Source organism: Amycolatopsis sp. NPDC058340, assembly GCF_042723975.1.
Lineage (GTDB): Bacteria > Actinomycetota > Actinomycetes > Mycobacteriales > Pseudonocardiaceae > Amycolatopsis.
In genome coordinates this window covers 9,833-65,962 of record NZ_JBHXIB010000001.1, presented here as the reverse complement: position 1 = coordinate 65,962, position 56,130 = coordinate 9,833, and the positions used below count along the sequence as shown (strand labels likewise).

The 56,130-nt window shown below is 68.2% G+C and carries 53 protein-coding genes (1 of these 53 running past the window's edge); 23 read left to right on the top strand and 30 right to left on the bottom strand.

The genetic code is table 11. The annotated features are described in order from the left end of the window. The 3 genes from ACFWIW_RS00320 to ACFWIW_RS00310 all read left to right on the top strand — a co-directional run. Positions 1-90: the 3' end of a nucleoside/nucleotide kinase family protein gene (locus ACFWIW_RS00320; protein WP_016338118.1), read on the top strand. 558 nt of this gene lie to the left of the window's left edge; the window shows 90 of its 648 coding nt (coding positions 559-648); its start codon lies beyond the left edge, outside the window; the stop codon is at positions 88-90. Next, positions 87-833: an SDR family oxidoreductase gene (locus tag ACFWIW_RS00315; RefSeq protein WP_378366415.1), complete on the top strand. Its 747-nt coding sequence runs from the start codon at positions 87-89 to the stop codon at positions 831-833. Before ACFWIW_RS00320 ends, ACFWIW_RS00315 begins: the two co-directional genes overlap by 4 nt. A gap of 185 nt (positions 834-1,018) precedes the next feature. Continuing rightward, positions 1,019-1,432 (top strand): VOC family protein, encoded by a 414-nt coding sequence (locus tag ACFWIW_RS00310; protein WP_378366414.1) that lies wholly within the window; start codon positions 1,019-1,021, stop codon positions 1,430-1,432. Here ACFWIW_RS00310 and ACFWIW_RS00305 read toward each other — a convergent pair. The 3 genes from ACFWIW_RS00305 to ACFWIW_RS00295 all read right to left on the bottom strand — a co-directional run bounded on the left by ACFWIW_RS00305 (position 1,429) and on the right by ACFWIW_RS00295 (position 5,230). Then, positions 1,429-2,097 (bottom strand): DedA family protein, encoded by a 669-nt coding sequence (locus ACFWIW_RS00305; RefSeq protein WP_378366413.1) that lies wholly within the window; start codon positions 2,095-2,097, stop codon positions 1,429-1,431. The genes ACFWIW_RS00310 and ACFWIW_RS00305 overlap by 4 nt on opposite strands. A 348-nt stretch (positions 2,098-2,445) precedes the next feature. Next, the gene (locus ACFWIW_RS00300; protein WP_378366412.1) at positions 2,446-4,707 is read right to left on the bottom strand and encodes an MFS transporter; all 2,262 of its coding nucleotides are present in this window, start codon (positions 4,705-4,707) and stop codon (positions 2,446-2,448) included. A gap of 4 nt (positions 4,708-4,711) precedes the next feature. Then, a complete protein-coding gene (locus tag ACFWIW_RS00295) occupies positions 4,712-5,230 on the bottom strand; it encodes a MarR family winged helix-turn-helix transcriptional regulator (protein WP_378366411.1) in 519 nt (172 codons plus the stop codon). A gap of 193 nt (positions 5,231-5,423) precedes the next feature. Here ACFWIW_RS00295 and ACFWIW_RS00290 point away from each other — a divergent pair, with 193 nt between their 5' ends. Then, positions 5,424-5,846: a PPOX class F420-dependent oxidoreductase gene (locus ACFWIW_RS00290; RefSeq protein ID WP_192747130.1), complete on the top strand. Its 423-nt coding sequence runs from the start codon at positions 5,424-5,426 to the stop codon at positions 5,844-5,846. A gap of 70 nt (positions 5,847-5,916) precedes the next feature. Here ACFWIW_RS00290 and ACFWIW_RS00285 read toward each other — a convergent pair whose 3' ends face one another. After that, the gene (locus ACFWIW_RS00285) at positions 5,917-6,444 is read right to left on the bottom strand and encodes a TetR/AcrR family transcriptional regulator (protein WP_378366410.1); all 528 of its coding nucleotides are present in this window, start codon (positions 6,442-6,444) and stop codon (positions 5,917-5,919) included. Between the two features lie 88 nt (positions 6,445-6,532). Between ACFWIW_RS00285 and ACFWIW_RS00280 the strand changes: the two genes are divergently transcribed. Both ACFWIW_RS00280 and ACFWIW_RS00275 read left to right on the top strand, forming a co-directional pair. Further along, complete coding sequence (locus ACFWIW_RS00280) at positions 6,533-8,017, top strand: MFS transporter (RefSeq protein ID WP_378366409.1); 1,485 nt, start codon at positions 6,533-6,535, stop codon at positions 8,015-8,017. A gap of 19 nt (positions 8,018-8,036) precedes the next feature. Further along, positions 8,037-9,425 (top strand): FAD-binding oxidoreductase, encoded by a 1,389-nt coding sequence (locus ACFWIW_RS00275; RefSeq protein ID WP_378366408.1) that lies wholly within the window; start codon positions 8,037-8,039, stop codon positions 9,423-9,425. 59 nt (positions 9,426-9,484) lie between these two features. Here the strand turns inward: ACFWIW_RS00275 and ACFWIW_RS00270 are convergent, their stop codons facing one another. From ACFWIW_RS00270 to ACFWIW_RS00255, 4 genes are all read right to left on the bottom strand, one after another. Continuing rightward, the gene (locus ACFWIW_RS00270) at positions 9,485-10,198 is read right to left on the bottom strand and encodes a DedA family protein (protein WP_240596584.1); all 714 of its coding nucleotides are present in this window, start codon (positions 10,196-10,198) and stop codon (positions 9,485-9,487) included. A gap of 215 nt (positions 10,199-10,413) precedes the next feature. Further along, positions 10,414-10,785 (bottom strand): hypothetical protein, encoded by a 372-nt coding sequence (locus ACFWIW_RS00265; RefSeq protein ID WP_378366407.1) that lies wholly within the window; start codon positions 10,783-10,785, stop codon positions 10,414-10,416. A gap of 17 nt (positions 10,786-10,802) precedes the next feature. Continuing rightward, on the bottom strand, positions 10,803-11,987 hold the full coding sequence (gene nagA / locus ACFWIW_RS00260) for an N-acetylglucosamine-6-phosphate deacetylase (RefSeq protein WP_240601583.1): 1,185 nt from the start codon (positions 11,985-11,987) through the stop codon (positions 10,803-10,805). A gap of 91 nt (positions 11,988-12,078) precedes the next feature. Continuing rightward, a complete protein-coding gene (locus tag ACFWIW_RS00255) occupies positions 12,079-12,654 on the bottom strand; it encodes a SigE family RNA polymerase sigma factor (RefSeq protein WP_007032484.1) in 576 nt (191 codons plus the stop codon). Positions 12,655-12,795: 141 nt separating this feature from the next. Here ACFWIW_RS00255 and ACFWIW_RS00250 point away from each other — a divergent pair, with 141 nt between their 5' ends. Next, on the top strand, positions 12,796-13,080 hold the full coding sequence (locus ACFWIW_RS00250) for a YciI family protein (RefSeq protein ID WP_240596588.1): 285 nt from the start codon (positions 12,796-12,798) through the stop codon (positions 13,078-13,080). 4 nt (positions 13,081-13,084) lie between these two features. Here ACFWIW_RS00250 and ACFWIW_RS00245 read toward each other — a convergent pair whose 3' ends face one another. From ACFWIW_RS00245 to ACFWIW_RS00220, 6 genes are all read right to left on the bottom strand, one after another. After that, positions 13,085-14,089 carry a PDR/VanB family oxidoreductase gene (locus ACFWIW_RS00245; RefSeq protein WP_378366406.1) on the bottom strand — a complete coding sequence of 335 codons (1,005 nt, stop codon included), beginning with the start codon at positions 14,087-14,089 and terminating at the stop codon, positions 13,085-13,087. Further along, positions 14,086-14,952: a metal-dependent hydrolase gene (locus ACFWIW_RS00240; RefSeq protein ID WP_378366405.1), complete on the bottom strand. Its 867-nt coding sequence runs from the start codon at positions 14,950-14,952 to the stop codon at positions 14,086-14,088. Before ACFWIW_RS00240 ends, ACFWIW_RS00245 begins: the two co-directional genes overlap by 4 nt. Beyond that, a complete protein-coding gene (locus ACFWIW_RS00235; RefSeq protein ID WP_378366404.1) occupies positions 14,949-16,418 on the bottom strand; it encodes a flavin-containing monooxygenase in 1,470 nt (489 codons plus the stop codon). The genes ACFWIW_RS00240 and ACFWIW_RS00235 overlap by 4 nt, the downstream gene beginning before the upstream one ends. A 79-nt stretch (positions 16,419-16,497) precedes the next feature. Then, positions 16,498-16,971 (bottom strand): pyridoxamine 5'-phosphate oxidase family protein, encoded by a 474-nt coding sequence (locus tag ACFWIW_RS00230; protein ID WP_378366403.1) that lies wholly within the window; start codon positions 16,969-16,971, stop codon positions 16,498-16,500. Between the two features lie 3 nt (positions 16,972-16,974). Beyond that, positions 16,975-17,865: an SDR family oxidoreductase gene (locus ACFWIW_RS00225; protein ID WP_378366402.1), complete on the bottom strand. Its 891-nt coding sequence runs from the start codon at positions 17,863-17,865 to the stop codon at positions 16,975-16,977. A 152-nt stretch (positions 17,866-18,017) separates the two neighbouring features. After that, positions 18,018-18,929 carry an aldo/keto reductase gene (locus ACFWIW_RS00220; RefSeq protein WP_378366401.1) on the bottom strand — a complete coding sequence of 304 codons (912 nt, stop codon included), beginning with the start codon at positions 18,927-18,929 and terminating at the stop codon, positions 18,018-18,020. A 50-nt stretch (positions 18,930-18,979) separates the two neighbouring features. Between ACFWIW_RS00220 and ACFWIW_RS00215 the strand changes: the two genes are divergently transcribed. From ACFWIW_RS00215 to ACFWIW_RS00205, 3 genes are all read left to right on the top strand, one after another. Beyond that, positions 18,980-19,801 carry an LLM class F420-dependent oxidoreductase gene (locus tag ACFWIW_RS00215; protein WP_378366400.1) on the top strand — a complete coding sequence of 274 codons (822 nt, stop codon included), beginning with the start codon at positions 18,980-18,982 and terminating at the stop codon, positions 19,799-19,801. Between the two features lie 83 nt (positions 19,802-19,884). Continuing rightward, a complete protein-coding gene (gene fbaA, locus ACFWIW_RS00210) occupies positions 19,885-20,913 on the top strand; it encodes a class II fructose-bisphosphate aldolase (protein WP_378366399.1) in 1,029 nt (342 codons plus the stop codon). A gap of 226 nt (positions 20,914-21,139) precedes the next feature. Further along, a complete protein-coding gene (locus ACFWIW_RS00205) occupies positions 21,140-22,417 on the top strand; it encodes an ATP-binding protein (RefSeq protein ID WP_378366398.1) in 1,278 nt (425 codons plus the stop codon). Positions 22,418-22,420: 3 nt separating this feature from the next. Here ACFWIW_RS00205 and ACFWIW_RS00200 read toward each other — a convergent pair whose 3' ends face one another. After that, positions 22,421-23,626 carry a hypothetical protein gene (locus ACFWIW_RS00200; protein ID WP_378366397.1) on the bottom strand — a complete coding sequence of 402 codons (1,206 nt, stop codon included), beginning with the start codon at positions 23,624-23,626 and terminating at the stop codon, positions 22,421-22,423. Between the two features lie 395 nt (positions 23,627-24,021). On the opposite strand from ACFWIW_RS00200, the gene ACFWIW_RS00195 reads away from it, so the two are divergent. Beyond that, entirely contained in the window at positions 24,022-24,429 is a 408-nt protein-coding gene (locus ACFWIW_RS00195; RefSeq protein ID WP_378366396.1) for a DUF3151 domain-containing protein, read from the top strand. 49 nt (positions 24,430-24,478) lie between these two features. Here the strand turns inward: ACFWIW_RS00195 and ACFWIW_RS00190 are convergent, their stop codons facing one another. Next, positions 24,479-25,705, bottom strand: a complete 1,227-nt coding sequence (locus ACFWIW_RS00190) for a lipase family protein (protein WP_378366395.1) — start codon at positions 25,703-25,705, stop codon at positions 24,479-24,481. Between the two features lie 134 nt (positions 25,706-25,839). Here ACFWIW_RS00190 and ACFWIW_RS00185 point away from each other — a divergent pair, with 134 nt between their 5' ends. Next, complete coding sequence (locus ACFWIW_RS00185; RefSeq protein WP_378366897.1) at positions 25,840-26,421, top strand: TetR/AcrR family transcriptional regulator; 582 nt, start codon at positions 25,840-25,842, stop codon at positions 26,419-26,421. Here the strand turns inward: ACFWIW_RS00185 and ACFWIW_RS00180 are convergent. The 3 genes from ACFWIW_RS00180 to ACFWIW_RS00170 all read right to left on the bottom strand — a co-directional run bounded on the left by ACFWIW_RS00180 (position 26,418) and on the right by ACFWIW_RS00170 (position 30,741). Beyond that, positions 26,418-27,728, bottom strand: coding sequence for a GGDEF domain-containing protein (locus ACFWIW_RS00180; RefSeq protein WP_240596612.1), 1,311 nt, complete (start codon positions 27,726-27,728; stop codon positions 26,418-26,420). The genes ACFWIW_RS00185 and ACFWIW_RS00180 overlap by 4 nt on opposite strands. 202 nt (positions 27,729-27,930) lie before the next feature. Next, a complete protein-coding gene (locus tag ACFWIW_RS00175; protein ID WP_378366394.1) occupies positions 27,931-29,184 on the bottom strand; it encodes an MFS transporter in 1,254 nt (417 codons plus the stop codon). A gap of 426 nt (positions 29,185-29,610) precedes the next feature. Then, positions 29,611-30,741 carry an LLM class flavin-dependent oxidoreductase gene (locus ACFWIW_RS00170; protein ID WP_378366393.1) on the bottom strand — a complete coding sequence of 377 codons (1,131 nt, stop codon included), beginning with the start codon at positions 30,739-30,741 and terminating at the stop codon, positions 29,611-29,613. A 123-nt stretch (positions 30,742-30,864) separates the two neighbouring features. On the opposite strand from ACFWIW_RS00170, the gene ACFWIW_RS00165 reads away from it, so the two are divergent. Next, a complete protein-coding gene (locus ACFWIW_RS00165; RefSeq protein ID WP_378366392.1) occupies positions 30,865-32,760 on the top strand; it encodes an FAD/NAD(P)-binding protein in 1,896 nt (631 codons plus the stop codon). Between the two features lie 32 nt (positions 32,761-32,792). Here the strand turns inward: ACFWIW_RS00165 and ACFWIW_RS00160 are convergent, their stop codons facing one another. The 8 genes from ACFWIW_RS00160 to ACFWIW_RS00125 form a co-directional block, all read right to left on the bottom strand. Then, positions 32,793-33,896, bottom strand: coding sequence for a glycosyltransferase (locus ACFWIW_RS00160; RefSeq protein ID WP_378366391.1), 1,104 nt, complete (start codon positions 33,894-33,896; stop codon positions 32,793-32,795). 13 nt (positions 33,897-33,909) lie between these two features. Next, positions 33,910-34,947, bottom strand: a complete 1,038-nt coding sequence (locus tag ACFWIW_RS00155) for an LLM class flavin-dependent oxidoreductase (RefSeq protein ID WP_378366390.1) — start codon at positions 34,945-34,947, stop codon at positions 33,910-33,912. Next, positions 34,944-36,521, bottom strand: a complete 1,578-nt coding sequence (locus ACFWIW_RS00150) for a dipeptide ABC transporter ATP-binding protein (protein WP_378366389.1) — start codon at positions 36,519-36,521, stop codon at positions 34,944-34,946. The genes ACFWIW_RS00155 and ACFWIW_RS00150 overlap by 4 nt, the downstream gene beginning before the upstream one ends. Next, positions 36,518-37,333: an ABC transporter permease gene (locus ACFWIW_RS00145; RefSeq protein ID WP_378366388.1), complete on the bottom strand. Its 816-nt coding sequence runs from the start codon at positions 37,331-37,333 to the stop codon at positions 36,518-36,520. Before ACFWIW_RS00145 ends, ACFWIW_RS00150 begins: the two co-directional genes overlap by 4 nt. After that, positions 37,326-38,276 carry an ABC transporter permease gene (locus ACFWIW_RS00140; RefSeq protein ID WP_378366387.1) on the bottom strand — a complete coding sequence of 317 codons (951 nt, stop codon included), beginning with the start codon at positions 38,274-38,276 and terminating at the stop codon, positions 37,326-37,328. Before ACFWIW_RS00140 ends, ACFWIW_RS00145 begins: the two co-directional genes overlap by 8 nt. Next, on the bottom strand, positions 38,273-39,880 hold the full coding sequence (locus tag ACFWIW_RS00135; protein ID WP_378366386.1) for an ABC transporter substrate-binding protein: 1,608 nt from the start codon (positions 39,878-39,880) through the stop codon (positions 38,273-38,275). Before ACFWIW_RS00135 ends, ACFWIW_RS00140 begins: the two co-directional genes overlap by 4 nt. A gap of 211 nt (positions 39,881-40,091) precedes the next feature. Continuing rightward, positions 40,092-40,730, bottom strand: coding sequence for a DUF1524 domain-containing protein (locus ACFWIW_RS00130; RefSeq protein ID WP_340686219.1), 639 nt, complete (start codon positions 40,728-40,730; stop codon positions 40,092-40,094). Positions 40,731-41,083: 353 nt separating this feature from the next. Next, positions 41,084-41,764 (bottom strand): hypothetical protein, encoded by a 681-nt coding sequence (locus ACFWIW_RS00125; RefSeq protein WP_378366385.1) that lies wholly within the window; start codon positions 41,762-41,764, stop codon positions 41,084-41,086. A 54-nt stretch (positions 41,765-41,818) separates the two neighbouring features. On the opposite strand from ACFWIW_RS00125, the gene ACFWIW_RS00120 reads away from it, so the two are divergent. Further along, the gene (locus tag ACFWIW_RS00120; RefSeq protein WP_016338079.1) at positions 41,819-43,105 is read left to right on the top strand and encodes an adenylosuccinate synthase; all 1,287 of its coding nucleotides are present in this window, start codon (positions 41,819-41,821) and stop codon (positions 43,103-43,105) included. 47 nt (positions 43,106-43,152) lie between these two features. On the opposite strand, the gene ACFWIW_RS00115 is transcribed toward ACFWIW_RS00120, so the two are convergent. Then, entirely contained in the window at positions 43,153-43,647 is a 495-nt protein-coding gene (locus ACFWIW_RS00115; protein WP_240596636.1) for an OsmC family protein, read from the bottom strand. Between the two features lie 122 nt (positions 43,648-43,769). On the opposite strand from ACFWIW_RS00115, the gene ACFWIW_RS00110 reads away from it, so the two are divergent. Together ACFWIW_RS00110 and ACFWIW_RS00105 are read left to right on the top strand one after the other, a co-directional pair. Next, on the top strand, positions 43,770-44,705 hold the full coding sequence (locus ACFWIW_RS00110) for an LLM class F420-dependent oxidoreductase (protein WP_378366384.1): 936 nt from the start codon (positions 43,770-43,772) through the stop codon (positions 44,703-44,705). Between the two features lie 140 nt (positions 44,706-44,845). After that, positions 44,846-46,069 (top strand): MFS transporter, encoded by a 1,224-nt coding sequence (locus tag ACFWIW_RS00105; RefSeq protein WP_378366383.1) that lies wholly within the window; start codon positions 44,846-44,848, stop codon positions 46,067-46,069. Here ACFWIW_RS00105 and ACFWIW_RS00100 read toward each other — a convergent pair. Beyond that, positions 46,053-47,591 carry an amino acid permease gene (locus ACFWIW_RS00100; RefSeq protein WP_240596642.1) on the bottom strand — a complete coding sequence of 513 codons (1,539 nt, stop codon included), beginning with the start codon at positions 47,589-47,591 and terminating at the stop codon, positions 46,053-46,055. The two genes, ACFWIW_RS00105 and ACFWIW_RS00100, sit on opposite strands and share 17 nt — an antisense overlap. 475 nt (positions 47,592-48,066) lie before the next feature. Further along, positions 48,067-49,185 (bottom strand): glycerophosphodiester phosphodiesterase, encoded by a 1,119-nt coding sequence (locus ACFWIW_RS00095; protein WP_378366382.1) that lies wholly within the window; start codon positions 49,183-49,185, stop codon positions 48,067-48,069. Positions 49,186-49,361: 176 nt separating this feature from the next. Between ACFWIW_RS00095 and purD the strand changes: the two genes are divergently transcribed. The 7 genes from purD to ACFWIW_RS00060 all read left to right on the top strand — a co-directional run bounded on the left by purD (position 49,362) and on the right by ACFWIW_RS00060 (position 55,807). Then, positions 49,362-50,624, top strand: coding sequence for a phosphoribosylamine--glycine ligase (purD, locus tag ACFWIW_RS00090; protein WP_378366381.1), 1,263 nt, complete (start codon positions 49,362-49,364; stop codon positions 50,622-50,624). A gap of 136 nt (positions 50,625-50,760) precedes the next feature. After that, positions 50,761-51,147, top strand: a complete 387-nt coding sequence (locus ACFWIW_RS00085; RefSeq protein WP_240596647.1) for a PE domain-containing protein — start codon at positions 50,761-50,763, stop codon at positions 51,145-51,147. Continuing rightward, the gene (locus tag ACFWIW_RS00080; RefSeq protein WP_378366380.1) at positions 51,098-51,739 is read left to right on the top strand and encodes a DUF3558 domain-containing protein; all 642 of its coding nucleotides are present in this window, start codon (positions 51,098-51,100) and stop codon (positions 51,737-51,739) included. Before ACFWIW_RS00085 ends, ACFWIW_RS00080 begins: the two co-directional genes overlap by 50 nt. Before the next feature lie 10 nt (positions 51,740-51,749). Continuing rightward, a complete protein-coding gene (locus ACFWIW_RS00075) occupies positions 51,750-53,408 on the top strand; it encodes a hypothetical protein (protein ID WP_378366379.1) in 1,659 nt (552 codons plus the stop codon). 4 nt (positions 53,409-53,412) lie between these two features. Further along, complete coding sequence (locus ACFWIW_RS00070; protein ID WP_125685950.1) at positions 53,413-54,183, top strand: ESX secretion-associated protein EspG; 771 nt, start codon at positions 53,413-53,415, stop codon at positions 54,181-54,183. Positions 54,184-54,329: 146 nt separating this feature from the next. After that, entirely contained in the window at positions 54,330-54,641 is a 312-nt protein-coding gene (locus ACFWIW_RS00065) for a hypothetical protein (protein ID WP_026467133.1), read from the top strand. A 44-nt stretch (positions 54,642-54,685) separates the two neighbouring features. Next, positions 54,686-55,807: a transglycosylase SLT domain-containing protein gene (locus ACFWIW_RS00060; RefSeq protein ID WP_378366378.1), complete on the top strand. Its 1,122-nt coding sequence runs from the start codon at positions 54,686-54,688 to the stop codon at positions 55,805-55,807. The last annotated feature ends 323 nt before the right edge of the window (positions 55,808-56,130 follow it).

Here is a 56,130-nt window from a genome sequence, read left to right as displayed (position 1 = left end):
GACCAGCGCAACGCCGATCTGATCGCGTCCACCAGCGGCCGGGCCGACCTGGTCCTCGAGAATCTGCCACTGGTTAACTTCGCCATATGAGTGGTGTTCTCGTCGTCACCGGCGGAAGCAAGGGCATCGGCGCGGCGGTCTGCGAATTGGCCGCCGCGCGCGGTTACGACGTCGTCGTCAACTACGCGGGCGACGCCGAAGCGGCCGAAGACGTCGCTTCGCGTGTCCGGAAGCACGGCGTCCAGGCGATCACCCGGCGCGGTGACGTCGCGTCCGAAGACGACGTGGTGGCCCTATTCGACGCCGCCGTCGAGCTCGGCCCGCTCGCCGGGCTGGTCGCGAACGCGGCCATCACCGGCAACACCCCCGGCCGGTTCGACGAGTACGAGGTCGACGTCGTCCGCCGCGTGGTCGACGTCAACGTCACGGGAGTCTTCCTGTGCGTCCGCGAGGGCATCCGCCGGATGTCCACCCGATACGGCGGTACGGGCGGCTCGATCGTGACGGTGTCCTCCACCGCCGCGCGCACCGGCTCGCCCGGGGAATGGGTCCATTACGCGGGCACCAAGGCCGCGGTGGAAACGATGACCTACGGCGTCGCGCAAGAAGTGGCGAAAGAATCCGTCCGGGTCAACGCGGTCGCACCGGGCATGATCCACACCGGACTGCACGCCGCGGCGGGCTTGCCCGATCGGATGGAGCGGATCGCCCCCACCATCCCGATGGGACGGGCGGGCGAACCCGGCGAAGTCGCGGAAGCCGTGCTGTGGCTGCTTTCCCCGGCGGCGTCGTACACCACCGGGACGGTGCTGACCGTCGGCGGAGGGCGTTGACACCCGGGGCCACGGAGCGGTCACGGGGCGATATCGGGTCCGCGTGCGGTTCAGCCACTTTTTAACACTGTTTCCCGGCGGATATCACGATTCATGTGGGAAGTCGGCGGATCACCTCGGCGCCCGAGGCGGCTGTGTCACCCTGGTGGCGCCCCCAAGCTTCTTGATCAGGACGGTCATCCCCGATGTCCAAGCTCATGTCTGTGCACCACCTGGCACTCACCGTGACCGATGTGGATCGGAGCGTGCCCTGGTACGCCCGTGTGCTCGAACTCGAGGAGTTCACGCGTCGCGAAGACCCGGAGACGGGACTGCGGAAGGTCGTGCTCAGGTCGCCGAGCGAAGGTTTCGCCGTGGTGCTCGTCGAGCACCAGGACACCGAGCGGCCGCGGTTCGACGAACGCCGGACAGGTCTGGACCACGTGGCGTTCAAGGTCTCTTCGCGGTCTGAGCTGGCCGAATGGGAAGCGCGGCTCTCGGAATACGGTGTCGTCTACTCGCCGTCGAAGGGATCACGGACCTTGGCGGGCTCGTCGGTCATCGTGTTCCGCGACCCCGATGGGATCCAGCTGGAGATCTGGGCCGACCCCGAGGTCTAGGTCGTGCTCTCTTCGGGCTCTTCGGCGGGACGCCGCATCTCCTGGCGGTAGCGGAGCACGCCGTAGGCCGTGCCCACCACGAAGAACGCGACACTGATCCACAAGGCCGCCGTCTTGACCCACGGCAGCTGGTCCAGCAGGCCGGCGCCGTAGTAGCCGAGCAGTACCAGCGTCGGCACCCAGAGCAGCCCGCCGAGCGCGGTCGCGAGGGCGAACCGGCGCGGATCCATCCGCGCGGTCCCCGCGATGAGCGGCGCCAGCGTGCGGATCCACGGGATCCAGCGCGCGGCGACGATGGCGAAGAAGCCCTTGCGATCCAGGAACGCCCTGGCACGGTCGAGGTTGTGCCGGTTCAGCACCTTGCCGCCGCGGCGGGCGATCAGTTTCGTGCCCGTGGTCCGGCCGATGTAATAGCCGACCTGGTTGCCGAGGATCGCGACGAGCAGCGCGGCGGCCGAGAGCAGCCAGGCGTTCAGGTCGGAGCCGTGCTGCGCGAGGACGACTCCGGCCGCGAACAGCAGGGAGTCGCCGGGCAGGAACAGCCCGATGATCAGCGCGCACTCCACGAAGATGAAGCTCAGCACGATCACCCAGACGAGCACCGGCCCGGCGGTGTCGAGCCAGCTCACCCCGATGCCTGCGGCCTCGGTGTACACCTCACTCACGACGCGAGCCTACGTGTACTTCGCGAACCGCACTTCACCGAACGGTGGAATCGGGGTGTCAACGGTCCGGTCACCTGCGGCGAGAGTGGCGATTCGGGGCAGAGCCGACCGTGTCCCGGCCACCTGCTGCCGGGTGGTTTCGCGTGACTGGAGGGACGGCACACGTGATCAGACGGACGACACGCGTGTCCAGCTGGACGACTCTCGGCGAAATCCGGGGGCGATCGTGTCGTCCATCCCGTCACGCGTGTCGTCCGTCTGATCACGCGTGACGTCCGGCCGGTCATGCCATGAACGGGCCGTTCCCCGCGAAATTCGCAAGGAACGGCCCGTTCACAGCGCTTGACCTCAGTGCTCGACGAGTTCGTCGAGCGCCTGGTCGTAGCTCAGCCGCACGTCGTGTTCGGCCTGGTCGCCGCCCAGCAGCTCGACCCGGCTGGTCGCGGGCGGGTAGCCGCTGGCGATCACCGTGTAGGTCCCGGCGGGCAGGTCGCTGACCGTGTAGTTGCCCTCCGCGTCGGTCCTCGCCACGGCGGCGACGCCACCCGAGGCGTCGAGCACGGTGATCCGCGCGTCCGGCACCACCCGGTCCCCGTCGGTGCGGGCGACCCCGCTGAGCAGGATCGTGCTGACCAGTTCGACGTCGTGGCGCAGCATCCCGGAGCCGGTGGCGGTCAGCGTCGCGGCGACCGGCCGGAACCAGCGGCCGCTGGCGACGATCGTGTACCGCCCGCCCACGATGCCGGTGAACGAGTAGACGCCGTTCTCGTTCGTGTGCGTCCTGGCCACCTGGTTGCCGTTGTGGTCGATCAGGGTCAGCGCCGCACCCGCGACGTTGGTCGCGTCGTCCCGGCGGACATGCCCGCTGATCTGCGCGGATCCCGCCCGGTAGGCGCCGTTCCCGTTGGTCATCGCGTGCTTGCCCGGTTCGACGGGCGCGGTCACCACGGTCTTCTCGGAAGCCGTTTCGGCAGGCACGTCTTCCTCTTCGAGGAGTGCTTCGCCGCCTTCGAGAGCCGAAGCCGCCGAAGGAGCCGAGCCGCCGAGCAGCGGGATCTCCTTCATGAACATCAGCACCAGTGTCGCCAGCAGCGCGACCGCGCCCGCCACGTAGAACACCGTCGTGATCGACTCGGTGAAGCCGATCAGCACCGGGGTCTTGATGGCCTCGGGCAGGCTCGCGATACCGCTCGTGTTCGACTGGATGTCGCCGAGCGCCGCGGCACCGGGGCCGCTCGGCGGGTTGCCGCCGAACGCCTTGGTGATGTTGCCCGGCAGGACGTTGAACAGGATCGTCAGGAACACCGCGACACCCGCGGTACCACCGATCTGCCGGAAGAACGTCGCCGACGCGGTCGAGACACCCATGTCGCTGCGCGGGCCCGCGTTCTGCACCGCGATGATCAGCGTCTGCATGCAGGCACCGAGGCCGAGACCGATGATCGCGGCCGCGACCAGCGGGTGCCACAGCGCGCTGTTGTACTCGACCTGCGCGAAGAAGAACGCGCCCGCCGCGATCAGCAGCGTGCCGACCACCGGGAACACCTTGTAGCGCCCGGTCTTGCTGGTGATCTGGCCCGAGATGATCGAACCGCTCATGATGCCCGCCATCAGCGGGATCATCAGCAGACCCGATTCGGTCGGCGAGAACTCCTGAACCACCTGCATGTACTGCGGGATCATCATGATCGCGCCGAACATCGCGACACCGACGATGATGCCGCCGACGATCGCGACCGTGAAGGTCGAGTTCTTGAACAGCCGCAACGGGATCAGCGCCGCGTCCTTCATCAGCTTCTCGATGAAGATGAAGGCGACCACGCCGATGCCGCCGATGACGTAGCAGATGATCGCGTTCTGCGAGCCCCAGCCCCACTTGTTGCCCTGCTCGGCGACGATCAGGAACGGCACCACGGCGACGACGAGCGCGAGCCCGCCCCACCAGTCGATCTTGTGGTCGTGGCGCTGGTGCGGCACGTTGAGCACGCGGGCCACCACGAACAGCGCGACGATCGCGATCGGCACGTTGATCAGGAACACCCAGCGCCAGCCGGCGATGTCGTAGCCGAAGACGCTGCCGAGCTTGTCGAAGTCGGCGAAGAAGCCGCCGAGCACCGGGCCCAGCACGGTGGAGATACCGAACACGGCGAGGAAGTAGCCCTGGTAGCGGGCGCGTTCCCGCGGCGGCACGATGTCGCCCATGATCGTCATCGCCAGCGACATCAGACCGCCGGCGCCGAGGCCCTGGATCGCGCGGAACGCGGCCAGCTCGTACATGGACGTCGCGAACGCCGAAGCGATCGAGCCGACCAGGAAGATCGAGATCGCCGCGATGTAGAACGGCTTGCGCCCGTAGATGTCGGACAGCTTGCCGTAGATCGGCGTGACGATCGTCGAGGTGATCAGGTAGGCCGTGGTGATCCAGGCCTGCAGGTCGAACCCGTTGAGGTCGTTCGCGATCCGGACGATCGAGGTGCCGACGATCGTCTGGTCGAGTGCCGCCAGGAACATGCCCGACATCAGGCCGATCAGGATCGTGACGATCTGACGGTGACTGAGCCGGGGACCATCTTCGTGGATGGCTGGCGGACTTTCTACGGTGGAACTCATTGCTTCAGGCCCCCTTGGCCTTCGACGCCGACGCGGGGTCGGCGAACTGTGGAGATGTTCTTTCGATGTCGTTGTTCAGCCGGTTGAACAGCGAGTTGAGGGTCTTCCGGTCCTCGTCGGACCAGTCGCCGAGCACCTCGGCCAGCCACTGGTTCCGCTGCTTGCGGTTCTCCTCGAAGACCCGGAGTCCTTCGGCGGTCGGTGCGAGCAGGCAGGCGCGGCCGTCTTCGGGATCGGCCAGGCGCTCGACCAGCCCGTGCTGGACGAGGGAGCTCGACTGCCTGCTGATGGTCGAGATCTCGGAGTGCAGGAACTCGGCGAGTTTGCTGGTCCGCTGGGGGCCGACGTGGATGAGGCAGAAGAGGATCGCGTACGCGGCCCGCTCGATGCCGTCCGGTCCCTGCTTGGACACCTGGGACTTGGCCCGGTTGACCAGGCGAACGAGCCGCACGAGCTCATGCCCGAGGGTGTCGGCCAGATCGAGGTCGGACTTCGACCTGGTGCCGGGTGTCGTGGGTGTCATGGTGGGTCTCTCTCGCCGGTTGCTTGGTCACTGCAACTAGTTGTCTAGAGCAAGGATGTTCCTCTCAAGGGAGGTTCGCAAGAAGAAAGTGACGTTGTGTGTCCGATGACACTTTAGTTGCCGCATGCAAGCACATTTATTCGTGCATGTTTGTCCGGTTCGCCCTGAGCTGCACTTTTGCTTTGATGGAGTCATGACCGACTCCGCGCTCTACGCGATCCTCGCCGCTCGAAACTTCGGCACCCTCGCCACCATCAAACGGGACGGGCGGCCCCAGCTGTCGACCGTCAACTACCTCTACGACGCGGACGCCGGCGCGATCCTGATCTCGATCACCGCGCCCCGGGCCAAGACCAAGAACCTCCAGCGTGACCCGCGGGCGACGTTCCACGTGTCGACCGAGAGCGGCGACGGCTACGTCGTCGTCGAGGGGCCGGCGGTGCTCACGCCGACCGCCGCTTCGCGTGACGACGCGACCGTCGACGCGCTCGTGGACCACTACCGGCGGGCGCGGGGCGAGCATCCGGACTGGGACGAATTCCGCGACGCCATGGTCGCCGACCAGCGGGTGTTGCTGACCATCCCGATCGAGCGCGTCTACGGCATCCAGATGTAGATCTCCTGCGTTTCGTCCTCCGAATGCGGTCCTTGCGCGTGCAACTACCGCATTCAGAGGACGAAACGCGTCAGCGGGCGATGCGGGCCTTGATCTCGTCGATCCGGTCGAGCAAGGGGCTCGCGTCGTCCCGGCCGAGCGCGGCCCGCAGGTAGAGGCCGTCGCCCACCAGGATGACCAGTTCGGCGGTCAGCGGGTCGGCGACGTGCTCACTGATCAGGTCGTGGACCTTCTGGTTGTAGACCTGCACGACCTCGGAGACCCGTGGCTCGTTGAGCATGATCCGGAGCGTCGCCATGGTCGTGCGGTGCAGTGCCTTGCGCTCGGTGACGTCGGTGATCGCCGTCCGCAGGTACCAGGAAACGACGCCTTCGGGCGCCTTTTGCGCCTCTTTGAGATCCGCCTCCGACAACGTGGCGAGACGTTCCATCAGGCCGTCGACCAGGGCTTCCTTGGAGCCGAAGTGGTAGAGAAGGCCGCCCTTCGACACCCCGGCGTGCGCGGCGACGGCGTCGAGGGTGACCCCGCCGGGGCCTTGCTCGATGAGGATCTCCTCGTACGAGTCGAGGATGCGTTCCTTCGCGGTGGGCTTCGCCATATCAGTTGACTATACCGTCTGGACGGTTTACTTTCGAACGAGGCGGTAACTGTACCGTCCGGACGGTTTAGCTAAAGGAGAGTGCGCCATGGCGGGGCGCAAGCAGTGGTGGGCGTTGGCGGTACTGGTGCTTCCGGTGCTGCTGATCAGCGTGGACATGACGGTGCTCGGATTCGCGCTGCCGTTCCTGTCCGAGGATCTGGCGCCCACCGGTGCGGAGCAGTTGTGGATCGTCGACATCTACTCGTTCATGCTGGCGGGCCTGCTGGTCCTGATGGGCACGCTCGGCGACCGCATCGGCCGTCGCAAGCTGCTGCTCATGGGTGCCGCGGCGTTCGGTGCCGCGTCGGTGCTCGCGGCCTTCTCGACCAGCGCGTTCATGCTGATCATCGCGAGGGCGCTGCTCGGCGTCGGCGGCGCGACGCTGATGCCGTCGACGCTGTCGCTGATCCGCAGCATCTTCGTCGACCCCAAACAGCGCCGGATCGCGATCGCGGTGTGGAGCGCCGGATTCTCCGGCGGGATGGCGCTCGGGCCGGTGCTGGGTGGCTGGCTGCTGGAGCACTTCTGGTGGGGTTCGGTATTCCTCATCAACGTCCCGGTGATGCTGGTGCTGCTGGTTGTCGGACCGTTCGTGCTGCCGGAGGCGCGTGACCCGAAGCCGGGCCGGTTCGACCCGCTGTCGGCGCTGCTGTCGCTGGCCGCGATGCTGCCGGTGGTCTACGGCATCAAGCTGGTCGCCGAAGACGGCTTCACGGTGAAGGCCGCGATCAGCGTCCTGATCGGGCTCGGGCTCGGCATCGTGTTCGTCCGCAGGCAGAACCGCCTCGACGAGCCGATGCTCGACCTGAAGCTGTTCTCGAACCGGGCCTTCAGCGGTTCCGTCGTGACGAACATGCTCGGCGTGTTCGCCATGGTCGGCCTGCTGTTCCTGGTGCCGCAGTACCTGCAGCTGGTACTCGGGCTGAGCCCGGTCGTCGCGGCGCTGTGGATGCTGCCGGCGACGGTCGCCGGTGTCGTGGGCGCGCTTCTCGCGGCTTGGCTCGCTAAGCGGATCCGGGTGTCCCTGCTGGTCAGCGGCGGTCTCCTGATCGCGGCGGTCGGTTTCCTCGCCTTGACCCAGGTGTCGTCCGGCGGCGGGCTCGCGTACGTCGTGGTGGCGTTCACGCTGCTCGGGGGCGGTGTCGCCCTCTCGGAGACGCTGACGAACGACCTGGTCATCTCGGCTGCCCCGGCCGAACGGGCAGGCGCGGCTTCGGCGATCTCCGAGACCGGGTTCGAGCTGGGTGGCGCGCTCGGCACGGCCATCCTCGGCAGTGTCGCGACCGCGGTTTACCGGTCCGGGCTGCCGGAGGGGACGGCCGAGTCCGCCAGGGACACGCTCGGTGGCGCGGTCGCGACCGCGCAGCGACTCGACCCCGCTTCGGGGCAGGCGCTCCTGGAATCGGCTCGCGAGGCCTTCACCCAGGGGATGCACGTCACCGCATGGGCAGGCGTCGCCGTGCTCGTCTATACAGGTGTTCAGGCCTTCGTTTTGCTAGATCGGAAAAAAAATTCCGCAGTGCGGAGCTGATCCGGCCTACGATGAGGGTATGAACAACCACGCCCTGGTCACCCGTCTCCGCGAGCAGCTCGGCGACGCCGCGGTGCTCACCGACACCGACGTCACGGACGCGTACTCGCGCGACATGATGCCGTTGGCCGACAGCGGCAAGCCGCTCGCGGTGGTCCTGCCGTCCGACGTGGAAGGTGTGCAGGCCGTGGTCAAGGCCTGTGCGGAATTCGAGGTGCCGATCGTGCCCCGCGGCGCCGGCAGTGGTCTGTCCGGCGCCGCGAACGCGATCGACGGTTGTGTCGTGCTGGTGCTGACGAAGCTCGACAAGATCGTCGAGATCGACGAAGGCAACCGGCTCGCCGTCGTGCAGCCCGGCGTGGTGAACCTCGATTTCCGCAACGCGGTGGAGAAGCACGGCCTGTTCTATCCGCCGGACCCGTCGAGCTACGACTGGTGCACCATCGGCGGGAACCTGTCCACCAACGCCGGCGGGCTGTGCTGCGTGAAGTACGGCGTCACCACGGATTCCGTGCTGGGACTGGAAGTCGTGCTCGCCGACGGCTCCGTGCTGAAGACCGGGCGCCGCACCGTGAAGGGCGTCGCGGGCTACGACCTCGCGCGGCTCTTCGTCGGCAGTGAGGGCACGCTCGGCGTGATCACGCAGGCGACCGTCGCGCTGAAACCGTTGCCGCAACTGCCCGCCACGCTCGTCGCCGCCTTCAACAGCACGGAGGCCGCGGGCGAGGCCGTCGCGCGGGTCGTGCGTGAAGGCCTGGTGCCGTCGCTGATGGAGATCATGGACGCGACGTCGATCAAGGCCGCCGAGGCCTACCTCAAGACCGACCTCGGCACGAGCTCGGACTGCAAAGCCTTGCTGCTCGCGCAATCCGACTCCGGCGGCGAGGCCGCGCGGCGGGAACTCGCCGCGCTGGAACAGATCTGCGTCGACTGCGGCGCGGATCTGGCCTATGCCACCGAGGATCTCGAAGAGGGCAAGATGCTGCTGCAGGCGCGGCGGGTCGTGCTGACCGCGCTGGAGATGTACGGCGTCTGGCTGACCGACGACGTCTGCGTGCCGCGCACGCGCATCGCCGAGCTGATCGCCGGCTGCGAGCGGATCAGCGAAGAGGTGGGGCTGCGGATCGCCGTCGTCGGCCACGCCGGTGACGGGAACATGCACCCGACGATCGTCTACGCGCCCGATTCCGAGGAGGAGTTCGCCCGCGCGCGGATCGCCTTCGACGCGATCCTCGACGTGGCCCTGTCGCTGGGCGGGACGGTCACCGGCGAGCACGGTATCGGCCGGATCAAACGCGAGTGGCTGGAGAAGGAGATCGGCGAGGTCGGCATCCAGGTGCACCGGCAGATCAAGCGGGCGCTGGACCCGGGGAACCTCTTCAACCCGGGCTCGATGTTCTCCCTCTGACCTCGTGAGTGGTAAGGACGGTTAGAACCGTCCTTACCACTCACGAGGCGGGAAGCGGGTCAGTCGCGGACGCGCGGGATCTGCTGCGTCGCGTCCATGTCCGCGGCCGGGGCGGAAGCGGCTTCGTGCTTCTTCTCGCGGCGCGCCTTCAGGTACTCGATCACGATCGGCACCACCGAAACCAGCACGATCAGGATGAAGATCGCGTCCACGTTGTCGCGGATGAACGCGACCCCGCCGAGCAGGTGGCCGAGCGCGGTGATCCCGGCGGCCCACAGGATGCCGCCGATGACGGTGTAGACGAAGTACTTCTTCGGGTCCATCTTGCCGATGCCGGCGATCCAGGTGATGAACGTCCGCACGAACGGCACGAACCGCGCCAGCACGACCGCCTTCGGCCCGTGCTTCTCCAGGAAGGCGTGGGTCTGGTCCACGTACTTCTGGTTGAAGAACTTCGAATCCGGCTTGCGGAACAGCCACGGGCCGATCTTCCAGCCGAGGCCGTAACCGACCGCGTTGCCGATCAGCGCGGCGACGGTGACCAGGACGCACACCAGCCACAGCGGCGCGTCGATCGAACCGTTCGCGATGAACAGGCCCGCGGTGAACAGGAGTGAGTCACCGGGCAGCACCGGGAAGATGCTGCTCTCGATGAAGATGATCAGGCAGAGCACGGTGATGACCGGAACGGTCAGCCCGCTCAGCAGGTGCTGCGGGTCCAGCCACTCCGGCAGGAGGCCCATCGTCGTCACGTTGTTCTGCGCCAGGATCACACCAAAACGGTACAGGGTGACGCAGAGTGCCTAGGCGCCGTCCGGTGAGTCTGTTCGCGGTCTTCGCGCCCAGGTGGTTCCTGACGGCACGGGCGGTCCAGCCGGGTACGACCCCGGTACGAGGCCGAACCGCCCGCACCGTCAGGAACAACCTGGATCACGAAGCCCATCGAACAGACTCACCGGACGGCGCCTGACCCGGCGGGAGACCGCGCTCAGATCAGCGTGAGCAGCCCGATCACCGAACCGGCGGCGAGCCCGAGCAGCACGGCCAGCAGCAACACCCAGTACGCGGGCAGTGGCGGACTGGCAGGCGGAGGCGGCGTCGGGCGCTCCGCCAGCCTGGCCGTTTCCGCGTCCTCCAGCGCGACGCGCTCTCGTTCGAGCGAGTCCGCGCCGGCTCCGGACAGCAGGCCGTACTGCAGCGGCAGTTCGTGTTCTCCCGTGGAACCGGGATTACTCTCGGTGTCCTTTTCGACCGGTTTGCCGGTGGTCGTCTCGGAGAGCCGCTCCGCCGAAGGGGCGAAGACGGCCTGAGCGCGCAGGGCGTCGGCCAGGAGTTTTTCCGGGTCCTTGGGCTCGCTCATCCGGACTCCTTTCGCCGCTACCCGTCGCTGACCGATACACCGCCTTCGATGGCGCTGCTCAATGTAGCCGCAACGTCGTCTTTGACCCACTCGCCCTGACGAAGCACCTTGACCGGCCGCAGGTCGCGGTCGAGCACGACGACGTCGGCCGCGAGCCCGGCCCGCAGCGAGCCGGTCCGGTCGGCGATGCCGAGCAGTTCGGCGGGGCGTCCGGAGGTCGCGCGGACGGCGTCGAGCAGGTCGATACCCGCGCCGCGCACGAGGTTGCGGAAGGCCGCGTCCATGGTCAGCGTGCTGCCCGCGAGCGAACCGTTCCCGGCCAGGGTGGCGACGCCGTCGCGGACGTCGACCTCGAGGCGGCCGAGGATGTAGCTGCCGTCGGCGGCGTCGGTGGCCGACATGGCGTCGGTGATGAGCACCGTCCGGCCCTTGCCCGCGTGGTGCGCGGCCAGCCGCAGCACGGTCGGGTGCACGTGGACGAGGTCGCAGATCAGCTCGACGGTGATGCGCTCGTCGTCGAGGAGGGCGCCGATCGGGCCCGGCTCGCGGTGGTGGAGCGGCCGCATGGCGTTGAAGAGGTGGGTCGCGACCGAGGCGCCCGCGTCGATCGCGGGGATGATCTGGTCCTCGACGCCGTCGGTGTGCCCGATGGCGGCGATGACCCCCGATTCGGCCAGTTGCCGGACGGCCTTGATCCCGCCGTGCAGTTCGGGGGCGAGGGTGACCATCCGGATGTCGCCGCGGCCCGCGCCGAGCAGCGCGTTGACCGTCGCCGTGTCCGGCTCGATCAGCGTCGCCGGGTCGTGCGCGCCGCACCGCGCTTTCGAGATGAAGGGTCCTTCAAGGTGAATTCCGGCAAGTTCACCCTCTTGGACCAGCTCACGCAGGGCCGCGATCTGGTCCCTGAGCACCGGGATGGGGTCCGAGACCAGACTGCCGAGCATGGTCGTGGTCCCGTGCCGCCGGTGCGCGCGGACCGCGCGGAGCAGCTCCTCGGGGTTCGCGCTGGAGAACGATCCGCCCCCGCCGCCATGGCAGTGGGTGTCGACGAACCCGGGCACGACCAGGTGCCCGTCGACGTCGACGCGATCGATGTCCGGGGGTGTCCCGGAGCCGACTTGGACGATCTTGCCGGCGGCGATAGCCAGCCAGCCGTCGTCGAGTACACGGTCCGGGGCGACGACCCGGCCGCCCACGATCACGAAATCTCCGGCGCCTCTCACGCCCCCCAGCATATATTGGTCTGGACCAAGCATGGCGGCACAACCCAGCGGTCGAGATGAAGGCCGGGCATCAGTTCGGTGACTGCATCGCTTTCTGCAGTGCTTCGAGCGCCCGGCTGGCGGTTGACTTAACGGTACCTTTCGAAATCCCGGCGGCCTCCGAGATTTCGGCCTCACTCAGCCCACCGTAGTAACGGAGGACGAGAACCTCGCGCTGGCGAGGGGGCAGTTTGGACAAAGCGCTCACAACGGCCTGATGTTCACTCGACAGCATGGCGAGGCTTTCCGCCGAACGCGCGTTGACGGCGTGCGGCGCGACGTACTCGCGCGCGGTCTTGCGGCGGCGCAGCACGCTGCGTGAGCCGTTGACCACGGCGGTGCGCAGGTATCCGACGGCCGCGGCGGCGTCGCGCAGGCGCCCCCAGTTGCGGTGCAGCCCGGTGAAGGCCTCCTGGACGACGTCCTCGGCGGTCGCCGGTTCGTCCACGAGCAGGATGGCCAGCCGCACGAGCCGCATCCGGTGCTGGCGATAGAGATCCTCAAGGGTCAGCGGTGCCGCAGGCGGCGGTGGCGTGACCGGTCCGTCCATGGTGCGCAGATGGCCGAGGGTCGCCTCGACACTGCGTTCCGCATTGCCCTCGAGCATGTACCCCTACCTGTTCATTTACCCCTTTGAAGCACAACCTGTGCGTGGCGCTCGATCAGCGTATCGGGTGGGGCGACGGTCCTGCCTGATCGGATCCTGAGAAGCTGGGGGGCGTCTGTCGGAACGACCTTGGAGATGTCGATGGCCTGGTTCCTGGTGGAGATCACGTACGTGCAGGAGAAGCTGGCGGACGTGCGTCCCCGGCACCGGAAGTTCCTCTCCGACCTCGCCGACCAGGGCGTCGTCGCGCTCGGCGGCCCGCTGGGCGACGGCTCCGGCGGCATCTCGATGTACCAGGCGGCCGACGAGGCGGCGCTGCTCGACATCATCGACCAGGACCCGTACCACCTCGAAGGTGTCGTGGCGAAGCGGACGGTGCGCGAGTTCAAGCCGGTGATCGGCGCCTGGATCCCGAAGGAAGCCTGACGGGTCACAGGTCGAGGGTGACCGGCTCGCGTTCGACACAGACCCGGACGCGGTCGCCGGTCACCGTCGGCAGTTCGCACGTCCCGCAGAACCCCTGGCGGCACGAATACGCGATGCCGGGCACGGTCTCGCGCAGGACGTCGAGCGTCGTCCGGTCGGCGGGCACGTCCAGTGTCACGCCGCTGCGCGCGAGTTCGACGCGGAACGGCTTGCCGCCGACGATCGGCGGCGTCGAGAACCGTTCGAAGAACACCGGTCCCGAGCCGCGCAGCGCCGCGTCCGTCCGGACGCCCACGATCATCGGAACCGGGCCGCAGCAGTAGATCGGCGCGCCCTCCGGTGCCCCTTCGAGCAATTCCGCGCCTGAGGCGGGGATCCCGTAGTCCGTGTCCGGCCGGATCCAGACTCGATCGCCGAATTCGGACAATTCCTCCAGGAACGGCATCGAAGCCTCGTCGCGACCGGTGTAGACCAGCCGCCAGTCCGCGCCGGAAGCGGCCGCCTGCCGCACCATCGGCAGGATCGGCGTGATCCCGATACCGCCCGCGACGAACAGATACGCCGGGCTCGCGACGAACGGGAACGCGTTGCGCGGGCCGCGCCCGGTGATCCGCGCGCCCTTCTTCAACGCGTGCATCGCCGTCGATCCCTCACCGAGCAACCGGACGCCGACGCGGTAGACCGAGCGGTCGTCCGGATCGCCGCACAGGGAGTACTGACGGACCAGGCCCGGCCGCGGCGAGAGATCGACATGCGCGCCGGGCCGCCACCGCGGCAGCGGCTCGCCGCGTTCGTGCACCAGCCGAAGGACGGCGACGCCGTCCGCCTGGGCGCGGAGGTCGTCGACGACCAGCGGGAGGTCACGGTCGACGGCGACCACAGGCGGACGGCGACGGCCGCTCACCCCGCTGAGCCTGCGGTACAGCGCGACGACACCGGTCAGCGAAGCCATCGCGCGGTCGGTGCGCCCGCTGCCGTCGAGCCGCAGTGGCCTCGGCGGTGGTTTCATCGGGGTTCGTCGGCGGCCAACGCGGCCGGCGAACTCGCGAGATACGCGACGGCCTGATCGGTGTTGCCGGTTTCGGCGGGGTGGTAGGACTTCCGGAAATACGGCCGGATCTCGCGCCGCAATTGCCTGCCCGACGGCAGCAAACCGAGCTTCGCCACGCGCAGATAGGTCCGGAAACTCGTCTTGCCCGGCCGGGTCGGGTCGTTCTTCATGAGGAACCTGGTGCCCCGCAAGAAGACCCACGCGAGCACCGGCGTCACCACGAGCATGCTGCGCACGCGGCGCGTGTAGCGGCCGTCGAGGTGCATGAACAGATCGAAGGCGACCGAGCGATGCTCGACCTCTTCGGCGCCGTGCCAGCGCAAGAGATCCAGCATCGTCGGATCGGCGCCCGCCTTGTCGAGCGCTTCGGCGTCGAGGATCCACTGGCCGAGGAACGCCGTGTAGTGCTCGATGGCCGCGATGATGGCGAGTCGTTCGATCAGCCATTCTTCGCGCCGTTTGGCGGAAAGGTCGCGGTCGCCGAGCAGACGGCGGAACATCCACTCCATCTGCGCGATGTACGGGCGGACGTCGACGCCCGCGGCTTCGAGGTGTTCGGCGGCGCCGTCGTGCGCCTCGGCGTGCATGGCCTCCTGGCCGATGAAACCGAGGACGTCCTCCTTGAGCCGCTCGTCGCGGATCAGCGGCACGGCCTGCTTGAACACCTCGACGAACCAGCGTTCGCCCTCCGGCAACGCGAGATGCAGCACGTTGATCGTGTGCGTCGCCTGCGGTTCGCCGGGGATCCAGTGCATCGGCAACGACGACCAGTCGAACTCGACGTCACGCGCGTGCAGGACGATCTGCTCGTGGTCGGTCACGACGACCTCCCGCTGAGTTCGTAGTCGCTCGCGTCGACCTTGCGGGTTTCGAGCCAATAGCGCCAGGTGAAGCCGGGCCAGATCGTCCGGTTGACGCCCTTCGCGTCGAGATACCAGCTCTTGCAACCGCCCTGGGTCCACACGCCCTTGACGAGCTTGTCCTGGATCTCGCGCTGGAACTTCTCCTGCACACCCGGGCGGACGTCGAGCGCGGCGGCGCCCCGCGAATCGGCGAGCTTGATCGCGTCGACGACGTAGCGGGCCTGCGATTCGATCATGAAGACCACGGAGTTGTGGCCCAGCGCGGTGTTCGGCCCGAGGAGGAAGAACAGGTTGGGGAAACCGGCGACGCTGATGCCCTTGTGCGTGTGCATCCCCTCGGTCGCCCATTCCTTGGCGAGATCACGGCCGTCGATCCCGGTGATGTCCAGGTACTCCAAGGCATCCGTGACCTTGAAACCGGTGCCGTAGATGATCGCGTCGACCTCGTGCTCGACGCCGTTCCCGTCGACGACGCCGTGCGCCTTGACCTCGCGCACGCCGTCGGTGTTGACGTCCACATTGGACCGATTGATCGCCGGGTAGTAGTCGTTGGAGATCAGCACCCGCTTGCAGCCCATGGTGTAGTCCGGGGTGACCTTCTTGCGCAGCTTCGGATCCTTGATGGCCTTGGCGATATGCCGCTTCGCGATCACCTCGCCGGCCTTCATGATCGCGGGATGCCCGTTGAAGCCGACGGCGCGCACTTCGAGGAACCAGTACAGCGCGTTGCGGTAAAGCCGTTGCACACCGGGGATCCGGCGGAACGCGGTCTTGGCCCAGCCGGGCATCGCGTGGTCGGGCTTCGGCATGATCCACGGCGGCGTGCGCTGGAACAGCGTGAGTTCGTCGACCTCGGGGGCGATCTGAGGCACGAACTGGATCGCGCTCGCGCCGGTGCCGACCACGGCGACCTTCTTGCCGCGCAGGTCGTACTCGTGGTTCCACTGCGCGGAATGCCAGGTCTGGCCCTTGAACTTCTCGATTCCGGGCAGCTCGGGCACCTGCGGGATGTGCAGGCCGCCGACACCGGAGACCAGGAACTGGGCTTCGAACTCACCCGATTTGGTGTGCACGTGCCAGCGGCGCTCGGTGTCGTCCCAGGTCGCGCCGGTGAGCTCGACGCCGAACCGGATCTTGCGCCGCAGCCGGTACTTGTCGGTGACGTCCTTGAGGTACTGGAAGATCTCGGGGGCGGGCGAGAACGACCGCGACCAGTCCGGGTTCTGCTCGTAGGAGAACGAGTACATGTGGGACTGCACGTCGCAGGCGCAGCCGGGGTACGAGTTGTCGCGCCACGTACCGCCGACTTCGTCCGCCTTCTCCAGGATCACGTAATCGGTGATCCCGGCCTTTTCGAGCTGGATGGCCTGGCCGAGCCCGGAGAATCCGGTGCCCACGATCACGACCTTGAATCGCTCGGTCATCTGCGCCCTCCACGTCGAGGCTTTCCTGCGCAGATGACGTTACCTCAAGTAACAGTTACTTGCTAGTACTACCTACCCGTCAGTACGTGCCGCCGAGCTTCGTGTGGTCCCAGCTCACGATCTTGGTCGGCCGGAAAATCAGCCCGATCCGCTTCGGGGCCTGCTTGCCGATGAACCCGGAGAGCTCGTCGGGCACCGGGTCCCCGGGCTTCGCGCCCGCGTACCGCTGCATGAGGTTGATCCCCATCTGGGTGACCGCGGCCGTATCGGTGACGACCTCGACATCGGCTTCGAGAGAGACCCCGCGCAGCTTCTCGTAGCTGTCGCCGTCCTCGATGAGCACGGTGGCGCGGGGGTCTCGCTCCAGGTTCTTCGCCTTCTGGGAGGTGCCGTAGGTCCAGGTCGCGACGCCGGACTCGTACGGGTAGTACCAGAGGGGCGCCAGATGCGGGCGGCCGTTCGGGCCGATCGTCGCGACGTTGATGACCTTCTGCTCGTCGAGGTAGGCGGCGAGTTCGTCAGGTGACATGCGGATCTGGTCGCGACGGGACATGCGTCAGCCCTTTCGAGTGGCGGCCCGGCCTGCCTGGCCGGTCACTGAAGATTCGTACGCCCCGCGCTCCTTGATGTCCATGAGCGCGGCGGCGTCGGCCTTCTTGATCCGGCCCTTCGCGCCGATCTCGATGATCGGCGGCAGGAAGGCGCGGATCAGCTTCAGGCCGCCGACCCAGCGGGGCACGTGCACGGTGCGGGCGCGTTTGTTGACCCCGGCCTGGAGGTGGTCGAGCGCGACCGACAGCGGGTACGTCTTGCCGAGCAGGCCGGGCATGCCGGCGCGGAGCTTGCCGAAGACCGGGTGCTGGTCGGCGCTCTCGACGAGGTCGGTGCGGATCCAGGTGGGGTGCGCGACGCCGACCTTCACGCCGAGGTGGGCGACTTCGGCGCGGAAGCTGTTGCAGAACGCCTCGACGCCCGCCTTCGCGGCGGCGTAGTTCGCCATGCCGGGCGCGTGGGTGATCGCGGCCAGTGAGGAGATGGCCAGCAGGTAGCCCTTGCGGTCGATGACATGCGGAAGGGTGACGCGGAAGGTGCGCCAGACGCCGAGGAGGTCGACCTCGATGACCTTCTCGAAGGCGGCCGGATCCACCGACCGGACGAAACCGGAGGTCGCGATGCCGGCGTTCGCGATGACGATGTCGATCCCGCCGAAATGCTCGACGACGCCCGCGGTGGCGCGTTCGAGGTCGTCCCAGCTGGTGACGTCGGCTTCCCAGGCGTGCGCGCCGGGGCCGATCTTGTCGGCGACCGCCTGCTGTTCCTTGGCTTCGATGCCGACCAGGGCGACCTTCGCGCCCTGCGCGGCCAGGCGCTCGGCGAGTCCCGCGCCGATGCCCCTCGCGGCGCCGGTGATCAGGACGACCTTGCCGTTCACGCTGTTCTTGGCCACGTTGCCTCCTCGTCCGAGCCCTAAGGCTTTCGGACGGTACCTCAACCTACCCGGAGTAAGCTACCCGCAAGTAGGTGGGCTGAAAGGTCCCTTCACCGCATGCGACGCGGTGAAGGGCCCTTTCGGTGCATGAGACGCGGGGAAAGTCCCCTTCAGCTCCCGGCGGCGCTGAGGGCGTCGATCTCGTCGGAGGTCAGCGCGAGGTCGGCGGCGGGCAGGAGGTCGTTCAGCTGCTCGACCGAACGGGCGCTCGCGATGGGCGCGGTGACGGTCGGCTGAGCGAACAGCCACGCGAGTGAAACGGCGGCGACCGGAACGCCGCGGGAGGCCGCGACCTGGTCGAGCGCCGCGAGCACTCGCTCGCCCCGTTCGTCCAAATAGGACGATGCGCGGGCGGCGCGCGGGCTGTCCCCGAGGTCGTCCTTCGAACGGTACTTCCCGGCGAGGAAACCCTTGGCCAGCGAGAAATACGGCAGGACGGCCAGCCCTTCCCGCTCGACCGTCGGCGCCAGTTCCCGCTCGTAGTCCCGCTCGACGAGGTTGTAGTGCGGTTGCAGCGCGACGAACTTCGCCAATCCTTCACGGTCCGAAATGGACAGTGCTTCGCCCAGCCGTTCGGCGGAGTAGTTCGACGCCGCGACGTAGCGCACCTTGCCCGCGCGTACGAGCGCGTCGAAGGCGCGCAGCGTCTCCTCGATCGGGGTGTCCGGATCGTCGATATGCGCGTAGTAGAGGTCGATGTGATCGGTCCGCAGCCGTCGCAGCGAGTCTTCGGCCGCCGCCGCGATGTTCGCCGCCGACAGCCCCTTGCGCTGCTCCCACATACCCGTCTTGGTCGCGATGACGATGTCGTCACGGCGGCCGCGTTTGGTCAGCCAGTCACCGATGATCGTCTCGGAGCCGCCCTGGGAGTACAGGTCGGCGGTGTCGATGAAGTTGCCGCCCGCCGCCGTGTAGGCGTCGAGGACGGCGAAGGACTGGTCCTGGTCCGCGGTCCAGCCGAAGACGTTGCCGCCGAGATTGATCCCCCGGACGTCGAGGTCGGTGTTCCCGAGTTTCGCCATGGTTCGAACATAAGGGAAGACATCGCCCGCCCGCGGCGTTGCCTCGGAACATGGGAATCGAACTCGGCAGGATCGGCATCTGGCAGCACGAATCCGTCTTCACCCCGGAGATCGCCCGTGAGCTGGAGCAGCTCGGCTACGGCGCGATCTGGCTCGGTGGCTCACCGGACGGCGACCTCGTGAAGGCGGAGGAGCTGCTCGACGCGACGAAGACGATCAAGGTCGCCACCGGCATCGTCAACATCTGGAAGGACGACGCGGCCACGGTCGCCGAGTCGTACAAGCGCATCGAAGCGAAGCACCCTGGCCGCTTCCTGCTCGGGATCGGTGCCGGGCACCGCGAGCACACCGCCGAATTCAAGAAGCCGTACACGGCGCTGGTCGAGTACCTCGACGCCCTCGACGCCGCCGGGGTGCCCGTCGAAGGCCGCGTTCTCGCCGCTCTCGGCCCGAAGGTGATCAAACTCGCAGGAGACCGCACAGCGGGAGCCCACCCGTACCTGATGACGCCCGAACACACCCGTCAGGCACGCGAGATCCTCGGCGACGGACCGCTGCTCGCGCCCGAGCAGAAGGTCGTCCTCGAAGCCGATCCGGCGAAGGCCCGCGAGATCGGGCGGCCGAGCGTCAAGTTCTACCTCGGCCTCGTCAACTACACGAACTCCCTGCGGAAACTCGGTTTCACCGACGAAGACCTGGCAGGCGAGGGCAGCGACAAGCTGATCGACGCGCTGGCGGTCCACGGCGACGCCGAAACCGTCGCCCGCGGCGTCACCGCGCATATCGAAGCCGGGGCGGACCACGTCAACATCCAGGTACTGAACCAAGACCCCCTGCCGGTCTACCGGGCGCTCGCCGCGATCCTCCTCTGACGCGACGGCTGTAGGCACCTCCCGGCCGACCTCGTACGATGCGGCCGAGAGGTGCACCAGCCTGCTTCGAGGAGGAGTAAACGATGCCCATCGCCACCCCCGAGGTCTACGCGGAGATGCTCGACCGGGCGAAGGCGAACGAATTCGCCTACCCGGCCATCAACGTGACCTCGTCGGAGACCCTGAACGCCGCCATCCGCGGGTTCGCCGAGGCGGAGAGCGACGGGATCATCCAGTTCTCCACCGGCGGCGCGGAGTTCGCGTCCGGCAAGAAGGTCAAGGACATGGTGACCGGTTCGGTCGCGCTCGCCGAGTTCGCCCAGGTCGTCGCCGCCAAGTACGACGTGAACGTCGCGCTGCACACCGACCACTGCCCGAAGGACAAGCTCGACGGCTTCGTCCGCCCGCTGATCGAGATCTCGGCCGAGCGGGTCAAGAACGGCCAGCACCCGCTGTTCCAGAGCCACATGTGGGACGGCTCCGCGATCGACCTCGACGAGAACCTCGAGATCGCGCAGGAGCTGCTCGCCAAGGCCGCGGCCGCGAACATCATCCTCGAGGTCGAGATCGGCGTCGTCGGCGGCGAGGAAGACGGCGTCGAAGCCGAGATCAACGAGAAGCTGTACACCGCCGAGGGCGACTTCCTGAAGACGATCGACGCGCTCGGCTCCGGCGAGAACGGTCGCTACCTGCTGGCCGCGACCTTCGGCAACGTGCACGGCGTGTACAAGCCCGGCAACGTGAAGCTGCGCCCGGACGTGCTCAAGGGCGGCCAGGAGGCGGCGGCGAAGAAGCTCGGCCTCCCGGCGGGTTCGAAGCCGTTCGAGCTGGTCTTCCACGGTGGTTCCGGCTCGCTGCCGGAGGAGATCCGCGAGGCGGTGTCGTACGGCGTCGTGAAGATGAACGTCGACACGGACACGCAGTACGCCTTCACCCGGCCCATCGCGGACCACTTCTTCAAGAACTACGACGGCGTCCTGAAGATCGACGGCGAGGTCGGCAACAAGAAGGTCTACGACCCGCGTAGCTACCTGAAGGCCGCCGAGGCCGGCATGGCCGCGCGCGTCGTCGAGGCCGCTCAGTCGCTGGGCTCCGCCGGCAAGAAGCTCTGACCTCTCCGCATTTAGTCCTCTAAATGCGGAAGTACGTGAAGGCCCCCTTCACTGCGTCTAGCGCAGTGAAGGGGGCCTTCACGTAATCGGTGCGTGGCTGAGGCCAGCGGGTTCAAGATCAGCGAAATGTCGGTCACTTGTGCTGTGGAATGTCGGTTCACCTGGTCGTGAAATGTCGGTCGAGGGTACTGTGAGATGTACACGACCCCCGGCATTTCGAGGAGCTATGGCCGAATCGGAGCTGGTACGGGCCAGTTGCGCCGTCGCCGAGGAGTACTTGGCGAGCTTTCGTATCGTGATCCTCAACGGCCCGCGTCAGGCCGGTAAGACGACCATGCTCAGGCATCTGCACCGGCGTCACGGTGGTACCTCCTTCAACCTCGACGACGAGCAACTTCTGCAAGCGGCCATCGAGGACCCCGTCGGATTCGCCGGTACCGGTTCGGAGCCCAGGCTCATCGACGAGGTGCAACGGGCAGGAGACCCACTGATCAGGGCGATCAAGGCGGAAGTCGACGCGGAGAGTGGGCCAGGACGCTACGTCCTGGCCGGGTCCACCAGGTTCCTGGCGACTCCCAGCCTTTCGGAGTCCCTGGCAGGCCGTGGCGTCGTCGTCGATGTGTGGCCGTTTTCGCAGGGGGAGTTCGAGGGGCGGTTCGAGCGGTTCATCGATGTCGCTTTCGACGAACCCGGTCGTTTGCTCGGCCTCGGTCCCGCGAACGTCGATCGCGCGGACTACTTCGCGCGGATCTGTCGCGGAGGTTTTCCCGAACCCGCGCTTCTCGGCGGCGCGCGTGCGCGTAAAGCCTGGTTCCGTGCTTACGTGCAGGCCATCACGGAGCGCGACATCCGGGAGATGTCCAGGGTCAATGAACCCAGCGCGATGACGGCCTTGCTGGCTTACCTGGCCTCCATCACGGCGCAAGAGCACAACAGCGTGAACACGTCGACCAGGACAGGCCTTCACCGCACCACGGTGAACAAGTACGTCGAATTGCTCGAGGCGGTGTTCCTGGTCCACCGGCTCCCGGCGTGGTCGCGAAATCTGACGTCCCGGGCGGTGAAACACGCCAAGCTGCACCTCACCGACACGGGGCTCGCCGCATCCTTGCTGGGCGTGTCACCGGAATCCCTGGCGAAACCCGTGGCGCCGACCCGTGGTCCCCTTGTCGAGACCTTCATCGTCAATGAACTGGCCAAGCAAGCGACGTGGAGTGAGGCCGAGGTTCGGCTGCACCACTGGCGAGTGAGCGGTGGCGCGGAGGTCGACGTGGTCGTGGAACGGGACGACGGACAGGTCGTGGGCGTCGAAGCGAAGGCGCGAGACACCGTGACGGCGGCGGACTTCCGTGGCCTCGCCCAGTTAAGAGACCTTCTCGGTGATCAGTTCACCCAAGGAATCGTCTTGCACACAGGGAGCCAGGGCGCCATCAGCTTCGGTGACCGGCTGATGGCGCTCCCGCTCGATTCCTTGTGGCGGGCCGGGCATGATCCGGCCACGTGAGACTCAGGCGGCGCGTGCGCGGCGCTTCTCCAGCAGCGAGTTCACCGCTCGCGTCCCCGGCCCGGCGGCCGCCCACAGCACGCCGACCCCGGCCAGGCAGACCGCGGCCGTCCAGTAGGCCACCGGCGGCGCCGATTCCGTCTGCGCGTCACCGAGGATCCACGGCCGGAACTGCGACTGCACCCACAGCATCCCGTAGCCGAACGCCGTCACCAGCAGCGCGCCCGCGCCCGCGGTCAGCATCGGATGCCCCCGCCCGATGCGGAACGCCAGGTCGACGGCGAGCCCGACGGCCAGCAGATAGAACGGCACGACCGACACCGGGAAGCCCATCCCGAGCAGCAGCGGCCACATCACCAGCCGGTACGCGAGGTACGCGGCGGCGACCGTCGTGCCTGCCCAGCGGAAGCCGGTCGTGTGCCGCGCCAGCGCGAAGATCAGCGCCATCACGCCGATACCCCACAGCGGGTACACCCAGTCGTCGATCGGCATCGTGAAGTACTCGACGGCCACCCGGTCGACCGGATGCCCGATCTGGTTGGCGGCGAAGTTCAGCAGCTCGGGCTCGGCCTCGGGCGTGCCGCGCTCCCAGGCGCGCAGGCCGAGGATGCCGTACTCCTGCTGACCGTTCGGGAAGAACGTGTTCTCCAGGAAGAACGCCCACAGTCCGATCAGGACACCGGTGCGCAGGCGGCCGGGTTTGGCGTACTTGAGCCAGCCCATGATCACGCCGGCCTGCATGATGCCCGTTCCGATGTAGAGCATCATGTGCGACGGGCTCCACGCGGTCAGGTCGAGACCGTTGACGCGGTGGTTGATGACGTCCAGCGGCGCGGCGATGAGGAACACCACGAGCCCGATCTGCATCAGCCGCAGCGAACGCCGGTCGGCACCCATGCCGGTGTAGCTGTGGATCGCCACCAGCACCATGATGATCACCGTGCCGACGGTGTTGATCAGGTGCGGCGGGGCGAGGTCGTCGCGCAGCCACATGAAATGCCACGACATGTCCCAGGACGAGCCCACCAGTTTGAAGGCGAACGCGGCCAGCCACATCGAGTAGCAGAAGTTCAGCACCCAGTCCGGCGTGGCCTGTCCCGGCGCGCCGCGGTGCCAATGGAGCTTGAAGAACAGCCTCGTCTTCGCGATCGGGCTGCGGGGGATGACACCCGGCGAAAGGTCCCCGGTCACTTCTGTCGCCTTTGTCATGCGGGCCATCTTCCCTGCTCCAGATCACGGGATGGGCATTTGGGGTCGAAAATCGGGGTTCACCCGTAGGGGTGGTGGATTTGCGATCGGCGTGCGAAGCAGGGCAAGGTGTGCCGCCATGATGCCGAAACGACTCGTCGCGGCGGTCCTCGTCGCCGCTCTGGTGCTGGCCGGTGGGGGCATTCTCGGGAGCCTGTTCTTCTAGTCACAGCGCTGCTGATCGCGCGCTGACGAAAGCTCGCCGAAGGGGCGTCGTTCTCCGGCGATGGTCGCGTGAGCCGAGATGCGCCTCTTCAACGAACTTTCGTGGCCTTCGGCCGACAGAGGGCGCGCGATATGAAGTCTCCGCCGGGCGCGGGGCGCCCTTGGGGAGACGGGTCGGCACAATGGCCCGTATGACGAACCTCCTCGGCCCCCAGCCGACGCATCTCCCCGAGCACACCGCCGCGCAGGCGGCGCTGGACGCCGGGACCGATCCGGCCGCCGTCGCCGCCGAGCACCCCGACTACAGCGAGGCGTGGGCCTCCCTCGCCGAGAAGGCGCTCGAAGCCGGCGAGACCGTCGCCGCGTACGCGTACGCCCGCACCGGTTACCACCGCGGACTCGACCAGCTTCGCCGCGCGGGCTGGAAGGGACACGGGCCGGTGCCGTGGTCGCACCGCCCGAACCAGGGTTTCCTGCGCTCCCTCGCCGTCCTCGGCAAGGCCGCCGGCAAGATCGGCGAGACCGAGGAGTACGACCGCTGCAAGACCTTCCTCGCCGACTCGGACCCCGCCGCCGCGGAAGCCACCGGCCTCAAGTGACCTCGTGAGTGGTAAGGACGGTTCTAACCGTCCTTACCACTCACGAGCCCTAGAACAGGCCGCAGTTCCCCACGGCAGGCAGCCCCGCGAAGCGTCCCTCAAGCCAGGCGAAAGCCTCCGGGAACGCCCGGATCGCCCCGCCGACGTGCGTCGGAACCAGCGAAGTCGAGAACTGCACCTTCGCGCCCTTCGCGCACCACGAGCGCGCCATGGTCCGCCCCTGCGCGTAGGGGACGATGTCGTCGAGGGCACTGTGGACGACCAGCGTCGGCGCGCCCGGCTTGCGCGCACCGATGAGCTGCTCACCGACTCGCGTCTTGTACGGCTCTTCGCCGAGGTACGCGGTCAGCGGCCTGCCGTCCTTGGTCAGGTCCTTCGACTGGGTGAACGCGTGCGCGAAGATCGCGTCTCCGGTGCACTCCTGCTTGACCTTCTCGAACGCTTCGGCGCCCTTCGCGTTCAGCAGCGACGGAATGTTCAGCTCCGGGTACGCCGCGTCCATGCTGACCAGCGTGAATCCGAGGAATCCGAAGGCGTAGTGCCCGTCGATGTTCTTGCCGACCTCGGCCAGATCGGCCGGGACAGCGCCCGCGTACGAGCCCTTCAGCTTGAGCTCGGGCGCGTACGACGGCTGGAGTTCGGCGGCCGACGCCGACGCGCCGCCGCCCTGCGAGTAGCCCGCGGTCGCGACCGGGCCGTTGTCGGGCAGGTTCGCTTCGGGCAGGCGCTGCGCCGCGCGGATCGAGTCGAGGACGGCGTTGCCCTCGGCGACGCGGTTGACGTACGTGTGGACGCCGGGAGTGCCGAGGCCTTCGTAGTCGGTGACGACGACGCCGTAGCCGCGAAGCAGCAGCCCGGCGATGAAGGGGCCTTCGTACTCCATGCCCGCCGCGAGGGCTTTCGACGGCGCGCACTGGTCGCCGACGCCCTGCGTCCCGGCCGCGTAGCCGATGACCGGCCGTTCGCCCGCGCCGGTCCACGCCTTCTTCGGGGTGAGCACGGTGCCGGTCACGGCGTTGGCCCGGCCGTGGGTGTCGGTGCTGCGGTACATGATGCGCTGGACGTCCGCGTCGGCCTTGATGAGTTTCACGGGATCGACGTAGAAGGTGGACGGCTCGTGCCGGATGATGTCGCCGGGAGCACCCGCGGGCAGTGGCGACGGGGGATCGTAGAAGGACGGGGCGGCGCCGGCCTGTGGTGCCCCGAAGGTCAGCAGGGCCGCGATGGTGGCCGCTGAGACGGCGGCGGACACACCGCGCCGGGATCCTGGACGCATGCTTGCTCCTCGTTGAGCACAAACATTTTCGACAGACGTGTCGAAAAAGAGAGTCAGTGAGGTGGCGCACAATGTCAAGCCCGTCGCCGCGAGGGAGACCCCGCAAACTCCCGATCGGCGAGCAACGCGCACGGGTGCTGGGTTCGGCGGCAGGCGTCTTCGCGGTGCACGGCGCGCAGGCCGCGACGATCGAGCAGATCGCCCGGCGCGCGGGCGTGTCCCGCCAGGCCGTCTACGAGCAGTTCGGCGATCGCACGACGTTGTTCGCCGAGGTCGTCGCCGATATCGAGGAACGCGCCTTCGAGGCGATCGGCGCGCCCGCCCTCGACCTCTCGCAGCCCGAGCTCCGGTCCTGGGCCCGCGCCAACTACGCCAACATGTTCGCCTTCGTCGCGGCGAATCCCGACGCGTTCCCCGTCTTGCGTGAAGCGGAGCGCATGGGCGACCCGGCCCTCACCCGGCTCCGGGAACGGCTGGCGGCCGTCTACACCGAGGCGAGCCGTCAGCGCTGGGCACGCCACGGCGTCGACTCCGGCCGCGCGGACAAGGCCCTGGTCACGCTGTTCTTCGCGATGACCGAGGCACTCGTCCAGGCGAGCTGGGACGGTGAGCCGCCCGACGCGGACGCGCTCATCGACCTGCTCACCGAATTCACCGTCGGCGGCGTCGTCCGGCTCCGGACCGCGGCCGCCGACGTGATGGAAAGACTGCGTTAGGCCGCGACGGCCTCCAAAGCGACTTCGGCGACCGCCGCCAGATCCGGTGACGAGACCACCCGGTTGCGGCCGTTGCGTTTCGCCGCGTAGACCGACGCGTCCGCCGAGGCCATGACCTCGTCGATCGTGCGGCCGTCGAGCGGGAACGTCGCGACGCCGACCGACGCCGTCCGCTGCTCGATGACCACGGCGTTGCCCTCGTTGTCCTGGGTTTTGATGACCATTTCGCTGATCCGCTGCCGGATCCGCTCGGCGACCGCGACGGACTCCTGCTTCGAAGACGCGGTCAGGAGCACGACGAACTCCTCGCCGCCGAAGCGGCCGGCGAGGTCCTGCGCCCGGGTTTCGGCCTTGACCAGCGCCGCGACGCCCTTGAGCACGTCGTCGCCCGCCAGGTGGCCGTAGGTGTCGTTGATGCTCTTGAAGTGGTCGAGGTCGATCATCAGCGCGCCGAACTGGCCGTTCTCGCGCTCGGCGCGGGCGACCTCGCGGACGGCGCCCTGCTGCCAGGTCGTGGCGTTGAGCAGCTGGGTCTTCTGGTCGGTGGTGGCGAGCTCTTCCAGCTGCTTGATCAGCACCGAACGCTGCAGCAGGTACAGCGGCAGGAAGACGAGCAGCACCAGCACCGGCTGATGCGGCAGGACGGCGAGCACGAGCGCGCCGATGCAGACCGTCGAGGCCTCCAGGATGTTGTCGTCCCAAGAGCCGAGGAGCGTCTGGACGGTCGCCTTCTTGGGTGCCGCGAAGTACAGGCCGGTGCCGGTGAAGACGGCGTTCATCAGGAAGAAGGCGAGGCTCGCGGCGCAGATCGACGTCACCGACGCCGTGTCGGCGCCGACGAGCTGCACGGTCGCCCAGGCGGCGAACGCGGTCAGCGTCATCGATGTGGCGTTCGCCACAGTTCGGTGGGGGTTGACCGTGCGAAGGCCCGCCCAGCTGCGGTATCCGAGGTGAAGATAGATCACGGTTACGAGAAGCGCGGTCAATTGCGGCGGGAGCAGGATCGCGCCCGGCAGCACCCAGACCGAGGTCATGTTGATATGCGGGGTGACGCTCATACTGCGGCGCTGGCGCTCGATCCGGCGGGTCGCCTCGGTGTGCGCGATGGCGAGCCCGGCGAGCAGGAAACACAGCAGGACCTGCGAAGACGTGATGGCGATGGATGCGGCGAAGACCCCCGTCAGTGCCAGCATCGTCGCGACGGACAGCCCGGTGTAGGCGATCCAGTGCTTAGGCCTCTTCCACAGCTCCCACGCGCCTACCGTGAGAGCCGAACGATGTCCAGCGCGTTCCTCCGATGTGATCATCTTTCCCCCTGACTCTTGCGTCATTCTCCGAAACCCCCTACTTACGGACAGCTTCTACCGACTTGCGGGCTGTCGACAAGCTCCCTAGGTGTGTACTTTTCTCTGAGAGGTCGAGGGAAAGGTGCCAGCGATGGCCGGTAGGGATCAGTGAACTGGGGCGCGCGCCAGACGTCCGCGCGATCGGGCCGGCGCGTGGAACACCTCAATGTTCTGCGCGTGCGGCGTCTTTTTCCTGCCACCGTTCCGGGTCGCGGCTGAGGGTCCGGAACCAGCTCAACGCGAGCGGGACGGTCAGCACCAATCCCGCAAGCCCGAAGACGCCGACCGTCGACTGAGGGCCGACCTGGTCCGCCAGGATGCCGCCGATCAGGGGACTCACGCCCATCGTCGTGGTCAATCCGGTGTTCGACAGCCCCATCACCTGTGCCCGGCTCTCGTCCGGCACGGCCAGCGTCAGCGACGCGGTGGCCTGCATCAGCGCCACCGTGCCGAAGCCGCCGCAGAGCACGAACAACACGATCGACGCCCACGGCCCCGGCTGCAGGAAGCACAGCAGCAGCGGAATCGCCGTCAGCGCCGAAAGCGGCCCGATCAGTTTCGGTCTGACGTGCGACGGCACCCAGCGTGAATAGATGAACGCGCCGATCACGCTGCCGATCGGATCGGCGGCCAGCAGCAGGCCGATGATTTCGGGGCCGCCGCCCGACGAGGCGACGTAGGGCGCCGCGATGCCCTCGTACACCGGCAGCAGGCCCATCAGCCAGGTGAACAGCAGCAACGAGCGCAGCCCGGAGCTGGCGAAGACGATCTTGCCGCCCGAGCCGATCGAGGCGAAGAACGACTTGCGCTTCTCGCCGGTCGCCGCGGCCGGACGCGACTTCAGCCCGAACCGGACGAACAGCGCCGAAATCACGAAGGTGACCGCGTCCAGCGCGAGGGCGATATGGGGTTCGAGCGCGGTCAGCAGGAGTCCGCCGCCGGCGAATCCCGCCAGCTGCGCCGACTGGACGGTCATGCTGCGGATCGCCATCCCGACGACGAACCGGTCGCCTTCGAGGATCTGCGGTAGCAGGGCCAGCTGGGCCGCCTTGAACGGCGGGTTCAGCAGCGAAACCGCGCCGACGAGGACGCACAGGACCCAGAACGGCAGTACCGGCACCGCGACCAGCGCGATCAGCAAGGCCCGTAACAGGTCGACGACCACCATCACGGTCCGCCGGGGGAACCGGTCCGCGAACCCGGTGAGGAAGATGCCGCCGAGCAGCGAAGGGGCGTAGGTCAGCGCGTAGGTGAGACCGGTCAGGGTCGCGGAGCGGGTTTCGGTGAAGACGAGGACGGAGAGGGCGACCCTGGCGAGTTGATCACCGAAGATCGAAAACAGCTCGGCGAACCAGAGCGAACGGAACTCGGCTACACCGAACACCGCTCGGTAAGTGACCCGTCCGGCCGAAGCCATGTTGCCCCCAATAGGGTCCTTATTACGCGACAAACTCGTGACCGAGAGTAACGCGGTCACGAGCTCGTCACGAAGCGTCATTCGTTCACGTAAGTGTCTCCTGACTGTTGGTGATTGGCTAGGTTCTTTCGCCGGGTTTCTGGAGTTGGAGATCTTTTTCGCGGATGAACGGCCGCCCGCGAAGATGTCCCGGTGGCCGGTATCGCGGTCCAGGCCAGCACTTTTAGCCTGTTTCGGGCTTTTCGCCGGGAAAAAGCGGACAGGGCGGCGTCACCCGGCGCGGGGATGTCGCGCCGCGACGGCGAGCCCTGCGCCGCTTGGGCCCGAACGGGCTTCGACTCCGCTCCGCGACGGCCGGAGCGACCGAGGACGCCGACGTCAGCCGCCGAATGGCTGATCGATCGGCCATCCGGTGGAGTGAACGGCTCAGCCGTCGACGGCGAGTACCTCGCGCGCCGAAGCCGCCTTCGCCGCGTCGCGTTTGGCGACCTCTTCGCGCACGATCGGGATGACGTGACGGCCGAAGTCGATCGTGTCGCCGAGCATGTCGTAGCCGCGGGCGGAGAGGATGTCGACACCGAGGTCGTAGTAGTCGAGAAGGGCCTGCGCGACGGTTTCGGGCGTACCGACCAGGGCGTTGGAGTTGCCCGCGCCGCCGGTCGCGGCCGCCGTCGGGGTCCACAGCGCCCGGTCGAACCGTTCGCCCTCGGCGGCGACCGCGAGGAGCCGCTGTGAGCCGGTGTTCTCCGGGTTCGTGAGCGAATGCCGCCGGGTCAGCTGTTTGCCTCCGCTCGTCCGGGCCTTGATCGCGTCGACCGTGCGATACGCCTTCTCCCAGGCGAGTTCCTCGGTCGGCGCGATGATCGGGCGGAAGGCGACCTGGATACGCGGGACGTCGGTCCGCCCGGCGGCCTTCGCCGCGGCCTTGACGGACTCGATCTGCTCGGCCGTCTGCGCGAGGGGCTCACCCCAGAGACAGAAGATGTCCGCTTCGGCCCCGCCCGCCGCGTACGCCGCCGGAGACGAGCCGCCGAACGAGACGTCAGGGCGCGGCTGCTGCACAGGCCGGACGTCGAGGACGAAGTCGGCGAAGCGGTAGTGCTCGCCTTCGTGGTCGAAAGGCTCTTCGGACGTCCAGGCCCGCTTCACGATCTGGATGTACTCGCGCGTGCGTGAGTAGCGCTCGTCCTTGGTGAGGTAGTCGCCTTCGCGCTGCTGCTCGTGATCGCTGCCGCCGGTGATGAAGTGGACCGTGAGCTTCCCGTCCGAGAGCTGGTCCAGCGTGGCGAACGTCTTCGCCGCGTAGGTCGGGTACGAGACGTTCGGCCGGTGCGCCAGCAGGATCTGGAGGTTGTCGAGTTTCGCCGCGACGTACGCGGCCGCCTGCGCCGGATCCGGCCCGCTGGAGCCGTACGCGAACAGCACCCGGTCCCAGCCGAATTCCTCGTGAGCCCGGGCGAGACGCAGCGTGTAGTCCTTGTCGAAGACGCCGCCGGACCGCGGATGTGTCTCCGAACCGTCGTTGGTGCCTCCGATACCCAGGAATTCGACCGGCATCGTCCGTCCCTCTCGTCCGTGTCCCCCTGTTCGACGAGTACGCCCCGGTTCCTCGCCGTGGCAACGGGTTCCGCTCCTTGAGAACCCGCACACGGCCCGGAATCCCGGCGTAGCTTCGGCTTCGTGAGTACCGCAGACCTTCCCTACGTGCTCGCGGTGGTCGGCGCCGGTCCACGTGGGGTGGGCGTGCTCGAACGGCTCGGCGCCAACGCCGCCGAACTCCTCGGCGGGCGGCGGCTGGTGGTGCATCTCGTCGATCCCTTTCCCGCCGGGGCGGGGCGGGTCTGGCGCTACGAGCAGTCGCCGTTGCTGCGGATGAACTCCATGCCCGAGGACGTCACCGTGTTCACCGACGACACCGTGGAGATCGACGGTCCGATCCGGCCCGGGCCTTCGCTGATCGAGTGGGCGCGGCTGGTTCGCGAGGGCGCGCTCGACGCGGAAGTCGACGAAAGCCTGCGAGCCGAACTCGAGGCACTGCAAAGCGATCACTTCCCGACGCGACGGTTGCAGAGCGCTTATCTCACCTGGTTCCACCGCGAAGTACGCGCCGGGCTCCCGGACGGCATCGAGGTCGTCGAGCACCGGACCCGCGCGGTGCGGCTCGAAGACGGTGACCCGCAGTCGCTCTGGCTGGAAGACCGGGCGGAACCTCTCGCCGTGGACGCGGTCCTGTTCACCGTCGGGCATCTCGACGCCGAACCGGACGAACGCGAAACCGAACTCGCCGATTTCGCCGCCCGGCACGGCCTCGCGTACTACCCGGCCGGCTACACCGCCGACGTCGACTACTCGGCGATCGGGCCGGGGGAAACCGTGCTGGTGCGCGGATTCGGCCTCGCGTTCGTCGATCTGATGCTGCTGCTGACCGAAGGTCGCGGTGGCCGGTTCGAAGAACAGGTGTGCGGTGGGCTGAAGTACCACCCCAGCGGCGCCGAACCCGTGTTGCACATCGGTTCGCGCAGGGGCGTGCCGTACCATTCGAAGATCGGTTACCGGCTGCGCGGAAAACCCTTGCGGTTGCCCAAATTCTTCGACGCCTACGCGATCGGGAAGCTCTGCGAGGTGCCCGGCCCGATCGACTTCCGCCGCGACGTCTGGCCGCTGATCTCGAAGGAGGTCGCGTGGGCCTACTACAGCGAACTGTTCACCGCGCACCCCGAGCGGGTGCGGATGGATTTCGCCGTCTTCGCGGACGCTTTCGCGGACGCCCCGCCCGGCGAGCTCGACGCGCTCGTGGCGCGGGCGGTTCCGGCACCGGACGATCGCCTCGATCTCGGCAGGCTCGATCGGCCGATGGCGGGCAAGGAGTTCGGCACCGCCGAGGAGTACGGCAAGGAGCTGCGCGAATACATCGAAGCGGACTTGAGCCGCCGGGCGGACGCCGAGTACAGCGCGGATCTGGGCGCGTTCACGGCACTGCTTTCGGTGATGGGGCAGCTTCCGGCGCTGGTGCAGACCGGACGGCTCGACGCGGCGTCACAACTGTCCGATTTGGACGGTTGGTTCCTCGGGTTCTTCTCCTACTTCGCCAGCGGTCCGCCGCCGCGACGGCTCGAAGAACTGCTCGCGCTCCAGGAAGCAGGCCTCGTTTCCTTCTTGGGCGCCGAAATGCGGGTGTCGGCCGACGAGGAACGCCGGACGTTCGTCGCATCCGGCGCGAGCTTCCCGGGCGAGACCGAGGCGCGGACCCTTGTCGAGGCGCGGCTTCCCGAGCCGAGCGTCACCAGGGCGTCCGATGTCCTTTTGCGACAGTTGCGGGACAGTGGCGCGCTCGGCGAGGAAGCCGTTCTCGACCCGGTCACCGGCGAGAGGCTGCTCGCCGGCCGTATCCACACCCGCGTCTCCGACGGCCGGATGCTCGACGGCGAGGGCCACCCGCATCCGCGCCGGTTCGCGCTCGGCCCGCATACGTCGGCGCGGTCGGCCGGTGCGTTCACCCGGCCGCGGACCAACGCGCTCCCGTTCCGGCAGAACGACGTCGTCGCGCGGGAGATCCTGAAGCTGGTCGCCTCGTGAGTGGCAAGGACGGTTCTAACCGTCCTTGCCACTCACGAGCCGGCGAAGTCCGCCAGCCGACGGACGACCTCCGACGGCGCGGGCATGGCGGCGATCTCGTGGCGGGCCCTGGCCGCCACCTCGCGCACGCGGGCGTCGTCGAGGAGGGACTTGGCCCTCTCCTCGACGGCGTCCGCGGTCACCTCGTCCCCGGTCAGCGCCCGGCCGGCGTTGGCCGTCTCCAGCGTTTCGGCGTTGACGAACTGGTCCGCGCCCTGCGGTAGCACCAGTTGCGGCAGGCCCGCCGAAAGCGCGCCGAGCACGGTTCCGGTTCCGCCGTGGTGCACCACCAGATCCGCGCGCGGGAGGACTTCGGACTGCGGCACGAAGCCGGTGACGTGGACGTTCGGCGGCAGGTCGCCGAATTCGCCGGGGTCACCAGGGCCGCGGGCGACGAGGACGTCCATCGGCAGCCGCGCGAGGCCGTCGATCGCCGCGCGCAGCACGCCGGTGGCGCCGAAGGCGACGGTGCCGAGCGTCAGGTAGACGAGCGGCCGCTCGCGTCCGTCGAGCCACGACGGCACCGCGCCCGGCTCGTTCCACGGCACCGGCCGGAGCCGGAAGACCGTCGGCAGCGAGCTCGCCACCGGGTCGCGGACGACATCCGGCCACACGTCGATCCCGGCGTCGCCCAGCATGAGGTCGACAGGCGGGTTGCCGTCCCACAGCGGCGCGAACCGGTGCGCGGCGGCGGCCATCAGCTCGGCGGGCATCGACCGCCCGATCACGTGGGACACCACCGGGATCCCGGCCCGGCGGGCGGCGGCCGCCGCGCCGGCGTCGCTCATCTCGTAGACGACCAGATCCGGCCGGAGCGTGGGGAGCAGCGGGGTCAGGTCGGCGATCGTCGCCTGCGGCAGGATGTCGGCGAAGGCGGTGAAGATGGCCTCGAGCGCGTCCCCTTCGGCCTGGTCGACGGCGTCCTGGATCGAGATCCCGACCTCGTGCGCGTCGAAGCCGAGCGAGCGGACCTTGTCCAGGAAAGCCGCGCCGGTCCCGAAGATCACTTCGTGCCCGGCGTCGCGTGCGGCGATCGCCAACGGCATCAACGGGTACAGGTGGCCGTAGGCCGGGCGGCACGTGAAGAGGATGCGCACCTCCCCGAAAGTACTAGCTTTCCCACACCCGCGAGGGCAGTTCCTTCCGCACGATCGGGACGACGTCGGCGGCGAAGAGTTCCAGGACGTCCCGCGCCTCCCCGGAGGTCAGCCCGTCGACCGACACCGCCTGCACCTCGTGCCCGAACGACGCGTGGTAGTCGCCGATCTTGTCGATCACCTGTTCCGGGCTCCCGACGAGGGCGGAACCGTTCGCGATCTTGTCCTCCAGCGTGGTGAACTCCGACTTGTTGTGCTGATACGCGGGTGTCTTCATCAGTGCCTCGAAGTACGGCCGGTACCCGTCCAGCGCCTCCTGCGAGGTCTTGGCGACGTACAGCCCGCCCGCGCCGGAACCGACGAGCGCGTCCGCCGGGTCGTGGCCGTACTCGGCCCACCGACGCCGGTAGTGGTCGATCAGATCGGCGTACTTCTTCTTGGGGTGGAAGCCGTTCGCGGTGAACAGCGGATCGCCGAACTTCGCCGCCAGCTCGGTCGATTCGGTACTCGACGCGCTTCCGTGCCAGATCCGCGGCCGCGCGTGGAACGGCCGCGGCTGCGTCGTGACGTCGGTCAACGGCGTGCGGAACTCGCCCTCCCACGTCACGCCCTCCTCCAGGAAGAGACGGCGCAGCAGGGCGAACTTCTCAGCCTGGTACTCCCACTGCCGGTCCTCTTCGAGGCCGAACAGCGGGAAGTGCCGCGGATCGTTGCCCTTCCCGATCATGAGTTCCAGCCGCCCGCCGGAAAGCTGGTCGAGCGTCGCGTAGTCCTCGGCGACGCGGACCGGGTCGAGCACGCTGATCACCGTCAAGGTGGTCAGCAGCCGGACACGTTTCGTGCGTTCCGCGACCGCCGCGAGGATCACCGGCGGCGCCGAGGAAAGGAACGGTTCGCCGTGCCGCTCGCCGACGCCGTACGCGTCGAAGCCCAGTTCCTCGGCGAAAATCGCCTCGTCGACGACCCGGCGCAGCCGTTCGTGCTGGGTCGGCGTCGCACCGGACGCTGGGTCGGGATGATTGGCGACCAGGGAGAAGAGCCCGAATTTCATCGTGTCTCCAAGGGTTTCCGGCCCGGGATGGCGGCGAGCAGTTCCCGGGTGTAGTCCGCGCTCGGCCGTTCGAGGACGTCCGTCGCCGGGCCGAGTTCGACGAGTTCGCCGCCGCGCAGCACGCCGACGGTGTCCGCGATCTGCCGGACCACGGCGAGATCGTGCGAGATGAACAGATACGTCAGGCCGAGTTCGTCCTGCAGGTCGGCGAGCAGCCGCAGGATCTGCGCCTGCACCGAGACGTCCAGTGCGGACACCGGTTCGTCGGCGACGATCAGCTCCGGGCGCAGCGCGAGCGCCCGTGCGATGGCCGCGCGTTGGCGTTGCCCGCCGGACAGTTCGGCGGGTTTTCGCTTCAGCACCGAAGACGGCAGGGCGACCTGATCGACCAGCTCCGCCGCCCGTGCCCGGCGTTCCGCCTTCGTGCCGACGCCGAACGCCCGCAGCGGCTCGGCGATGACGTCCTCGATGCTGAACTTCGGATTCAGCGACGCGTACGGGTTCTGGTACACCAGCTGGAAGCGGCGCCGCAGCCGTCGTAGTTCCTCACCGCGCAACGACGTGATGTCCTCGCCGTCGAACTCGACGACACCGTCGGTCGGCGTCTCCAGCCGCAGGATCATCCGCGCGGTGGTCGACTTGCCCGAACCGGATTCGCCGACCAGCGCGAGCGTGCGGCCGCGCGCGATGTCGAACGAAACGTCGTCGACCGCCCGGACGGTTCCGAACGTCTTGCCGAGGCCACGGACCGACACCAGGACGTCGGACGACGGCGGTTTCGGCTCCCGCAGCGGGGTGTCGGACAGGCTCGGCGCGGCGGCGAGCAGGTCTCGCGTGTACGTCTGCGAGGGTGCGGCCAGGATTTCGCCGGTCGTGCCTTCCTCGACGACGCTTCCCTGCGACAGCACCACGATCCGTGACGCGCGATCCGAGGCGACGCCGAGGTCGTGAGTGATCAGCAGTACGGCGGTGCCCGCTTCGGCGGCGAGTTCTTCGAGGTGGTCGAGGATCTGCCGCTGCACGGTGACGTCGAGCGCGCTGGTCGGTTCGTCGGCGATGATCAGTTTCGGCCGTCCGGCGAGCGCGGCGGCGATCAGCGCGCGCTGCCGGAGCCCGCCGGACAGCTCGTGCGGATACTGCCGCGCCCGCGCTTCCGGGTCGGCGATCCCGGCCTTGCGCAGCAGCTTCACCGCCTCCGCCCCGGCTGTGCGCTTGTCCGCGAGACCGTGGATCAGCAGTACCTCCGCGACCTGATCCCCGATCCGGTGCACGGGATTGAGCGACACCGTCGGATCCTGCGGGACCAGGGCGATCTCGCGGCCGCGCACCGAACGCCAAGCGCGGTCGGAGAGTTTCGTGAGGTCGCGGCCGTCGAAGGTGATCTCGCCGCGGTCGATCCGCCCGCCGCGCGGCAGCAGCCCGATGGCCGCGTGCGCCGTCGTGCTCTTGCCGGAGCCGGACTCGCCGACCACCGCGACGATCTGTCCCTTGTGGACGGAGAGCGAGACGCCGTCCACGGCCGGTATGGATTTGTAGGAAACCGCGAGGTCTCGGATGGTCAGCAGTTCGCTCACCGCACGTCTCCTTCGATCGCTCTGGACAGCCGGTTCGCGGACAGCGCCACGGCCGCGACGGTGAGCCCGGGGAAGGTCGTCATCCACCAGGCGGTGGCGAGGAAGCCGCGGCCGCCCGCCACCAGCGAGCCCCATTCCGGCGTCGGCGGGGTGGCGCCGTAACCGAGGAAGCTCAGCGCGGACACCTCCAGCACCGCCGTGCCGAAGGTGAGCGTCGCGAGCGCGAGCACCGGGCCGAGCGCGTTGGGCAGCACATGCCGTCCGAGCACTCCGGTCCAGCGCACGCCTCCCGCGCGGGCCGCCTCGACGAACACGCCATTGCGGACACGCAGCACCTCGGCCCGCATCAGCCGGGCGAACTGCGCGAGATTCGCGACCCCGACCGCGATCGCGACGTTGGTCGTGCCGAAGCCGAGCGCGGTGACCAGCGCCAGCGACAGCAGAATCGACGGGATCGCCAGCAGGACGTCGACGCAGCGCATGATCGCCGAGTCGAGCGCACCGCCACGGAACCCGGCGAGCAGGCCGAGCGCGGAACCGGCGACGAGCGCGACGACGACGGCGATCACGGTCGCCTGCAACGAGAGCGCGGCGCCGTGGACCACCCGGGCGAAGATGTCGCGTCCGGTTTCGTCGGTGCCGAAGAGGTGGCCGAGCGACGGCCCCCGCATTTTCTCCGCGGGGACCCCGGCGAGTGGGTCCTGTCCGGTGAAGAGGCCGGGGGCGACCGCCGCCAGCAGCGCGAAGGCCAGGACGGCGATCGCGAGGACCAGGCCAGGCTTCCGCCGGGTGCGTACGAGAACGTCAGGCATCGGCGGTCTCCCGGTGTCGGATCCGTGGGTCGAGCAGCGGGTAGACGAGGTCGACCAGCAGGTTGATGACGACGAACACCAGCGCGGCGAGCACGATCACCGCCTGCACCACCGGGATGTCCTGCGCGGTGACCGCCGACGACGTCACGCGGCCGAGGCCGTCTCTGGAGAACACCGTCTCGGTGATCACCGAACCCGCGATCAGGTTTCCCGCCACCACCCCGGCGATGGTGAGCGTCGGCACCGCCGCGTTGCGCAGCAAGTGTCCGAAATGGACTCTCAACCGGCTCGCCCCCTTCGCCAGCGCGATCTCGGCGTACGGCTCGGCGAGCTGAGTGCGCAGGCTCTTCGCCAGCACCTGCCCGATGATCGCGCCGGTCGGGATGGCGAGCGTGATCGCGGGCAGGATCAGCGACTCGAAGCCGTTCGAACCCAGCGCGGGCAACAACCTGAGCTGGAAGGAGAAGAACTGGACGAGCAGCAGCCCGACCCAGAACGGCGGAAGCGAGATCCCCAGCGGTGGCAACGCGAGCAGGAGGTTACCCAGCCAGCGATGCCGCGTGAGGGTGCCGGCGAAGGCGATCCCGCCGCCGAACAGGATCGCGAGCACCAGCGCGAACCCGGTCACCGCGAGCGTCGGCGGCAGCGCCGAGACGACCATGTTCGTGGCGTCGTCCCCCGTGGCGATCGAGCGGCCGAAGTCGCCCTGCAACGCCGCGACCAGCCGCTTTCCGTACTGCAGCGGCAACGGATCGTCGAGCCCGTACTCCGCTTTCGCCGCGGCCAGTTGTTCCGGCGTCACCGAAAGACCGGCCTCGCCCCCGCCGAGCTTCGCGCTGACCGCGTCGCCCGGCAGGAGGTAGAGGATCACGAACGACACGGTGAACGCGGCCCACAGCACGAAGACCGCCTGCAGGATCCGCCGGAGCAGATACCGCGTCACGAGCCGGACACCCAGGCGTCGAACAGCTGAAGCCGCGACGACGCCTCGAAGCCGACACCGTGCGCGTTCGGCCCGTGTGCCAGCACCTGGGTCAGCTCGAACACCGGCGCCGAGTAGCCGTGCTCGATGATCGCGCGCTGCGCCTCCTCGGCGGCGGGCTTCCGTTTCGCCGGGTCCACAGTGGACGACTGGGCATCGAGCGGCGCGTCGACCGGATTGCCCGCGGAAAGCTTGCTGCGGTTGTTCGCCTTGGTGGAGAACAGGTTGCGCAGGATGTCCGGATCGGCGCGGGTGGTGTTGTACCAGAGGTACTCGTAGTTCCCGCTCTGCGTGATCTGCACGCTCTCGGCCGTCGTGCGCTGCTCGATCTGGAGGTCGAACCCGATCTTGCGCAACTGCTGCTGTACGAGTTCGAGCACGCTCTTGTTCTGGTTGAACACCAGGGAGAAGACGACCTTCGCGGTCAGCCGCTGGCCGTTCTTGGTGCGGATCCCGTCGGGCCCGGGCAGCCAGCCCGCGCTTTCCAGCAGCGCGGTCGCGCCGGCCGGATCGTAGGCGAGCAGCGGGGAAAGGTCGGTGTAGAACGGTGTCGCCGAGCCGAGGATGCTGGTCGCGGGCTTGTAGTTCGGGGTCAGCACGGTGTTCGTGACCTCGGGCCGGTTGATGCCCTTGACCACCGCCTGGCGGACCTTCTCGTCGGTGAGCACGCCCTTGGTGACGTTGGCGTGCAGGTTGAACACGATGCCGGGATTCGGCCGGGTGGGCTCGGTGAAACCGTTGCCGGTGAACTGCGGTTCGTCGACCGGCTGGACGTCGGTGATGGCGTCGAGCTGGCCGGAAGCGAGACTTCCGGTACGCACACCGGGTTCCGGCACGATCTTGTAGGCGATCTTGTCGAGGTACGCCTCACCCCGGTGCTTGAACAGCGACGAGCCCCAGTCGTAGCCCTTGCGTTTGGCGAGGACGATCTCCTGGTTCTGCTTCAGGCTTTCGAAAACGAACGGTCCGGAGCCGATCAGGCCGTCGCCCTGGCAACGCTGGTCCGCGGTCTTCTTGTACGCGGCCGGCGCGAGGATTCCGAGTGACATCGTCGAGCTGGCCTGCAGGAACTGTGCGCTGGGAACGGAGAACTCGATCTTGACCGTCTTCGGGTCGACGACCGTCGTCCCCTTGTACACGGCCAGATAGCCCGAGCCGAGCTGCGATTTCGGGCCGAGCGCCTTGATCGCGTCGAAGCTCGTCTTGACCGCCGCGGCGTCGACGGGGCTGCCGTCGGAGAAGGTCGCGCCGCCGCGCAGGTGGAAGGTGAACGCGGTCGAATCCGCGTTGCTCTCCCATTTTTCGGCCAGCCACGGCTTGATCTCGCCGGTGGCCGGATCCTGATCGGTCAGCGAATCGACCAGCTGGCGGCCGACGTTGAGCGAAGCGTTGGTGCCGACCTGTTGCGGGTCGACGCAGTCCGGGCTCGACGAGATCCCGAGTCGCAGCGTGCCACCGGGTTTGGGCGGCCCGGCGTCCGCGCCCGTCGTGCCGCCCGCGGCGGAGCAGGCCGTGACGACAAGTGTTGTGAGCGCGAGTAAGGAAGTGGCGGCGGTACGGGACACCGGGTGGCCTCCAGCGTGGGGAACGGGGGGCGCTTTTTCTTGCGCCCGCCCGATTCACGCTAATCACGCCCTTGAGGCCCGCCCACATGCTGAGCCCGGCTCCCAGCCCGCGAAACGTCCCACCTTTTCGCTTGACAGTCCCGAAAGTCCGTGAGGGCCTCCTTCCCTACCCTCAAGGTAGTGAAGGAGGCCCTCACGGACCGGCCAGGCTTCAGCAGCGGTTGAGCATGTCCGTCAGCGCGGTCTTCTCCGCCGACTTGATGCTCAGCTTGTACTTGTACTTCACCGTGGTCCACATCTTCGCGTAGGTGCACCAGTAGCCGACGGTCGGCGGCTTCCAGGCGTCCGGCGACTTGTCGCCCTTCTCCTGATTGACGTTGTCGGTGACGGCGATCAGCTGCGGCGCGCTGAGGTCGTTCGCGAACGCCTGCCGCTGCGCGGTGGTCCACGAAGACGCCCCCGTGCGCCACGCGGCGGCCAGCGGGACGACGTGGTCGATGTCCACATCGGACGCCGCGCGCCAGGTGGCGCCGTCGTACGGGCTGAACCAGCTGCCGGAGACGGCGGCGCAACTGCTGTCCTGCTGAACGTTCGTGCCGTCCCGCTTCAGCACGACCTCGCGGGTGTTGCAGCTGTTGCCCTGGTCGGACCAGTGCGGGAACTTGTCGCGGCTGTACCCGGTCGAAGAACCGTCCGGTTTGACGGTCAGCGCGGCGAGCTGGGTCTTGGCGGTGTCCGCCGACGGGATGCCCGGGGGCGTCGCTTCGGCGACACCCACCACGCCCGCGGAGACGATCGCCGAGACGGCGAGGACGGTGAAGGAGCGACGAACAGCAAGCGCAGTTGGCATATTGCTGCCTCCGTGTCAGGTTTGGGGACCTGGTCACCATGCGACACGGATATGACCCACGCAACACCATCGGATGACACTCTGCTGGCTATTCGTGAACGGAGGGTGTCACGTGCAGGTAGGACGGGGTGTACGCGGCCGAAAAATCTTCGGAAAGTCCAGCTGAAGGTTCTGAGCCGAACGGGCTAGTCGGTGTCCGTCGGAGCGCGATTTCCGCAGCCGGGCCGTGGCGAGGCGAGCCACTCGCTCGGCCGTCTCAGCGGCCCGTCTCCGCAAATCCGAGGCCTCCGGCCGCAAAGAGACGCGTGCGCGTGCCCTCGCCTGACCAGCGGACTTCAGTTCGGCGACACCCTCTAGTCCAGCCCTCGGACCAGCCGGAGGTCCTCGGTGTGGCGGTACCAGGTCCACCGGCTCATGGCGCGCGGATGCGCGACGCCGTCGCTGCTCGGCCTGGTCGGGATGCAACCGAGCTGGAACGCTCGCGCGTAGTGCGTCGAAGGCCGCTTGAACAGCGTCCCCTTGGTCACCCGGACCATCAGCCCGGGGCCGCTCGTGTCCGGCTCGACCTCGATCGAACGCGCGGGCCCGCGCAGGACGGTGTGCTCGTCGCAGTAGGCCACCCCGCGGATCATCCCGATCGCCCCGCGCCCGACCAGCACCCCGCCGGTGTCGTCGCGGATCAGCGGCACCGGGTCGACCTCGCCGCGCAACGCGAGCGAGAGGGCGCGCAGCGGCTGCGTCGGCAGGCTCCAGATGCGGGCGACGTCGGAGTCCGGCGAGGACGGCACGAAGCCGAGCGACACGCCCGAGAGCTGTTCTTTTCGTAACAGCCGCAGCGCCACCGCCGCGAGGTCCGCGTCGGTGCCCGCGACCACCAGATGATCGTGTTCCCCCAGCAAGGGGTCGATATCCGCCTTGCCGGGACGGCTCGGGACGTGCACCATTTCGACGTCGTCGATCTCCGGGAGTGTGGGCTCGCCCTCCGGACAGACCACCACTATTCCGCGCACCCGAAGGCCCTCCGTTACGCTCATGCACCGGCATTTACCAGCGCCAAACCACAAGTCGCCGAACACCTGGAGTGTCACATGCCGGCCATCGTGCTGATCGGGGCCCAATGGGGGGACGAGGGCAAGGGCAAGGCCACCGACCTGCTCGGCGACCGCGTCCAGTGGATCGTGCGTTACCAAGGCGGTAACAACGCGGGCCACACCGTAGTCCTTCCCGACGGGCAGAACTTCGCCCTCCACCTCATCCCGTCCGGGATCCTCACGCCGGGCGTCACCAACGTCATCGGCAACGGTGTCGTCATCGACCCTGGCGTGCTGCTCGACGAACTCGCCGGGCTGGAAGAACGCGACGTCGACACCAGCAAACTGCTGATCTCCGCCGACGCGCATTTGATCATGCCGTACCACGTGGCGATCGATAAGGTCACCGAGCGTTACCTCGGCAGCCGCAAGATCGGCACCACCGGCCGCGGTATCGGCCCCTGCTACCAGGACAAGATCGCCCGCGTCGGCGTCCGCGTGCAGGATCTGCTCGACGAGAAGATCTTCCGGCAGAAGGTCGAATCGGCACTGGAGTTCAAGAACCAGGTGCTGGTCAAGGTCTACAACCGCAAGGCGCTGGACGCGAACCAGGTCGCCGACGAGGTGCTGGCCGCCGGCGAGAAGTTCGCGCACCGCATCGCCGACACGCGACTGCAGCTCAACCAGGCCCTCGAACGCGGCGAGACCGTGCTGCTCGAAGGCTCGCAGGGCACCCTGCTCGACGTCGACCACGGCACGTACCCGTTCGTCACGTCGTCGAACCCGACCTCCGGCGGCGCGAGCGCGGGTTCGGGTATCGGCCCCGGCAAGATCGACACCGTGCTGGGCATCCTCAAGGCCTACACCACGCGTGTCGGCTCCGGCCCGTTCCCGACCGAGCTGGACGACGAGTCCGGCGAGTACCTGCGCAAGCAGGGCGGCGAGTTCGGCGTCACCACCGGCCGTTCGCGGCGCACCGGCTGGTTCGACGCGGTCATCGCGCGCTACGCGGTGCGGGTCAACGGCATCACCGACTACTTCCTCACCAAGCTGGACGTGCTGTCCGGGCTGGAGAAGGTGCCGGTGTGCGTCGGCTACGAGGTCGACGGGTTCCGCACCTACGACATGCCGATGACGCAGACCGACGTGCACCACGCGCTGCCGATCTACGAAGAGCTGCCGGGCTGGTTCGAGGACATCTCGGGCTGCCGGACCTTCGAGGAGCTGCCGGCGAACGCGCGGGCCTACGTCGAGCGGCTCGAAGAGCTCTCGGGCGCGCGGATCTCGGCGATCGGTGTCGGCCCCGGCCGGGAGCAGACCATCGTGCGGCACGAGTTCGTCTGACCTCGTGAGTGGCTAGGACGGTTCTAACCGTCCTAGCCACTCACGACTCAGGTGAGCGAGGTCTTCACCGGAGTCGGGTTCCGGAACAGATCCAGCACCGGGCAGTGCTCGTCCACCTGCCGCTTCAGGTCCTCGTAGACCTCTGCCCCGGCGGGCCCGCTCAGCTCCACCGAAACGCGCACATCGCCGAAGCCCGGCCGGGTCTCCGAGAACCCGAAGAACCCGTGAAGGTCGATGTCGCCGTCCACGGTCACCTGCACGCCTTCGAGCGGCACACCGAGCTTCGCCGCCCAGAACTGGTACGTGATCACCTGGCACGAGCCCAGCGCGGCGAGCGCGTATTCGACCGGGTTCGCCGCGGTGTCGGTGCCGCCGAGCGCGGCGGGCTCGTCGACGGCGAACGAGTGGTCGCGCACCCGCACGTCCACCCGGGTCGCGGTCCCGGGGTTCAGCGCGTTGGCGACGCTGAACGAGACGGCGGCGTTGCGCGGGTCGGCGTCGACGGCGGTCTTGGTTCCTTCGATGACATCGGTCAGCGACATCGGGTCTCTCCAGAATCGAGGTGTCGGACGCCGCCCAGAGTGGGCCAACACCGGATTCCGCGCGCATGATCCCAACTGGTGAACGGCGAAATATCTTTACGGCGGCGCGGTTTGCGTTGGACATGACCATCGGAGTGGCACTCCCGTCCGGGGACACCGCGGACGCAGTCAACATCGTCGACGAACTCATCACGCAGACCCGGCAGGCCGCCGACGCGGGCCTGACCTCCGTCTGGTTCTCCCAGCAGATGGAGCACGACGCGATCACCGTCGCCGCCCTCGCGGGCCGCGCCGTCCCGGGGATCACCGTCGGGACCGGCGTGGTCCCGATCTATCCGCGGCATCCCTTCTTGATCACCGGTCTCGCGCAGACGGCGCAGGCCGCCACCGGGGGCAGGTTCGTCCTCGGTCTCGGGACCGGCGCGAAGAACTGGCTCGAACCCGCGTACGGCATCGAGTACCCGTCGCCGATCAAGCACCTTCGCGAGTACCTCACGATCCTTCGGCAGGTGCTCGACGGTGGCGAAGTCGATTTCCACGGCGAGACGGTCCGGGCCCAGGCCAAGGGCTTCGCGGCTTCGCTGTCTGTCGCGGGGTCTTCGGACATCCCGGTGATCGTCGCGGCGATGGGGCGTCAGGCGCTGCGCGTCACCGGCGAGCTCGCCGACGGCACGATCCCGTTCCTCGCCGGGCCGAAGGCGCTTTCCGAGCTGATCGTCCCGGAGATCACCAAGGCCGCCGGCGGCCGTCCGGCGCCGCGGATCATCGCCATGGTCCCGGTCGTCGTCACCGAGGATCCCGACGCCGTCCGTGCCACGGTCGACCGGCAGTACGCGTTCTTCCGCGACATCCCCTCCTATCGCGCGGTCTTCGACGCCCAGGGCGTGGATTCCGCGGGTGAGCTGGTGATCGCGGGGGACGAGGAGACCGTCGCGGCCGAGATCCGGCGGTACTTCGACGCCGGGGCGACCGAGGTCGTCGCGACACAGAGCGGCATCCGGAACACGGAAGAGCGGCTCCGCACTTGGCGCGTCCTCGGAGACCTCGTGAAGCGCTGACCCAAGCGTCATGAAAGGGGCGTTCAGGACATTCATCGTCCTGAACGCCCCTTTCATGTCATTCAGCGGCCCAGTGGCCTTGCTCACAGCGTTCGTATTGTGCATACTCGTGCGCATAGCGAACACAGCTGGAGGTCCCCATGTCCCCTGCCGCGGCCTGTTCGTGGGTGGTCCCACTCGCCTGGACGGCGGTACTGCTCGACGGATTCGACCTGGTCGTCCTGGGCACGGTGCTGCCCGCACTGCTCCGTGACCACGTCTGGGGCCTGACGCCCGGCACGGCGTCGGTGATCTCGACGTTCGGCCTGATCGGCATGATGATCGGCGCGATGGCGATCGGCACGATCACCGACCTCATCGGCCGCCGGAAGGCGCTGATCATCGCGGTCACCGCCTTCTCGGCGTTCACCGCGCTCTGCGCGATCTCGCCGTCGGCGTTCGTCTTCGGTCTGCTGCGCTTCCTCGCCGGGCTCGGCCTCGGCGGCTGTCTGCCGACGGCGATCGCGCTGGTCACCGAGTACGCCCGCAAGGGGAAGGGCGGCAGCGCGACCACCACGGTGATGACCGGCTATCACGTCGGCGCGGTGCTCACGGCCCTGCTCGGCATCTGGCTGATCCAGCCGCTCGGCTGGCGTGCGATGTTCGTCGCCGGTGCGCTGCCCGCGCTCGTGCTGGTGCCGCTGATGATCAAGTACCTGCCGGAATCCGAGTCCTTCGAGCGGGCGCGGGAGACGCAGGAGAAGTCGGCGACGCAAGTGGTCGGCGGGCTGTTCCGCGGCGGGCTCCTGCGTGCCACCATCGCGTTCTGGGTGACGTCGTTCATGGGGCTGCTGCTGGTCTACGGGCTCAACACCTGGCTGCCGGAGATCATGCGCCAGGCCGGGTATCCGCTGGGCGCGGCGCTCGGGCTGCTGCTCACGCTGAACCTCGGCGGTGTCGTCGGCCTGCTCGTCGCGGGCCGGGCGGCGGACAAGGTCGGTGTCCGGCCGGCGGTGATCTTCTGGTTCCTCGGAGCGGCCGTGTTCCTCGCCCTGCTGAGCGTGAAGCTGCCCGCGGTCGGTCTGTACGTGGCCGTGTTCCTCACCGGCGGTTTCGTGTTCAGCGCGCAGGTGCTCGTGTACGCCTACATCGGCAAGACGTACCCGGATGCCATGCGCGCCACGGGAATCGGCTGGGCGGCTGGAGTCGGCCGGGTCGGCGCGATCAGCGGCCCGATCCTCGGCGGTGCGCTGCTGACCGCCGGGATCGCGTACCCGTGGGGTTTCTACGCCTTCGCCGGCGTCGGGGCGTTGGGAGCGGCCGCGGTGACCGGAGTCCGCGCAGGCCGCTCCCGGGAGAACGCCGCCGCTACCCCAGTTCCTTGAGTTCCTTTTCCACGGCGGCGAGCTCTTCCTCGGAACCCTGCACCTTCGGGCCCGTGAACCACTTGCGTGCCGAGGCGAACCACCACACCGCCGCACCACCGAGTACGACGAGGAAGGCGATGGGCGTGTAGTTGAAACTGTCGATGGTGACCGGTGAGCCCTGCGGAAGCATGAACAGCACGAAGATGAAGCAGACCCAGACGGTCGCGATGGTCCCGACGAGCTTGCCCCAGCGGCCGAGATTCCACGGTCCTGGTTCGAAATCGTCGCCCTTGCGCACCCGCAGGAACACCGGGATCACGTAGGCCACGTAAAGGCCGACGACGGCGATCGAGGTCACCGCCGCGTAGGCGGTCGCGCTCCACAGGTACGGCAGGGCGAGCAGGAGCGCGCCGCCCGCGGCCAGCCACACCGCGTTGGTCGGTGTCTGGGTGCGTTTGTTGATGCGGTGCCAGAATTTCGATCCCGGGATCGCGCCGTCGCGGGCGAAGGCGTAGATCATCCGCGAGTTCGCGGTCACCGACGCCATCCCGCAGAACAGCTGAGCACCGATACAGATGAGCAGGAGGAACTTGCCGGTCGTCGCGCCGGTCGCGTCGATGAAGATCTGCGCGGGCGGCACACCGGTCTCGGAGCCCACGGCGCCGTCGTAGTCCTGGATGGCGAAGGTGAGGCCGATCAGCAGGACCCAGCCGGCGACCAGGGAGACGAGGATCGAGTTGATGATGCCGCGCGGTCCGGCCTTCGCCGCGTTCTTGGTCTCTTCGGTCATATGCGCGGAGGCGTCGTAGCCGGTCAGCGTGTATTGCGCGACGAGGAGCCCCAGTAAGAAGACGTAGACCGGTGAAGCCCAGCCGGTCTTGTTCACGAACTCGCCGAAGACGAAGGACGCGTCCTGGTGCTTCTCCGGAACGATGATCAGCACCCCGACGATGACCAGCACCCCCACCAGATGCCACCACACGCTGATGCTGTTCAGCAGCGCCACGATCTTGACGCCGAAGGTGTTCAACAGGCCGTGGATCACCAGGATGATCGCCAGCAGCAGGATCGTGTTGCCCGGCGTCGCCTCGAAGCCGAACTGGAGATCGAGGAAGGCGTTGAGGAACAGTGCCGCGCCGAAGTCGATCCCCGCGGTGACGGCGATCTGCCCGATGAGGTTGAACCAGCCGGTGAACCACGACCACGCCGCTCCGTTGCGCGGGGCGAGCTTCGCGGCCCAGTAATAGAGGCCGCCCGCGGTCGGGTAGCTGGAGCAGACCTCGGCCATGCCCAGCCCGACCAGGATGACGAACAGGCCGACCAGCGGCCAGCCCCAGATCATCGCGGCGGGTCCGCCGGTCTTCATGCCGAACCCGTAGAGGGTCAGGCAGCCGGAGAGGATCGAGATGATCGTGAAGGAGACGGCGAAGTTGGAGAAGGTCGACATCGTGCGCCGGAGTTCCTGCGCGTAGCCGAGTTGGTGGAGCCGGGCACTGTCTTCGTCGGCGGGTTCTGCGGCCTGCTTGTCAGAGACATCCATCGGGCACCCACTTAAAAGGTATGCGGACAGACCATTGAGATCCGCCGAAATTAGGCCCGCCGACCTGCGCATGTCAAGGTCCCGTCAAGACCTCGCCCCCTCCGGACGCAAGGAACGGCCCGTCCAGTCACACGTGTCGTCCGTCCAGTCACGCGTGACGTCCGTCTGATCACACGTGCCGTCCACCCAGTCACGCGAACCTCCAGGCTTGTGGGTCGTGGACCCCTGTCGTGCAGGGCCGTCTTCGCTCTCATCGCGAAGAGGTGGGGCGGCGTAGTTCCGGGCCGGCTGTCGGCCTGACTCCGCGCGAAATATCCACAAGGGACGCTTTGCGTCGATTGAACGCCCGATTCGTGCCCTATGCGCAGTTCGGTGGGAGGTCGTGAGTGGCAAAGAGGGTTAGAACAACCATTGCCACTCACGACCACGGCGAACCTCCCGGTCCGGCGCCCCCTGACCTCGCATTTGAGAAGCGTCAGCGCCCCTCGAACGCCTTCACGGCCTCCAGCGCGGTGTCCGGGTGGTCGGCGAAGTAACCGTCGACACCCGCCTTGAGGAATGCCTCCTGCTCGGCGAACGCGTTGCCGTATTCGGCGAGGTTCGCCGACGAACGCAGGTTCTGCGGGAGGAAGTTGTTCTCGTTGCGGAACGTGTACGGCCCGACCTTCAGTCCGGCCTGGTGCGCGTCGGCGACGAGCTTGGTCGGCTTCCCCAGCGCGCCGTTCACCACCGGGATGACCTGCGCCTTCTCCGGGCCCAGGTAGTCCGCGTACTTCGAGATCTCCTTCAGGCCCGCCGGCGTCACGAGGTCGGCATACGTCCGCGGGTCACCCTTCGCGACGAAGTCGGCCGGAGCGCCGCTCGCCGAGGTCAGCTGCAGCAGCGGCACCCGCACCTGACGCGAGAGCTCGATCAGGTTCGACACCTCGAACGACTGGATGATCACTGGCGCCTTCGGGTGGTTGAGCCCGTTGCGCTTGATCAGCTCGACCAGCTTCGGCTCGGTCGGGTTCTTGATCGACGAGAAGTAGGTCGAGTGCTTGATCTCCGGGTACGTCCCCAGCTCGCGGCGCAGTTCGCGGCCAAGGCGGCGCGTCAGGTCGAGCACCTCCTGGTAGGTGGCGATCTGGTAGCGGCCGTCGTAGATCTTGTTGTTCGGCCGCAGCTGCGGGATCCGCTCGGTCGCGCGCAGGGTCTTCAGCTCGGCGAGCGTGAAGTCCTCGGTGAACCAGCCGGTGTACGAGGTGCCGTCGATGACCTTCGTCGTCTTCCGGTTCGCGAACTCGGGGTGCTTCGCGACGTCGGTGGTCCCGCCGATCTCGTTCTCGTGCCGGGCGACGAGCTGGCCGTCCTTGGTGGGCACCAGGTCGACGTCGACCCAGTCGACACCCTGACGGTAGGCGAGCTCATACGAGGCGAGCGTGTGCTCCGGGCGGTAGCCGGGGGCGCCGCGATGTCCGACGATCACCGGCCCATCGTGGCCCTTGGCCGACGCCGACACATCTCGGGCACCCGGCTCGGCGGCGCCGGCCAACCCGGTGACGCTGAGTACGGCGAGTCCGGACAGGGCGAGCACGCCCAGGCGCTTTCGCATGGTGGATGACCTCTTTCGGTTGAACTCGGGGTACCGCGCAACCCTTGACGCAGGAGGAGTCCGGCCGGCGAAGACGGACCGGCGGAGGCCTGACCGCCGGGTGAACGCCGGATGGAACCAACCGCTCGAGGACGGCGACGTGTTCGGGGCTCACCGGCCCGGTTACCCTGTGCGTCGTGCGCGTACTGGTAATCGGGTCCGGCGCCCGTGAGCATGCACTCGTCCTCGCGGTCGCGGAAGACCCTTCCGTCACCGCACTGGCCTGTGCCCCGGGCAACGCCGGCACCTCTTCGGTGGCCGAGCAGCTCGGCGTCGACGCGGCCGACCCCGAATCGGTGTCCGCCCTCGCCAAGCAGTGGCAGGCGGACCTGGTGGTGGTCGGTCCCGAGGTCCCGCTGGTGGCGGGGGTCGCCGACGCGGTCCGGAAGGCGGGCATCGCCTGCTTCGGCCCGTCCGCGTCCGCGGCCAGGATCGAGGGCTCGAAAGCCTTCGCGAAGGACGTCATGGCGGCCGCGAAGGTGCCGACGGCGCACTGCGAGGTCGTCGACAACCCGGCCCGCCTCGATGCCGCGCTCGGCCGTTTCGGCCCCACCTGGGTGGTCAAGGACGACGGCCTCGCCGCCGGCAAGGGCGTCGTGGTCACCACGGACGTCGATGTCGCGCGCAAGCACGCCTTGATGCTGCTCGACGGCGGCCACCCGGTGCTACTGGAGTCGTTCCTCGACGGTCCGGAAGCCTCTCTCTTCTGCTTCGTCGACGGCCGCACGGTCGTCCCGCTGCTGCCCGCGCAGGACTTCAAACGCGTCGGCGACGGCGACGCTGGTCCGAACACCGGCGGTATGGGGGCGTACGCGCCGTTGCCGTGGGCGCCGAAGGACCTGGTCGAGGACGTCGTCGCCCGTATCGTCCAGCCCGTGGTCGACGAACTCGACAACCGCGGCGCCACCTTCTCCGGCCTGCTCTACGCCGGTCTCGCGTTGACCTCCGAAGGTCCGCAGGTCATCGAGTTCAACTGCCGGTTCGGCGACCCGGAGACGCAGGTCGTCCTGGCGCTGCTGCGCAGCCCGCTCGGCAAGGTCCTGCACGCGACGGCGACCGGCAAACTCGCCGAGCTGCCGCCGCTGGAATGGGATTCCGGCGCGGCGGTCACCGTCGTGCTCGCCGCGGACGGCTACCCCGGCAAGCCGAGGACCGGCGACGTCATCACCGGCGGTGAGCTCGAAGGTGTGCTCCACGCGGGCACCCGCCGCCGTGACGACGGTGCCGTGGTCTCCTCCGGCGGCCGCGTGCTGTCGGTCGTCGGCACCGGCAAGAACCTGAAGGCCGCCCGCAAGGACGCCTACGCGACGGTCGAGAAGGTCCACCTGGCCGGCTCCCACCACCGCACCGACATCGCCCTGCTGGCCGCCAAGGGAGAGATCGCCACCCCCGTTTCGTGAATTCCGGACGGAACCATCCCGGTCCTTGGCGCGTCTAACCCGGTATTTCCTGCAAAGCTTAGGCAGCCGATACATCCGCGTTGGTAGCCTCAGGCAGGACGAACGGTCACCGTGCGCAGTGTCCAAGGGGTGGGGAATGGCAGCATCGGGCAAGGTCCAGGACCTCACGTCGGCGGTCCCGACGCCACCGTCGGTGGCCGACATCAGAGTCGATCCGTCGAAGCTGCTCGAAGTGGCGAAGATCGTCGAAGAGCAGGTCGACGCGCTGCAGGACAAGCTCATGACGCGGCTCGACCAGCTGCGGATCGACGCTCCGGCCAACGACACCGTGAGCGTGCACGCGACCGACGTCTGGAACGAGCTCGTCGCCGACGGCGACCAGTCGTACGCCGCGCAGGTCCGGGCGTACGTGGCCGGTCTGCGAGGGCTGGTCAGCCAGCTCCGCACGGCGGCCAAGGAGTACAAGACCAGTGATGCGGACAAGGCCGCCGCGCTCGGGGACCGTGGTGTTCACCGGGCGTAGGCCCCGTGTGCTGGTGTCCGGCGGAGTGCTCACCCTCGCGCTGGCCGGATGCGCCACGGACACGAACGGGCAGGCGTTCCCCGACGAACCCGCGCTGGCCTCGGCCACGCAGGGCGCCAAGGCGTCCGCGCTGCCCGCCAGGCCCGCCGAGTTGAACCTCCAGGGTGTCGATCCGTGTGTCCTGCTCGCCGATCCGCAGCTCGACCGGCTCAAGGTCAACAGCAAACCGCGCGCGGCCGCGGAGCCGATCGACGGCCCGACCTGTGTCTTCGACGCGGACGCCGAGCAGCCGTTCCACAGCTATTACGTCCGCACGATCACCGCGGACGTCGAAGAATGGTTCACCGGCAAGCGCCGCAAGAACAGCATGACGACGGAACCGACGCAGGTCGGCGGTTTCCCCGCCATCAGGAACCACCGCGACGCCGGTACGCCGGGTGATTGCGAAACGCTCGTCGGCGTCGCGAAAGGACAGACGCTGGCGGTGCGGGCCGTCACCGTCACCGCCGGCGCGTTCACCATGCCGCAGCTGTGCGAGAAATCCGCACTGGCGGCCGATTTGGCTTTGCAGACCTTGAAAGCACGCAACTAGGGAGGGCGGCGTGAACGTTTCCGACCTCGCGGGCAGGCTCCGCGATCTTCGGTTCGACGGCTACACCGACACCGGGATCGCGACCGAGATCGAGCAATTCCGCAGCGGCGACGGCACCGGCAGCATCGGCATCGCCGTCGACGCGCTGAAATCCGTCGCGGGCGCGCTCGCCGACACCGACAAGACGCTGCGCGACGAGCTGGGCAAACTCGGCGTGGAATGGCAGAGCGAAGCGGGTGGCGCAGCCGGTCAGGTGTTCACCGAGCAGGCGGGCTTCTCCCAGGACGCGAACTCGAAGGTCTCGCATTCCGCGGAGATGATCTTCGCCCAGGGCGAGGCCTTCAACCGGACCCTGCACAAGCTCCCGGATCCGGAAGTGGTCCGGAAGGGCGCCGGCGGGCTGACCGTCGGCGACGTCCTGCTGAGCCTCATCGGATTCGAGACCGACCACGCCAAAACCGTCAGCGCCGCGAACAACGCGCGGGCGCAGGCGCAGGAGGCGTTGAACGACTACGCCAAGACGAGCGGCGAGAACCTGCTCTCGACCGACACCCTGGCCGATCCGCAGGCGATGAACCTGACCCAGACCACGACGACCGCCGGTGCGGGCGGCGGGTCCGGCCCGCTCGACCTCGCGGGCACGGCCACGGAGCTGACCCCGGACGGCAGCGTGCGGCCCGCGTCGGCCGCCGTCGAGTCGAAGTACGTGCCGCCGGTCGCGCAGCCGGTCAGCAACCCGAAGGCGCCGTCCTACGACGCCCCGACCCCGGCCTACGGCGTCGCCATGGGCGGCGGAACGGCTCGAAAGACCGCTTCGGCGGCGCCCTCCCCGGGTGCGACCGCTCCCGCGGCGGCCGCTCCGACCACGCCGTCCGGCACGTCGAGGCCCGCCCCCGCGCCGGGCTCCGGCTGGGTCACGCCGAACAGGCCGTCCCCGCAGCCCGAACAGGGCAGGCCGTCGTATCCGGTTCCCGGCTCGCCGACCTCGCCGCCGTTCGTCCCGCCGGGCGCGCCGGCCAACCCGAACGTCCCGCCCGGTCCGTCCACCGGTAGCGCGCCGCCGAACAGCACCACGTCGGCGCAGCCGGTCGGCAAATCGTTCGGCACCGGTCCCGGAATCGACAGCGCTCTCGGCAAGGGGCCCGGCTCCAGCTCCGGCCCCGGCGTCTTCGGCAACGTCGGCGGTGGCACCGGCGGTGGCGACCAGGCACTCGGCAAGGGCCGCTCGGTCGGCTCCGGACCGCAGGCGCCGATGGCCCCCGGCAACGAATCCGGCCGCGGTTTCCCCGCCGTCCCGAAGATCACCGGCCCGGCCGCGGGCGACCTCGGCGCCGGTGCCGCCGCGCTCGGCGCCGGTGTCGCCGGTGGCGCGCTGAGCGGCGACAAGGAACGCGACCGCCGTCCCCGTCAGGAAGGCGGCGTGAAGCCGACCCGTCAGCTGCCGATCGGCGAGCTTCCCGAAGAGGAGGCCATGCGGCGTTCGGAGAAGATCGGCGCGAAGCAGCCGAAGCCCGAGTCGAAGTTCATGGAGCGCGCGGCGACCCAGGACGTCGAGGAGGACGCCGAGCACATCAGGCGCTACGGCGTCGACGACAAGGACCTGTTCACCGACGAGCGTCTGGTGTCGCCCGACGTCATCGGTGACCACGGCAACCGGGAAGCGCGCTGAACCTGTGCCGAACGACAACGGCAGCCTGGTGCTGTCCGCACTCGAGTTCGAAATGCTCTGGGAAGCCGAAAGGCTGCCCCGCCGCCATGTCGCACTCGACGTGCCGAGCCCCGGAACGACCCACACGGAGCGGGCGGCGCTGATCGAAGAGGCCTGGGAATCCCTGCGCGCGCGAGGGCTCGCGCGGGGACACCAGGCGTCGGGCGAACTGGTCGACATGCTGAACCTGTTCGCGCATCCCCGGCTCGCGATCGACGTCTGGGTGTGGACCGACCGCGAGATCAAGGGCCAGGCGGTCAGCGTCGGCAACCAGGCGTTGCTCGGCGTGATCGACTCCGGCCAGGTCTGGCTGATCCCCGCCCGCGAGAGCTCGCTGGCCGAGGCCGCCGTCTCGGTCGCGGGTGACCTCGGCCCGGGCGTCGGCCAGTCGATCAGCATCCCCCACGACGTCCTCGTCCAGGCCGACGCCGCGGCCCGCGGCGAGGCAAAGGCGCTGGTCACTGCTCTGGAAGACCTGGATGTGCCGCTCTGGCAGGCGCAGGAGGTGGCGGGCATGCTGCTCGGCCAGGAGGCGCGCGGCCAGTTCGGCGCCGAACGCGCGGGCCGCGACGGCCGTCCCCGGCGCGCGGACAGCGTGGTCGCCTTCTACGACACGGACGCGGGCCGCTATCTGTTCCAGGTGGCACGCAACCGCGACGGGCGGGATTGGGCGACCATCACCCCGGCGGACAATCAACTGCTGGCGACGCGGATCCGGGAAGTCGCCGATTTCTGATTCGCCCGATTATCGGCGGGTGGAACTTGGCGTGGATACGCACACGGCCCGCTGTCGAGGTCTTACAGTATGCGCGGGAACCGTCCTGATCGTCGGCACGTCTGATCGGACGGACACAAGTTTTTCCGTGAAGGGGATGACGAACCGTGCCTGTGTACGACCCGGATTCCATGGGGATCGCCGCCGGTCAGGTGGAGAAGCTCAAGGACGAGTTCGAAAAGACCAAAAAAGGCGTCACCGGGATGGATGACGAGAAGGAAAGCCCCTTCGGCGGAGTCGACGAACACGGCGACGCGCACGGTGCGGTCGGCAAGTTCAAACAAGGCGTCCACAACGAATTCGATTCGGCCGGTCAGCTGATGGAGGCCACGGCCTTCGTGCTGCGAAAAGCGGCAGGGTTGATCAAGGAGACCGAAGCGGTCCACGTGGACAACCTGAAGGTGCACGGGGACCTGTGACGATCCGCCAGGCCTGGGGGCCGAAGACCAAGGGGGCTTGAGCAGTGGCTTTGAACGGTGTCGGCGCCGGCACGCCGGACGGCTGGGACGGGCTGGTCCAGAAGGCGGAGCAGATCAGCAAGGTCAACCTCGCCGCCATTCAGAACGCCTCGAAGCAGTTCAAGACGGCCGCCGACAACGCGGGTGACCACAGCGCGGCGTTGAAAACGTCGACCGAAGCGTTGAACGGCGGCGTCTGGGCCGGACCGGCCGCGGAGGCCTTCTTCGAGTACGTCAAGTCGATCACCACGGCCGGGAAGAACGTCGAAGAGCAGCTGGGCAAGGTCGTCGACGACCTCGATCGCGTCCACACCGATCTCGGCAACATCAAGGCACAGGTGAAGGGCGTCTACGAAGACGCCGAAGCGGCGGTCAACACCAGGAACGCGCAGGCGGAGAAGGACAAGAACGCCGCGATCACCGCCGCCGCGCAGGCCGAGAAGGACCACAAGCCGGCGCCGAGCCCTTCGGCCGACGAGATCATCCAGAGGGCCAAGACCGACATCAACGGCATCGCCAAGGATGCCGACGGCCGGGTCAAGGGCCTGCTCGACCAGGCCAACCAGATGATCCAGAAGTCCCAAGAGCTGATGAAGAAGGACATCCAGGGCGGCTACTCCACCGTCCCGATGCCCGGCAAGGACGGCTCCGTCCCCAAGCGCACCGGCGGACTCCACGCCGGCGGTGGCGGCGGTGGAGGAGGAGGCGGCGGTGGCGGTGGGGGCGGTGGCCTCGGCCCGAGCGGCGGCCCGCCGTCGACGACGCCGCCGGGCAACGTCCAGCAATGGATCCAGGAGGCCATCAAGATCCTGCAGGCCAACGGGATCCCGGTGACCGAAGCGGATATCCAGAAGATCTGGACGATCATCGAGAAGGAGTCCGGCGGCAACCCCAACGCCATCAACAACTGGGACTCCAACGCGGCGAAGGGCACGCCGTCCAAGGGGTTGATGCAGTGCATCGACCCGACCTTCAACGCGCACAAGCTTCCCGGGCACGACGACATCTACAACCCGGTCGACAACATCATCGCCGGCGTGCGGTACACGTTCTCGCGGTACGGCGGCTTCGACGGTCACCCGGGTCTGAAGTCCATGGCCGGTGGCGGCGGATACCAGGGCTACTAGCGGCCTCGTGAGTGGTAAGGACGGTTAGAACCGTCCTTACCACTCACGAGCCCTGGCCTGGCCCCGGCCGATCCGCGTGACCCAATGGCCGCCACGCGTGATCCGCCGGACGCCACGTGTGATCCGCCGGCCGACACGCTCGCGGCCGTATCGCGCCGCGCGTCGTCCGGCCAATCACACGTGCCGTCCGTCCAATCACGCGTGTCGTCCATTCCGTCACGGGTGTCGTCCGTCCAATCACGCGAGTCCCTCGTCGTCGGGGGGGGGGCCGCCCCGAGGGGGGCACACGCCGGGCCGAAAGGGGGTGTGGGGGAACCCCCCCA

Excerpts from the sequence above, each read along its gene's own strand:
- ACFWIW_RS00125 (WP_378366385.1), bottom strand. The coding sequence starts at position 41,764 with ATGAGCGTAACGGAGGGCCTTCGGGTGCGCGGAATAGTGGTGGTCTGT.
- ACFWIW_RS00130 (WP_340686219.1), bottom strand. The coding sequence starts at position 40,730 with ATGCCAACTGCGCTTGCTGTTCGTCGCTCCTTCACCGTCCTCGCCGTC.
- ACFWIW_RS00295 (WP_378366411.1), bottom strand. The coding sequence starts at position 5,230 with ATGACACCCACGACACCCGGCACCAGGTCGAAGTCCGACCTCGATCTG.
- ACFWIW_RS00110 (WP_378366384.1), top strand. The coding sequence starts at position 43,770 with ATGACCATCGGAGTGGCACTCCCGTCCGGGGACACCGCGGACGCAGTC.
- ACFWIW_RS00285 (WP_378366410.1), bottom strand. The coding sequence starts at position 6,444 with ATGGCGAAGCCCACCGCGAAGGAACGCATCCTCGACTCGTACGAGGAG.
- ACFWIW_RS00215 (WP_378366400.1), top strand. The coding sequence starts at position 18,980 with ATGGGAATCGAACTCGGCAGGATCGGCATCTGGCAGCACGAATCCGTC.
- ACFWIW_RS00175 (WP_378366394.1), bottom strand. The coding sequence starts at position 29,184 with ATGGCTTCGGCCGGACGGGTCACTTACCGAGCGGTGTTCGGTGTAGCC.
- ACFWIW_RS00190 (WP_378366395.1), bottom strand. The coding sequence starts at position 25,705 with ATGCGTCCAGGATCCCGGCGCGGTGTGTCCGCCGCCGTCTCAGCGGCC.
- ACFWIW_RS00230 (WP_378366403.1), bottom strand. The coding sequence starts at position 16,971 with ATGTCCCGTCGCGACCAGATCCGCATGTCACCTGACGAACTCGCCGCC.
- ACFWIW_RS00105 (WP_378366383.1), top strand. The coding sequence starts at position 44,846 with ATGTCCCCTGCCGCGGCCTGTTCGTGGGTGGTCCCACTCGCCTGGACG.
- ACFWIW_RS00310 (WP_378366414.1), top strand. The coding sequence starts at position 1,019 with ATGTCCAAGCTCATGTCTGTGCACCACCTGGCACTCACCGTGACCGAT.
- ACFWIW_RS00180 (WP_240596612.1), bottom strand. The coding sequence starts at position 27,728 with ATGATCACATCGGAGGAACGCGCTGGACATCGTTCGGCTCTCACGGTA.
- ACFWIW_RS00195 (WP_378366396.1), top strand. The coding sequence starts at position 24,022 with ATGACGAACCTCCTCGGCCCCCAGCCGACGCATCTCCCCGAGCACACC.
- ACFWIW_RS00300 (WP_378366412.1), bottom strand. The coding sequence starts at position 4,707 with ATGAGTTCCACCGTAGAAAGTCCGCCAGCCATCCACGAAGATGGTCCC.
- ACFWIW_RS00155 (WP_378366390.1), bottom strand. The coding sequence starts at position 34,947 with ATGAAATTCGGGCTCTTCTCCCTGGTCGCCAATCATCCCGACCCAGCG.
- ACFWIW_RS00115 (WP_240596636.1), bottom strand. The coding sequence starts at position 43,647 with ATGTCGCTGACCGATGTCATCGAAGGAACCAAGACCGCCGTCGACGCC.
- ACFWIW_RS00250 (WP_240596588.1), top strand. The coding sequence starts at position 12,796 with ATGGCCTGGTTCCTGGTGGAGATCACGTACGTGCAGGAGAAGCTGGCG.
- ACFWIW_RS00280 (WP_378366409.1), top strand. The coding sequence starts at position 6,533 with ATGGCGGGGCGCAAGCAGTGGTGGGCGTTGGCGGTACTGGTGCTTCCG.
- ACFWIW_RS00245 (WP_378366406.1), bottom strand. The coding sequence starts at position 14,089 with ATGAAACCACCGCCGAGGCCACTGCGGCTCGACGGCAGCGGGCGCACC.
- ACFWIW_RS00085 (WP_240596647.1), top strand. The coding sequence starts at position 50,761 with ATGGCAGCATCGGGCAAGGTCCAGGACCTCACGTCGGCGGTCCCGACG.
- ACFWIW_RS00145 (WP_378366388.1), bottom strand. The coding sequence starts at position 37,333 with ATGCCTGACGTTCTCGTACGCACCCGGCGGAAGCCTGGCCTGGTCCTC.
- ACFWIW_RS00080 (WP_378366380.1), top strand. The coding sequence starts at position 51,098 with ATGCGGACAAGGCCGCCGCGCTCGGGGACCGTGGTGTTCACCGGGCGT.
- ACFWIW_RS00290 (WP_192747130.1), top strand. The coding sequence starts at position 5,424 with ATGACCGACTCCGCGCTCTACGCGATCCTCGCCGCTCGAAACTTCGGC.
- ACFWIW_RS00265 (WP_378366407.1), bottom strand. The coding sequence starts at position 10,785 with ATGAGCGAGCCCAAGGACCCGGAAAAACTCCTGGCCGACGCCCTGCGC.
- ACFWIW_RS00120 (WP_016338079.1), top strand. The coding sequence starts at position 41,819 with ATGCCGGCCATCGTGCTGATCGGGGCCCAATGGGGGGACGAGGGCAAG.
- fbaA (WP_378366399.1), top strand. The coding sequence starts at position 19,885 with ATGCCCATCGCCACCCCCGAGGTCTACGCGGAGATGCTCGACCGGGCG.
- ACFWIW_RS00205 (WP_378366398.1), top strand. The coding sequence starts at position 21,140 with ATGGCCGAATCGGAGCTGGTACGGGCCAGTTGCGCCGTCGCCGAGGAG.
- ACFWIW_RS00170 (WP_378366393.1), bottom strand. The coding sequence starts at position 30,741 with ATGCCGGTCGAATTCCTGGGTATCGGAGGCACCAACGACGGTTCGGAG.
- ACFWIW_RS00315 (WP_378366415.1), top strand. The coding sequence starts at position 87 with ATGAGTGGTGTTCTCGTCGTCACCGGCGGAAGCAAGGGCATCGGCGCG.
- ACFWIW_RS00235 (WP_378366404.1), bottom strand. The coding sequence starts at position 16,418 with ATGACCGAGCGATTCAAGGTCGTGATCGTGGGCACCGGATTCTCCGGG.
- ACFWIW_RS00100 (WP_240596642.1), bottom strand. The coding sequence starts at position 47,591 with ATGGATGTCTCTGACAAGCAGGCCGCAGAACCCGCCGACGAAGACAGT.
- ACFWIW_RS00220 (WP_378366401.1), bottom strand. The coding sequence starts at position 18,929 with ATGGCGAAACTCGGGAACACCGACCTCGACGTCCGGGGGATCAATCTC.
- ACFWIW_RS00255 (WP_007032484.1), bottom strand. The coding sequence starts at position 12,654 with ATGCTCGAGGGCAATGCGGAACGCAGTGTCGAGGCGACCCTCGGCCAT.
- ACFWIW_RS00200 (WP_378366397.1), bottom strand. The coding sequence starts at position 23,626 with ATGACAAAGGCGACAGAAGTGACCGGGGACCTTTCGCCGGGTGTCATC.
- ACFWIW_RS00095 (WP_378366382.1), bottom strand. The coding sequence starts at position 49,185 with ATGCGAAAGCGCCTGGGCGTGCTCGCCCTGTCCGGACTCGCCGTACTC.
- ACFWIW_RS00275 (WP_378366408.1), top strand. The coding sequence starts at position 8,037 with ATGAACAACCACGCCCTGGTCACCCGTCTCCGCGAGCAGCTCGGCGAC.